A 56,036-nucleotide genomic window follows, 5' to 3' on the forward strand; every position below is an offset into this window, starting at 1 on the left:
CGACCGCATCGATGGGCGCGGACGAGAAGATCCACGAAGAAGTGGTGCGGGCCTTGGCCACTCGGGGTCGGAACAGACTTTCGGGGACGTTTCGTGCCGCCGTCTTCGGAGCCAACGACGGCCTCGTCAGCAATCTCGCTCTCGTGCTCGGCATCAGCGGTAGCGGCGTCTCCAACCAGATCGTTCTGATCACCGGCATGGCCGGGCTTCTGGCCGGCGCCCTGTCGATGGGAGCCGGCGAGTACGTTTCCGTCCGCTCGCAGCGAGAGTTGTTGGAAGCGTCCAATCCTGGTCCCGCGGCCAGCGAAGCCGTCGGACTGCTCGACGTCGACGCCAACGAATTGGCGCTGGTCTACCGGGCCCGTGGCATGTCCGCCGAGGAAGCGGACCAGCGCGCCGCCGAGGTCCTCGCGAACAGCACCTTCGGCGCCGCGGACGTTGTCGACGACCATGAAGCCGTCGGAACCGGATTGGGCGCAGCGGCGGCAAGTTTCTGCTTCTTCGCCTCGGGCGCCATCATTCCGGTGTTGCCGTATCTGTTCGGCCTGGAAGGCATGACGGCTCTGATCGTCGCGTCCGTACTCGTGGGGATCGCGTTGCTGACGACGGGCGTTGTGGTCGGGTTGCTGTCGGGCGGGCCGCCGTTCAAGAGGGCCCTACGCCAACTTGCGATCGGCTATGGCGCTGCCGGCGCGACGTATCTGCTCGGCATGTTGTTCGGGACCTCGCTCTGAGCGTCTGCTCACGCGCGTAGGGCGGGATCGCGGTGAGCCGGATCGATCCGGACCGGAATTTGGCACACCACGGCCTCGGTGTGTTTGCGCAGTGCATGAGCGATCTCATCGGTCCGTTGGCTCGGGAGTATCCGATGCCATCTGGTCGCCGGGTCGATGGTGGCGACGACAACAAAGGTTTCCCGGTGGGGGAAGTGTGTGCGGATGTATCGAGCGAGGGTGTTCCCCACGGAGTTCTCGGTGTCCTCGATGACGATCAAACGCGAATTCGGGTGTCGGGCTTGCCATCGGCGGGTGAAGTCCGTCGTCGATTCGTGGGCCAGGCAGACTCGAATTGCGATGGGCTGCGAAGACATTGCCGTTGCCGCGGCCATCGCGCGGGTGGAGAGCGACGTAATTTCGGACACGGGTACTAGGACCGCTGGTTTGTATCCGATAGACAGAGAATCGTTCTCACCCTGAACGGTTAACCGAGTACCGATATGTGTGTACGCACCGCGGATGCGTTCCATGCCGAGGACGAGCGCAGGGAGCGCGAGAGCGATCAACCAGGCGCCCTCGGTGAACTTCATGGCGGTAGTCACCACTGCTGCGATCGAAGTCAACGCAGCCCCGAAACCGTTGAGCGCTAGGCGCCACTTCCAGCCCGGCGTCTGTTCGGCGAGCCAGTGGCGCACCATGCCGAACTGCGCGAGCGTGAATCCGATGAACACACCGATGGCGAACAGCGGCACCAAGGTGTTCATGTTTCCGCCGGATCCGATGAGCAGGAGTGCACCGATGCCTCCGAGCGACAAGACGCCGTACGTGAAGACGTCGCGCGTCGACTTCCGGCTGAAGCGGTGCGGGAGCACGTTGTCGTCGGCGAGGATCCGCATCAGGTTGGGAAGTCCGCCGTACGAGGTGTTCGCGGCCAACGCCAACAGAATCACGGTGGAGAATTGGACGACGTAGTAGCCCACACCATTTCCGAGGGCAGCGGAAGTGAGTTGCGACAGGACCGTTGTTCCAGGGACCGGTGCGAGTGAGAACTTCTCGATCAACACGGCAAGGCCGATCAGCATGGTGCCCAACAGGATTCCCAGAGCTACTTCGGCACTCTGAGCGCTACGCACGCGAGGCTTCTTGAAGCTGGGTACCGCGTTGGCGATGGCTTCGACTCCGGTCAATGCGGCGCAACCACTCGAAAAGGCTTTGAGCAGAAGGAGAATGCCGATCGTGTGTGCGTTGTCGGCGAGGAAGGGAGCCGTGGCGGCGGCAGGGTTTTCCCGAAGTAGTCCGGCACCGATCACCGTGAAGATGCTGACGACAAAAACCACGGTGGGCAACATGAATACCCGCGCGGAATCTGCGATGCCCCGCAGATTCAGTGCCGTGATGCCGCCGAGTATCGCCAGTGCGATCCAGACCGTGTAGGGAAGAAGCGCAGGGAAGGCGGAGGTCAGAGCCGCGACACCGGCTGCGATCGACACTGCGACGTTGAGGGTGTAGTCGACGATCAACGATGCGGCAGCGGTCAGGCTTGCGCGCGGGCTCAGATGCTTCTTCGCGACGGCGTATGCGCCACCGCCTTCGGGAAATGCGGCGATCACCTGGCGATACGACGCCACGAGGACCACAAGCAGCACGGCGATGGCGATCGTCACCGGCACGGTGAAGCCGATCCCCGCGCCGCCGGCGAGGGCCAACACCAACACGATGGCCTCTGGACCGTACGACACCGAGGCCATCGCGTCGAGCGACAGACCCGCCAGTCCGGTTGCGACGGAGAGCTTTTGCTTCTCAGGTTCGCCGCCGGCGCGGGTGGTCGACGATATGACTCCACGGTGTCCGAGTATCACTGCATGTCTCACCGAGTCAGTATCGTCATTTCCCGTAGCTCTGAGACTGATCTTGACGATGCCTTGACGCGATCACCAACAAATCTGTACGGGTTCACAACGGCGGTTCGAGTCGCGGGAAGCCTTGTGACAGCTGATCAATCCAGCGGGCGCGCATGGCGAGAATATCGCGGTTCCGAGACTCCGATTGGGCGGCGACGTGCGAAAGTAGGTCGCGAAGTCGGCCCAAAACGAGTGGTGAGTTCGATGCCGAGGCTATGACGTCGTCCAGTCCGGTTCTGACGAAGGTCGTGAAGTCGGGTAGCGGAATCACCACACGCAGATCACCACGCTCGTCGACGACCCGGATCGAATCTGCGCGCACGGAGGCCACCAGAGAGAGGAGGTCCTCGATCTCGTCCAGAGCCTGCACGGCCGTCGCAGGATCGTTGATAGCGGGTGAGAGCGCTCTGAGCGCGATGTCAGCCAACAACCGAATCGCGAGTAGGGGGTCCTGGGTGAAGGTTCGCTCACTCCCACTGACCAAGGCGTCAAGAATCGTGTTGGCGGGCATGGGTCCGCCGTAGACGTCGGCGAGCGGCAATCCGTCTCGCAGCGTGCTACCCGGCGAAACTCGGAGGACCACCATGGATCGGCAGGATCGAGCGCTCTGCAGCAGATCTTCGACGAGGATCTGCTGCAGAACGGCTGGCGGTCGATGCCACTCGATAGTCGTGATCACCGGAAGTGTTGGTAGAGGAGGCAACTCCAGATCGGTGGCGGGGTACACGGCGGCGAAGACTGCTCGGCCACGACTCGAGATCGAGGTCAGTACAGGAGCCAACTGGATGGCCGAGAATGCGCGCAGCTGGAGCAGCCTGATCAGCGTCAGCGTGGCCAAGAGTGCCAGCACTGCGAGACTTGGCACGACCACGGACACATCCGTTTCGTTGCTGATGGCGAGCGCTGCAGTGATGTCGAAAACCGACTGGCCTATGGCGAAGGCAAACGTTCGCCACACGATGGGGTCGTCGCGGAACAACAACAAGCGAGGAGTGAAGGTGGTCGCGGCCCACTGGACGACAAGGAACAGTAGCGAGAAGATCACTGCGACTACACCCAGTAACCCCAGCCCGAGTGCAACGAGCATCTCGCTGACCTGACGGGCGGGAATCATTGGGCCGCTGCGTAAATATGGCATCGCCAGTCCGGCAGCCAGTCCTACGACGACGCACAGGATCTGGGTCAGGCCGGCACGCACACGGCGCCGGGGGACGAGGAAGGCATGCCCGATCGGGGTGGGAGCGAAACGTCCGGGCTGATCCACCCTTCAAGCCTCCACGCTGCGGCAATGGTGCGCCTTCACCCGAAACGGATGATGTCGACGCCGTCGTGATCCTGAAACGCTTGAAAGGCCCATGTGAGAGACAGAAGGCGAGACGTCATGACGGATCCGACAGGCCAGAGCCGCGCTGTACTACCGATTCCGGATCGACAACATCTTGGTCTGGTGACGTACGACGCGAAGGATCCGGACACGGAGTTTCCGCCGATCACTCCGCTACTGCCGCCGGCCGGGGCACCCAATGTTCTGGTGGTCCTGTTGGACGACGTGGGATATGGCGCGAGCAGTGCCTTCGGCGGACCAGCGGACACGCCGACTGCTGAGCGATTGCAAAGTAATGGGCTCACGTACACGCGGTTTCACACGACTGCGCTGTGCGCACCGACCCGCGCCGCACTGCTGAGTGGACGCAACCACCATTCGGTCGGTATGGGCTCGGTCACCGAAACCGCGACCTCGGCTCCTGGACTTTCCGGTCTGCGCCCGAATACCAAAGCCGCACTGCCGATGACGTTGAAACTGAACGGATACTCGACGGCGCAGTTCGGCAAGTGCCACGAGGTGCCGCCGTGGCAGACATCCCCGGTGGGGCCGTTCACATCGTGGCCGACGGGAGAAGGCGGATTCGAGCACTTCTACGGATTCATCGGCGGGGAGAACAACCAGTACTACCCGGCGCTGTACGAGGGTGTCGCGCCCGTGGAGGCGGACAAGACACCGGAGGAGGGTTATCACCTCACCGAGGACCTGGCCGATCACGCCATCGACTGGGTTCGGATGCAGAAGTCATTGGCTCCGGACAAGCCGTTCTTCGTCTACTTTGCACCCGGCGCCACACATGCACCGCACCATGTTCCGAAGGAGTGGGCAGACAAGTACGAGGGCCGGTTCGCAGGAGGTTGGGATGCGCAACGCGAATCGATTCTCGAGCAGCAGAAGCAGCGGGGAGTCGTCCCCGCGGATGCGGTCCTCACCCCGCGCCCCGAGGCCATTCCGGCGTGGGAGGACATGAGTGAGGAGATGAAGCCTGTCCTCGAACGCCAAATGGAAGTTTATGCAGGGTTTCTCGAACACACCGATTTCCATGTCGGCCGGCTTGTCGATGCGATCGAGGAACTCGGAGCTCTCGACAACACCCTCGTGTACTACATCATCGGCGACAACGGAGCGTCTGCAGAGGGGACGATCAACGGGGCCTTCAACGAGATGGCCAACTTCAACGGACTCGCCGCCATCGAAACACCCGAGTTCATGGCGGAAGTGAAAGACAAGTTCGGTACCAAGGACGCGTACAACCACTACTCCGTGGGGTGGGCATGGGCAATGTGCACGCCGTACCAGTGGACGAAACAGGTTGCCTCGCATTGGGGTGGCACTCGCAACGGAACGATCGTGCACTGGCCGGCGGGGATTCGGACCAAGGGTGAGACGCGGTCGCAATTCACCCACGTCATCGACGTCGCACCAACGATCCTCGAGGTCGCGAAACTGCCGGAACCGACCTTCGTCAACGGCGTCCAACAATCACCGATCGAGGGGACCAGCATGGTCTACACCTTCGACGACGCCGAAGCCGCCGAACGTCACGATCTGCAGTACTTCGAGATGGCCGGCAATCGCGGTATCTATTACAAGGGTTGGAGTGCGGTCACCAGACACAGCACTCCGTGGCTGTTCGCGGAGGCACTCCCCGCTCTCGACGACGACGTGTGGGAGCTCTACGACGGGTCGCAGGATTGGACGCAGTCCAAAGATTTGGCGGCCGAGTTGCCGGAGAAACTCACTGCACTGCAACGCTTGTGGTTGATCGAAGCAGTCAAGTACAACGTTCTTCCGATCGACGACCGAAGATTCGAGAGGTTCAACCCTCACATCGCGGGGCGTCCGCAGTTGGTGTCCGGGAACCGACAGGTTCTGTTTCCCGGAATGAAACGGCTGAGCGAGCACAGCGTGCTGAGTATCAAGAACCGATCGTTCAGTGTCACAGCAGCAGTCGACATCGCGGATGGCATTACCGCCAACGGTGTGATGATCGCGCAGGGAGGCAGGTTCGGCGGCTGGGCACTTTACGCGCGGGAAGGTCGCGCCAAATTCGTCTACAACCTGCTCGGCATGACCGAGTTCGTCGTCGGGTCCGACGTTGACATTCCGGCAGGATCACATCAGATCAGAGTTGAGTTCGCCTACGACGGCGGTGGTCTCGCGAGGGGCGGCGCTGTCACGATCTATCATGACGGTCACGAAGTGGGCTCGGGTCGCGTCGAGCAGACCCAACCGATGGTCTTCTCCGCGGACGAGACCACCGACATCGGTGACGATTACGGCATGCCTGTCAGTGTCGACTACAGTGGCGCAACCACATTCAACGGCCGTATCGAGGTAGTGCAGATCGACGTCGGCGACGATGACCATACCCACCTGATCGACCCGGAGGAGGTGGCGCGAGTGGCGTTGTCCAGACAGTGATTCCACTGACAAGAGCAGCAGTCACAATCTCCTGAGGGAGGGTCGCAATGCCGACCGTCATCCGTACTGTTCACGATCTGGTCCGCCACGCGCGCGGGCCGACGCATCATCACCACCATCAATCCGTGCACGAGGCAAGGCGAATGCGCGCCCACCACATACTGGTCACGCATTCGCTCGCCTGATTTCGGGGCTACAGGTCGCGCGCCAGTGCTCGTCCGGCTGCGCGGCCGGAGAAGATGCAGCCACCGAGGAAGGTCCCTTCGAGCGCGCTGTAACCGTGGACTCCGCCGCCGCCGAAGCCCGCGACCTCACCGGCCGCGTACAGGCCGTCGAAGACACTGCCGTCGGCCTTGATGACCTGTGAATCCAGGTTGGTTTCCAAGCCGCCGAGGGTCTTGCGTGTGAGCAGGTGCAACCGGACCGCGATCAGTGGGCCGTTCTTGGGGTCCAGGATCTTGTGCGGTGCAACGACGCGCACGATCTTGTCTGCCAACAGATTACGAGCACCGTGGATGGCGGTGACCTGGAAGTCCTTGCTGTACTTGTTGTCGACTTCGCGGTCGCGGGCGATCATCTCGCGCTCGATGTCCTCGTAGTCGAGGAGCGGTTCGTCGGTGAGGGCGTTCATGCCGTCGACCAGATCACGAAGGTTGTTGCGCACCACGAAGTCTGCGCCCTTCTGCTTGAACGCCTCGACCGGTCCCGGCGCGCCCTTCTTGATTCGTTCGAGGAGGAGCTTGAAGTCGCGGTTGGTGAAGTCCGGGTTCTGTTCCGATCCCGAGAGTGCGAACTCCTTCTCGATGATCTTCTGGTCGAGGATGAACCACGTGTACTCGTGGCCGCTGTCGAGGATGTACTTGAAGGTTCCCATCGTGTCGAAGCCGGGGAAGTTGGGGACCGGCAGACGCTTGCCGGTGGCGTCGAACCACATCGAGGAGGGTCCGGGGATGATTCGGATTCCGTGGTTGGGCCAGATGGGATTCCAGTTCTGGATGCCTTCGGTGTAGTGCCACATGCGGTCGCGGTTGACGATGTTTCCGCCTGCGGATTCGGTGATTTCGAGCATCCGTCCGTCGACGTGTGCAGGTACTCCCGTCAGCATGTGCTTCGGTGCCTTGCCGAGTCGCTCGGGCCAGTTCTTCTTCACCAGTTCGTAGTTGCCGCCGATTCCACCGGAGGTGACCACGACGGCCTGTGCGGCGAACTCGAATTCGCCGATGGGGGTGCGCGAGCTCTTCACGCCGCGTAGATCACTGGAAGGTTCGAGGACGGTTCCGCGTACACCAGTGACCGCACCATCGGTGACGACGAGTTGATCGACTTGGTGGCGGTGCTTGAACGTGACCAGTCCGCGCTTCTGGGCGGCGATCACCTTGGTCAGGAAGACATCGACCACGCCGGGGCCGGTTCCCCAGGTGAGGTGGAATCGCGGTACCGAATTGCCGTGTCCAAGAGCCATTCCGCGGCCGCGTTCGGCCCAACCGACATTCGGCATCAGGCGAAGCCCCAGGTCGTGCAGGTACTGACGCTTGTCGCCGGCCGCGAACTCGACGTACGCCTTGGCCCACTGGCGAGGCCAGTGATCTTCGCGCTCACGGTCGAATCCGGCAGTGCCCATCCAGTCCTGCATTGCCAACTCGAGAGAGTCCTTGATACCGAGTCGGCGTTGCTCGGGGCTGTTCACGAGGAAGAGTCCGCCGAGCGACCAGAATGCCTGCGCGCCGAGGTTGGCTGCGTTCTCCTGTTCCACGACAAGGACTTTGCGGCCGGCGCGTGTCAGTTCGTAGGTGGCGACCAGTCCCGCCAGCCCTGCCCCGACAACGATGACGTCAGCTTGTTCGCTCACGACAGCTCCTCTTTCGATTGGTTGTTCTGGATTATTTCGCTGTAGGACAGCAGGATTCGAGTGAAGATATCGCGGCGCAGTGCGAAGGCGGCGTTGGTGTCGGTGTCGACGAGACACTGCACGCTGGTGCCGTCGTGCACTGCGACCAATGCCCGTCCCAACGCAGTCGGGTCGCCGACGATTGTTCGCCCGACGTCGCTGAGTGCGGACTCCACAATGGGCAACAGGGTGCGAAGGATCGCGTCTTCACGGTCGGCAAGGGCTTTGCGAAGTGCCGGGTTGCGGAGCGCGTGAGCGGTGAATTCCGCGTTGATCCGGTACCACTGCGGGTCGACCGGAACCACCGCCACGATCCGGGCGACAGCGGCATGGATGTCGACGGTGTTGCCGGCGGTGATCGACTCCGTCGCCAACCGCAGATCGGCGAGCATAGCTGCAGATCGTTGCTCCCACATCGCGAAGAACAGTTCGTCGAGTGAATCGAAGTTGGAGTAGAACGCGCCTCGGGAGTAACCGCCGCGTTCGCAGATCTGCTCGACCGTGGCGTGCCCGAACCCCGATTCAGAGAAGGCGTCCGCAGCCGCGTCGAGCAGGCGCTGCCTGGTTTGACCACGGCGTTTGGTGACACGCTTGGCCGGCGAGTTGTCCGTTCCAGTCGTCATCGGCGCCTCCGTCGGGGTGGAACCCAAACGATACACCGATGTATCCGATGCGAAGACGTATCTCGATTAGATCTTCTTGGCAGGTGTTTCTATCTATATCTAGCAAATATGCAAGATAGGAAGATATTTGTATGACGACAGCTACAAGTGCAGATCACGCTTCCTGATCGCCGCAGTGGCGACGACGCTGATCGCCGAGGTGGCCACGAGATATCCACATGCCAGCCACGGTGAACCGCCACTGGCGCCGATCAGTGCCGTCAGAATCAGAGGTGTGACGCCGGAGGCGTAGATACCAGAGAACTGGTAGACGACCGACAACCCGGTGTACCGGATTTCTGTGGGGTAGAGGCTCGCATACAGCGTTCCCTGGGCGCCGTAGAACAAGGCATGAATCACTCCGAAGACCACGACCATCGCGACTCCGAAGAGCAGGAGATTCTCGGTACCGAACAGTGCGAAGGCGGGGAAGATCGCGAGGCCGTACGCGGCGATGCCCACGATGTAGACCCGTTGCGGGCCGAACCGATCAGTGAGTAATCCGGAAAACGGCAGCAAGATCGCCATCACTACTGCGGCCACGGTGACCACAAGAAGTACGGGAACCTTTTCGAAATGCAGAGTCTTGGTTGCATACGTGATTGCGAAGACGCCCCAGGTGTTGAACGCGGCGCCCTCGCCCCAGCGAGACAACATGCCCAGTACGGTGTTTCGCGCGGCTTTTCCTTGAAAGACTTCCCTGAGCGGGGCGGACGAGCGCTGTTCGAGGTCGCGAACGGCCTGAAAGGCGGGCGTCTCGTCCACCTTCAAGCGGACCACCAACCCCACGATCACGAGCACCAGGCTCAGGACGAAGGCGATGCGCCAGCCGAAACGGAGAAACTGGTCGTCGTCGAAGACTGTTTGAAGCAGCGCGAACATTCCTGTGCCCAATGCCAACCCGAGAGCCAATCCGATCTGCGGGATGCTGCCGAACAGTCCACGCTTCTTCTCCGGACTGTGTTCGACTGCCAAGAGAACAGCTCCGGCCCACTCGCCACCGAGAGCGAATCCCTGCAGGATACGAAGCAGCAGAAGCAGAATCGGTGCAACGACTCCGATCTGAGCGGCGGTCGGAAGAACGCCCATCAGCGCCGTCGCGATACCCATGATGAACATCGTGAGAGCAAGCGTCTTCTTGCGCCCGATGCGATCGCCGATGTGACCGAACACCACTCCACCGATGGGGCGAACGAGAAAGCCGACTGCGAAGGTCGCAAAAGAGAGCATGGTCCCGACGAACGAACTCTGGTTCGGGAAGAACAGTTGGTTGAAGACCAGACTCGCGGCCGTCGCGTAGAGGAAGAAGTCGTACCACTCGACCGTCGTGCCGAGCAGGCTCGCGGCGACGACGGTTCTCAATCTGGATCGCCGCTCGTCGTCGGTCTCGTTCGAGAACGGTGAATTGTGCTCGACTTCGGCAAACGTGGTCATCGGAGCCCCCGGGTCGTGGTGCAAATTCACGAAGGTATCGCCGGCGCCGAAAGTGGGCACCCCTAGCGATCAGGGTGATTTCAACCATGTTCTTCGAGGTGGACTGTGGTTGTAATGACAGAAGAGTTCTGCCTGTTCGTCGACGAAAGGAATCACCGTGTCACTGCGCTTCCACTGGTTCTTGCCTACTTACGGTGATTCCCGGAATCTGATGGCGGGTGGGCACGGCAGTTCGATGTCCGGTGATCGTCCGGCGACGCTGAAATACCTCAATCAGATCGGCGCGGCCGCCGAGACGAACGGCTTCGAAGCCGTCCTCACGCCCACCGGCGCGTGGTGCGAAGACGCCTGGCTGACGACGGCGATGATGCTCGAGACCACCGAGACACTCAAGTTTCTGGTTGCTCTGCGACCGGGATTGCTCAGCCCCACGCTGGCCGCCCAGATGGCCGCAACCTTCCAATGGCAGTCGGGCGGTCGTCTGCTGCTCAACGTCGTGACCGGCGGGGAGGACCACGAGCAGCGCACGTTCGGTGACTTCCTCGACAAGAACCAACGGTACGCACGATGCGGCGAGTTCCTCGACGTGATCCGCCAGTTGTGGTCCGGTAACGGTCCGGTTGATTTCTCCGGCGAGTACGTCAACGTGGAAAAAGCTACGCTGCAGCGTATTCCGGATCCGGTACCGCCCATCTTCTTCGGCGGATCTTCGCCGGCGGCCGGCACCGTCGCATCGCGCTACGCGGATACCTACCTCACCTGGGGTGAGACGCCGTCCGCTGTTGCCGCCAAGATCGCCTGGATCCGCGACCTCGCGGAAGTCCAAGGTCGTCACCTCGACTACGGAATCCGTTTGCACGTCATCAGTCGGGACACCTCGGAACAGGCATGGGCAGAAGCGGATCGGCTGCTCAGTGCGCTCGACCCGGCGACCGTCGAGCAGGCTCAGGCGAGTCTTGCGCGATCCGGCTCCGAAGGTCAGCGTCGGATGCTCGAATTGCACGGCGGTGGTTCGGCTTACAAGGAGGGCGTCGGAGCGCGGTCGCTGGAGATTGCGCCGAACCTGTGGACCGGCGTCGGATTGGTGCGAGGGGGAGCAGGTACCGCATTGGTCGGTTCGCACCAAGAAGTGGCTGATCGGATTGCCGAGTACGCGGCGATCGGACTGGATCACTTCGTATTGTCGGGCTATCCGCATCTCGAAGAGGCGTATCAGTTCGGTGAGGGTGTGCGTCCGATCCTCGAAAAGCGTGGATTGGTAGCACCGCACGGTTCGGTCGGCGGACCGGTGCGAACGCCCTTCGTCTCCAGTGGGAACTGAGTCGAAAAGCTAGCTCTTCGAGAAGGGGACGTTTGTCCCGATCTTTCGGGCATGCCCTCCCGGCGGGGCAATTGGGCCATTTCGGGCGCTAGATCCGATCTAGGCTGCGCACTGTTGCCGAACTCAAGGCGCAGTACGAAAGGATCCTCGATGAAGCTGGGCACGAGTGGAGTACGTCGCGTAGTGGGAACCGTGGCAGTCGCCGCTGCAACCGCGGCAGGCGTCGCGATGGTCAATCCTGCGACTGCGTCGGCCGAGGTGGTCCCCCCGGTCGTCTCGTACAAGGTGACCGGAAACGATCTGGCGCTGACGATCACGAACAACAACACGGGAATTGCCCCGTTGTGCCAGGCGTTTGTCGTCAACGCCGCGGATTCTGCTGCTGTGCTTGATGATCCGCTGAAACTGCTTGATCCGAACCTTGTGGTGTACCCCAAGATCACCGATCCGGCCTCGCTGTTCGACGTGGGCAAGGGGCAGACGGTCACCGATACCGTGACCGATGTTCCGGACGGAACCTACGCCGTGCTCGGTGCCTGCTCCGATCTTCTCGATCTCGAGACGTTGGGTAAGCCCGTTCCTGGCGTGCCGAGCCTCGTTGTCATCGGTGGACCGTTCAGCGGCATCAATACCGGAAGCCTGAGCGACCTGTTCGGTAGCGGCAGCCTCGAAGGGCTTTTCGGGTAGCTCGCTGCCTGTCTCCCCAATTTTCCGACTGAGCGGTCTATTCTTCATGCATCTGGTGATCTGACCGACTTGCCTGGAGGTTCGGAAATGCGAAGTCGTGGATTCAAACGCGCTCTCGGAAGCATTGTCGCGGCGTCCGCCGCCGTCGTGGGACTGGTTGTCATGACTCCGGCGACGGCGTCGGCAGCACCAGCGATTCTTCCGCCTCCGGTATCGGTGAGCGCAGCGGACAATGCGATCACCTTCACCATCACCAACCCGAACCCGCGGTTCAGCTTCATCAACTGCACGGTGGCGATCCTCAATGCCAGGGATGTCCCCGACGTGATTCGCGATCCGGCAAAGCTGCTCCAGCCTGGTGTGTTGGTGTACCCGACCGTCAGTAACATCCTCGATCTGTTTGCCGTTTCGCCTGGGCAGACGATCACGCGGACCGTCGGTAATCTGCCGGCCGGGGTTTACGCCGTTGCGGGAGCATGCGTTCGACTGCTCGATCCGACCAACCCCACTATCGCGATTCCGCAGGCAGTTGTGGTCGGCGGCTGGTTCGAGGGCGCGGGAACCGGAAGTCTCTCAGGATCTTTGGAGGATCTGGGATACAACACGGTTCAGGACTTGATCGACGCGTGGAATCGGATCAGCTCGGGAAGCAGCGGCGGTAGCTTTCAGTTCGAGTACCAAGGTGGCTCGGATTTCGAGGTAGTGGGTCCCACGTCGTAGTAGGTGCAACTCACTTGCGTGCACGATGACGCCGCACCGCGTCGCGGTTCGCGCACGTGGGGGAGCAGTACCGCTGATTGCCGTTGCGGGAGGTGTCCGCGTAGATGTTGGTGCACTCGTCCAGGGTGCATCGACCTAATCGGTGCATGCCGCGGCCGACGAGGTGTAGCGCCGTGCCTACCGAGAAGAGTGCCTTGAGGACCTCGGCGAGCGACTGTTGGGGATCGCGGTAGTGCAGATGCCAGCCGTCGTTCGCGTGGTTGGTCATGCGCGGATACGCCGACGCTTGCTCGAGCATGACGTTCACCAGTTCGGCGCGGGCTGCCTCCTCCGTGACGTCGACGATTTTCGACCACTCGATCAGAAGGTCGAGGGTCTCGTCGAGGTCCTTCTCGGCGATGGGGAAATCGAGAATGATGCCTGCATCGACGCAGCGTTCGACGAGTTCGGCCAGGGTCTCGGGGTTTCGATTGGCCAGGTCGGCGGCCAGCGTCACCGCATATTCGCCGTAAGGGTTGAGATGCACAATGCCATTACATCATGCTCGTTGCATGAAGAAAACAGAGATCACGCCGATCGGTTGCATCCATCGCTGGGAGGTCGAATCCCGGCACCGAACCAGCGAGGGGACGGTCACCTACCTGCGCTGCCATTGCGGGTCGTGGCAGACCTTGCTCGCCGAGTGGATGTCGGGTGGGGCAGCCTCGGCCGTCGCCGCACCGATAAAGGTCAGGTCCAGGTAATGATCAGCTAATCGTTCCGTTTTACCTCCGGCGACATGGAACGTGTTCTAGATTCAGGGTTATCTGCCTCGATGTCGCGGCGCGGACTCTGAAAGGAAAGACAATGCAGTTCAATCTTGCTGACATATTCGAGACCGTTGCCGGCTCAGTCCCTGATCGCGTTGCATTGACTTACGAGGGAGAGAACTTCTCCTACTCTCAGTTGGATGCGGAGGCTAACCGAACGGCCAACCTGTTCGCGCAAGCTGGCATCTCGAGCGGCGATCATGTAGCCCTGTTCCTGAAGAACAGCGTCGAACATGTCACGTCGATCCTCGGGTTGATCAAGATCCGTGCGGTCCCGATCAACGTGAACTACCGGTACACACCCGCCGAGCTCGAGTACATCTTCACCAACTCCGACTCGGTCGCAGTGGTCGTGGAACTCCCCGATCATCAGCGTGTCCTTGCTTCCCTCTTCGGTGCATGCCCGAAGGTGAAGACGGTGATCGTGATCGGCGAGATCGACGCCGAACTGGTCGTAGCAGCAAAAGCGCATGAAGTTTCCGTGGTTTCGTTCGACGACGCCCGTGAACAGTCGCCAGTGGGGGAGTTCGACGCTCGTTCTGGCGACGACGTGTACCTCCTCTACACCGGCGGGACCACCGGATACCCGAAGGGCGTCATGTGGCGTCATGACGACTTCTTCCGTAAGCCGCTCTCCGGCGGCAATCCGTACGGTGAGGGAGCGCGGCAGGACCTCGCCGAGATTGCCAGTGCTGCAAAGGAATTTCCGGAACTCTCGTTCCTCATTGCTGCCCCGCTGATGCATGGCGCCGCGTTGTACTCGCTGTTCACCTTCCTCACCCTCGGTGCGCGAGTTGTTCTACGACGCGAGTTCGACGCGGAGAAGGTCGTCGAAGCGATCGAGAAGGATTCGGTACAGGTGATCTTGATCGTCGGCGACGGCATGGGACTGCCGTTGGTCGACGAGATGGAACGACGCAAGGACGAGGTCAATTTCAGCACCCTGTTCTCGATCACCTCGGGTGGCGCGATCTGGTCCACCAGTGTGCGGGATCGCATGCTGGCGGTGAAGCCGGACCTGCTGCTGCGGGACAACTTCGGAGCCTCCGAGTCCGGTAACGACGGCGCCTTCTCCATCGACGAGGCGGGCAATCTGCGAATGCCGACCTCGCCGAACATGATTCTGGTCGACGAGCGCCTCGAAGAGATTCCAGCGGGCTCCGACGACGTGGGCTACATCGCGCGCATCGGAAACGTCCCGCTCGGGTACTACAAGGACGAAGAGAAGACCGCCCGCACGTTCCCGACCCGCGCCGACGGCACCCGCCTTTCGGTGCTCGGCGACATGGGCAAGGTGGAAGCAGACGGCACCATTGTCTTCCTCGGCCGTGGCTCGCAGTGCATCAACACCGGTGGCGAGAAGGTCTTCGCCGAAGAGGTCGAGGCTGCCCTTCACGCACATCCGGCGATCTCCGACGCGCTCGTTGTTCCCGCACCCGATGCGCGCATGGGGCAGCAGGTCGCAGCGGTGATAGCGACCTACCCCGGATCCGACGAGCTGACTCTCGAAGCGGTACAGGAACATTGCCGCAAGACGTTGGCCGGATACAAGGTGCCGCGCACGATCGTTCTTGTCGATGAAGTCAAGCGAACCCCGGCCGGTAAGGCGGACTACCGCTGGGCGACGACACTGGCATCGACCTAGCAACGTGGAATGGGCGACGACGATCTTTCACACGGATTTCACCACGACATAAGAGACATACCGGAAAGATGGTGCAGAGTAAGTCGTTCGCGCCTTGCGTCGTCACTCCACGAAAGGGCCTTGTCTCATGCTCATCATCGGAATACTCCTGTTCGGGATCGTCATCGGAGCGGGAGCCCAGCTGATTCTGGGGAAAACGACCGCACGAGTGGACTGGACCTTCGCGTTCATCGCGGGAATCGGTGGTTCGCTGGTCGGCGGATTGCTCGTGAGTTTGATTGCAGGCGACGGATTATCATTGCGCCCGAGCGGCATCCTCGGGTCCCTTGCCGGCGCTGTCATCATCACCGCGGGGTGGCAGTGGTACCGCGGGAGGAACGCAACTACAACTACGCGTCCGTCTGATCGCTGATTTCCACAGTTCCGTCAGGGGACGGAGAGCGTCGACATATGAACGAACTACTCGATGAAGTCCTCACCGCACATGGCGGAGTCGAACATTGGCAGTCCGTTTCAGCGATCACGGCACGGGGACGTTTGGGCGGTCTGCTGCCCCAGCGCTTCCCAGGCAACAAGCTGGCGAAGTTCACGGTCGAGGTTGAAGTCGCCGAGCAACGCACTGTCCTCCAAGACTTTCCGCGTGTCGGCGAGTGCGCTGTGTTCGACAAGGGCGTCGTGCGGATCGAAACTCGTGACGGCGAAGAACTCGGGAGTCGAACCGACCCACGTTCAACGTTTTTCGGGTTGAGTGGAGTCCGGCGCAACCTCCACTGGGACGCACTCGACACCGCTTACTTCGCCGGCTACGCCTTTTGGAACTATCTGACGGCACCGCTGCTGCTCGCCCGCGACGACATCACTGTCACCGAAGCCGAACCTTGGCAGGAATCCGGGCAGCAATGGCGACGACTTCAGGCAACGTTCGCGCCGGCGATCGATACCCATTGCCGGCAGCAGACCTTCTATGTCGACAACGGTGGCCTCATCCGCCGTCACGACTTCGTCGCCGAACCCGTAGGCAAGTGGGCTAAAGCCGCACTCTACTGTGACCATCACCGTCAGTTCGACGGCCTCACGTTTCCCACTCGACGACGTGTGCTCCCGAGAGGGCCAGGCGGCCGCGTTCTCTCGCGGCCGACGCTCCTGGCGCTCGACTTCGACGATATCGAGATCAAGCGATGAACATCAGTTACTGGTTACCGGTTGTCGAGTGTGAACAAACGGAACACGGTCCGCATGCACAGAACGACGCCGACGAAGCCCAGTACCGCACTCACGAGTGCATAGCCCGACAGCTGAGGTGTGAGTTGTGGTCCGCCAGGTACGAACAGCAGGATCGCCGCGACAATCAGCGCGGTCACTCCCGCCGCCATACCCAGGGCGTTGTTCGCCGACCGTCGTAGCCATCGCCTGTCGTCGGGGTGTGCGACCGAGCGAGTGCGAAGTGTGAAGCTTCCCGACGCGATCGAGGTCGCGATCTGATCGAGCTGACCAGGCAGGCGCCGGACCACCGCGGTTGTGACCGCCGTCGTCGACAGGATTGCCTGCGCGGCTGCAGTCGGGCTGGCGACATGGGTCAACAGTCGGGGTACTTCGGCCCGAACAGCAGCGACGAGGTCGATCTGCGGATCCAGGAGCCGCAGGGCGCGCTCCAAGGACGCGAGCGAACGGAAAGCGGCGGCGACGTCTCCCGGCACTCCGATTCGGTGTTCGCGAAGCACAGTGAACATTCGCGCGAACGATGCCATGGAAACATTGGGTTGGACACTGAGCAGGGTGATCTCTCGGCCCACCTGGTGACGTAGTGCTCCGCGATCAACTTCGGGCGGTACGTCGAATGCCATCAGCATCGCGTCGACTGTCGCCACCGGATCACCTGCGAGGGCAGCGTTGAGGAGCACGGCGAACAAGATCCGTGTCTCGCCGTCCAGAACCCCTACTGCGCCGAAGTCGAGGAGCCCGACCCGGCCGTCATCGAGGATCATGATGTTGCCGGGGTGCAGGTCCGCGTGAAACACCCCGTGGACAAAGATCCCGTCGAGCAACGACGCAAGAAGTTCGTTGGCGACGCTGCTGCGGGTGTGGCGGTCGAGGCCGGTGAGCGCGCCCTCACCGTCGGAGAGCGGGGTGCCGTGAAGACGTTCCATCACGAGCACCCGTCCGCTACTGAGGTTGGGGTAGATATGCGGAACGACGATATCCGGGCGGTTCGACATGGTGGAAGCAATCGCGCCGGTATTCGCTGCTTCGGTGCGGTAGTCGAGTTCCTCGAGCAGTGACGTGACGAGGCCCCCGGCGAGTCGGTGAACGCCGATATCGCGTGCCCAGGGAAAACGGGTCTCCGCGCGGGATGACACGCGAAGGAAGATATCGCAATCCACGCTCACTTGTGCGCTCGCCTCGGGGCGTTGAACCTTCACCACAACGTCGACGCCTTCAACGGTGCGCGCGGAATGTACCTGTGCGACAGAGGCGGCGGCGAACGGCTCCACATCGAACCACGCGAACACCGACTCTGGTGCGTCGCCGAGTTCCGATGCCAGTAGCTCCGCGATACGGTCGGGATCAGCCGGGCGTGCCGAACTTTGCAGAGAAGAGAGGGTGCGAGCCAACTCGGGTGGTATGAGGTCGTCTCGCGTGCCGAGGATCTGTCCCAACTTGACGAAAGTGACACCGCACCGGTTGATTACTTCCACCAGTGCGTCCCCGAACTGAGGCGCTGATGGCCCAGCACGGAGAGCGGGCCCGCCTCCCGCTCGCACGACGATGCCCGTGATCTGGACGTACCGCTTCGTTCGGCGCCAGGATTTGCGGCTGCGCTGCAATGCTTCTGGCGGGCCGGGTATGGACCCCGTTGGAAGGACAACTTCGAGGAAGACCAGTACTGCCAGGCACGCCGCGAATACCCAGAGTGCGACAACTCCGAAGAATATGAGTGCTGTTCCCACGCTCACCAGAAGTTGATCGTCCTGGCTGGCAATTCCTGCGAATGTCGCGGCGTAGCCAGACAGGGGGACACCCACCGAGAGCGCTATCACCGCGACCAGAAGTGTTCGTGGCCATCCGACTCTCGTCCCCAGCGTTCGTCGCATCACGCCCGCCAGTGCTGCTGCAAGAAATGGCGTCGTGACGATCCAGACCATCAAGTCCATTGCGATAGCGTACGGGTTCGCAAGCGGCGATTCATCCAGGAAAACCCTGAGCCCACCCCGACTGACGGGTAACAAGCCCGACAGTGCCCAAGCGTCGAACATGCTTGGGCACTTCGGTGTTCATTCGCTCCGATGGCGACTCGTCCTGATCGACCGTCCAAAACTGCGTTCACTGACCATCCGCGAGGCCGAACTACGCATCATGCTCGTCAGCGATGTCCCGGCCCCCTTCGCGCGGAGCTGTACAGCCGAAGAACAGGCTGCGATGGACGCCGAGCAGAAGTGGGACCGAGTGGACTCCTTTAAAGAATGGGGCCGCCGGTGAACAGGTTGACGAGACTCACCGCGAAGAACTGGACGATCGCTATGGCGGTGGCAAACGGGTCGCCCGCATACGTAGCTTGGTTGACCCATTCGTTGAATGCGTTGATCGAACCCATTATGATTCCTCCTGAGTAGTGATGGCGTGATTGATTGAAACTGGTGGTATGACACTCGACACGAGGGACGTCAGTACGGACCCGGCGCAGTTGGGCATATGAGGCCACGAAAGGTCAGTGACGAGCGCCGACGGTACGCTGCGGTTGGTTGCCCTCTGCGTTTCGAATGTAGTTCCTCGACTTAGGAATACCGTGAAGGACGGGCGGATTCGGTTACGAGTATCCCGCGACAGACGACATCGTCAATATTACGATGTCGGCAACAAACGCGACGACGGCACCAATCGGATTCTGGACAATCCACGAAATTACTTCAGTCATGTTCTCGGTCCTTCCTTAGCGTAAGACGCGTGATCGAATACTCGGCCAGCTATTGCAGTACCCGGCCCCGTTCGGCGAATTAAACCGTTACCGAGGATGATTGGCGCAAATAGATAGATCGCACACCGGGGGCGTTGAATCAACTCGCCCAATCGTTGCACCTCTATGCTCGGGGTTCGATTCGTTACCAACATCTTTCAGAGAAGGGGTGATCAGTCCCATCAGCGATCGGTACCCCGCGTGCGAAATCCTTCTTCGTAAACACCTGCCCAGCAACGTCGTAACGTCAGAGGTGGCAGTTGGCAAGGCCGACCGTCTTCTCGAGATCGTGGCGAGTTTTGCTGGGCAGATGTGACACTACCTCGCGGTCTCGCCGGATCAGTCTTCCTTTCGGAGATCGATGGCTGTTCTTCGTGTGGTTGTTACACAATCGACGGAATCGCTGTTGGGGGTGGCGATGCGCAGCTATTTCCCCTACGAACCTTCAGGAATTGCCTGCGACACCCGTGGATACGGATCCTCGATCTCCACCGAGCACAATTCCGTGTGCCGACAACATCGCAGTGCTTCCGACCGGATCGATGCACCCAGAACCAATCGCCGTCACGCACAAAGGGCCAGACGGTTCTGGGAAAGACCCAAGCGCTCCTTCAGTTCCCGGCGATCTGTTGCGCCAGTTCGAGTTCACGCCTGATCTAACTGGTCGACGCATAGTGGTGTACCGGTAGCCGAAAGAGTCCCGCCGGTCGGTTAGTGTTGACGGCGAAATACGACGCGGAGGTGACTGTGAGAATCTGGAACTGGTTGATGCTCAAAATTTCAGCAATCGGTGGGTCGCCGAAGTTTCGGAAGATAGTCGACAGTCCGATTTGGGCGGGCGCCAATGACCGCAAGCTCTGACTGAGCGGGCGGCAGATTCTCCAATTTGCAATTGCCGACCTGAAACTGCGAGCACGCTCACGGCCTGCTGCGACGGGAACGCGACTGTCGACCTGAATTTATCCGCAATCGATATGGGAGGGCTTGTGGGAGTCTGGGGTCCGGGAAACTTTGACAGTGACACCGTCGCGGATGGGTTGGGGGCCCTGACCGGTCGAATCGTGGACGACATCACTGCCGAGTTCGAAGACGATTCGAGTCTGGAGCCGGATGAATGGGGCGGGGAGATGGTGCCGGCGTGGCTCGAGATCCTCACCGATATTGCCCAGACGAAACGAGTCGGTGTGACCTTTCCATCGACGCAAGTGCTGATCGACTGGCGCGATCGATATCTGCGCGTGTGGGATGGCTACATTGACGAACTCGAACCGGACGAGGATCACAAGGTCGCTCGACGTGCAGTGCTCGTCCATACCTTTGAACAGGCGGTCGCCCTCGCCGCCGAGCGGGAACAGGCATAAACCTCGCGCGGCCGCAGCGTTCCTTGTCGGCATGCTCCCACTCGATCGGCAACGTCGGGAGGAAGCGATTGTTCTCGGTGCCTTCCACGCTGCCGCACTGACCGGACAAGGAATCGCCGCCGAGGAAACCCTCACTGCCCCAAGAGAGTTGACAGCGCTCATTTCCGGCCAGCTTCAACGAGTGACCAATCGGGACGCGGTTGCGCCGTCAATGGATCCCGACCTCGACGCCGAGCTCATTCTGGCGGCTGTCGCCGGGCTCGCCCAGGGGATGCTTCCCGGCTACGCCACAGCAGAATTGGCGGCCCAGTTGGTTGAGCGTCTCCTCGATCGCATTCTCGGGCCGACGAGACCTCAGGCCACGAATGAACCCGAAGTCGGCCGCCGTTAGTATTCCGGGATGTCTCCTGTGAACCCAGCGCTCGCCGGCCGGGTGTTTCCCTCGTCTTCGTACCTTGTCGGGCGCGAAAAGATTCGCGAGTTCGCTCTGGCGGTGCGTTCGAGCAATCCCTTGCACCATGATGTCGGTGTCGCCAGGGAGGCCGGGTTCGTCGATGTCATCGCGCCGACAACATTCACAACCGTTGTCCAGCAGCGAGCGATCATGGCACTGCTGCGCACGCCGGATACTGGGCTCGATCCGACTCGTGTGGTCCATACTTCCGAGAAGATCGAGCATCAGCGTCCGATAGTCGCCGGCGATGACCTGTCTACGACACTGACGATTACAGGGGTGACAGTGCGAGCAGGCAGTGCGATCCTGTCGACAGTTTCCGAGATCCACGACGTGACCGACGCTTTGGTCGCAACGGTCACCTCGACCCTGCTGGCGCGAGGAGAAGGCGCATGACCGTACCCGTCGTGCCGGTTTTCGAAAACCTCGTCCTTGGTGACATCGTCGCGAAGGTTGATCTGGTCCTCACTCGTGATGACCTAGTTCGCTACGCCGGTGCCTCCGGCGACATGAACCCGATCCATTTCAACGACGCAATCGCTACTGCGGCTGGGCTACCGGGAGTTCTGGCGCACGGAATGCTCACTGCCGGAATTGCTTTGCAGGCCATCGTCGACTGGGTTGGTGACCCGAGCGGTGTGATCTCGTATGAAACTCGCTTTACTCGGCCCGTCGTAGTCGATGCCGTCGATGGTGCTGATCTCTCCATCGCTGCGAAGATCGCGCGGATCGACTCCACAACGCGGACTGTGCGTATCGATGTCACCGTCATGCACAAGGGCCAGACGGTTCTGGGAAAGACCCAGGCGCACCTTCAGTTCCCGGGCGCCTGACAGGATTGCGGGCTGTCACTGGTCACATCGGGACCTACGCATCCGGGCGGGAGATCAACTGCATTGTGGCGCAGCACTACCGGAAAGACACCAACAGCTCGTCCGACGCTTGCATCGGTGCGTATCCGTCGGCGATGACGCGCCGACAGCCGTCGAGTTCGACGGTGAGTAATCGTTCCTCGTTCGTAGGACGGTCCACGTAGATCGTCGACGCCACCTCGGTGGCCACCGCGTCACAGTCGGGAGCGGGTGGAAGTCCGTCGAAGGTTTCCGTCGTAGACGATGTGCCTACGAATTCGGTGGCGGAGAATCGGCAGAAAACGCTGCCCGCCGACAGCGACGTCAGCGCCGTGGTACCTGTTGTGGCTGGTCGGTAGGCCGGCCGACAATGCGACAGTTCGTAGATCTGGTCGTCGGACAACGCTATTCGGTGTTCGGTACTGCCGACCGGTGTCAGTTCCTTGATGGCGGCCAGGCCACCGGGTTTCGGCAGTCCACACGAATCGGAGGGATACCCCGGCCGAGTTGCTCGGCCTCGATCGTCGACCAACCAGAATTGGTCCAGGACAGCCAGGCTGTAGTTGTCACCGCAGCCTTCGGGGAACCAAGTCTTGTGCGCGGACGAGCGGTTCAGCATTTCCACCGCCCGACTGAAATCGCCCTCCCAACGATGAGCAGAGAAGCTGACGGTTCGGTCGGCTGCCACGTTGTCGCTGACAAACGGGTCGCACGTGACTGCGGCGACGGGTACGAAATCGTCTGGAACCGTCGCCGTTGATGTCGTCTGGAGCGGGCCGATCGGATACGGGGTCGCGCACCCCAGCGTCTCGGCGTCGACTATTACGGCAACTGGTCGATCGGGGATGGTCACGTGCCAAATGCCGGCAACAGCGAGGATGACGATCACGACTGCGAACCAACGCCAGAGCATGAGCACACCGTATCGTTCCCGATGTACGCCGAGCGGGAACAGGCCTAGTCCTCCGTTAACCGCCGAAGTCCTCGCATCCAAATTGAGTGGATCCAGGTTGCGGCTCGCAGATATGGTCCACTGGTGACGCATCCGAATGGCCGAAACGACAGTCCGATCCTGGTGATTGGTGCCGGTGTCGTCGGCGCGTCGATCGCGTATCACCTGGCGCGCATTGGTCTCCGAGTCACGGTGCTGGACCACGGCTCGGTGGCAGGAGGGGTGACCGGCAACTCCTTTGCCTGGGTCGGCCTCTCGAAGAGTGCCGCAGAAACTTACTCAGATCCGTTCCGGCAAGGCGCTGCAGTCGAATTCGACCGCCTGGAGCGCGAACTCGTCGAGCCAATCGGTTTGCGCCGCAGAGGCGCGATCACCTGGGAAGAGACGGAAGCGGAGACTCGAGCGTTCGTAGATGCTCATCGAGCACTCGGCCATCCCGTCGACCTCATCGGTAAAGAGGAAATCCTTGCTCGTGAGCCGGGATTGCGGACGGCCCCCTCGGTCGCAGCGTACGCGCCTGATGACGGTGGCGTTGACCCGGTTGCGTTCGCTCGATCGCTCCTGCGAGGTGCCGAAGAGTGCGGTGCCACAGTGTATTCCGATGTCGGTGCGCGCGGGGTGCTCACGGAGGGCATGAGAGTGTACGGAGTAATGACTGCCGACGGTCCCGTCTACGGATCGGCCACCGTGCTCGCTGCGGGTACCGCGATCCCTGGACTCGCGGCGTCGGCGGGAGTCGACGTCGAGGTCGACGCCTCCCCGTGTTGCCTCATCAGATTCTCGACGCCCCACCCATTGGTGAACGGAATACTGTCCTCTCCGGATTTCGAGATCCGGCAATTGGACGAAACGACACTGATTGCGGCTGAAGATGTTCCGGCCGGGTTCTCCGGAGATGCTCGTGAGCTTGCGGGGCCGACGCTGCACGCGATCCGCAGTCAGCTCGTGGACGGTGACCAAGTGGAACTGATCGAGGCGGTAGTCGCTGACCGTCCCATCCCGCGTGGTGGCCGCCCGCTGCTGGGCTTCGCCGAAGGCGTGTCGGGGCTCTATCTGGCCGCGACGCATCCGGCGATCATTCTGGCCGGAGCAATTGGAGCCCACGTGGCCGGGGACTTCGCCCGAGCGTCGAGCCTGGACGGTTAGACGACGATGCCGGAGCCCGGTTCGACAAGGTCGAGCCGATATTGCGGTTCCTAGTTCTCTCTAGGACACGCGCTAGAGAGCGGGATATTCGTCTACTCGGCTTGTACCGTCGATGGGCATGGACCCCGTGCGCAATCCGTATGCCCCCGGTGCCGGTCAACGCCCGCCGGAACTCGCCGGGCGCGACAAGCAGATCGACGCCTTCGACGTCGTTCTCGAGCGAATTGCGCGTGGCCGCCCGGAACGAAGTGTTGTCCTCACCGGCTTGCGTGGCGTCGGCAAGACCGTCCTGCTCAATCAGTTGCGTTCGGCCGCGATCTCCCGAAGTTGGGGGACCGGCAAGATCGAGGCGCGCCCCGATCAGGATTTACGACGCCCACTCTCGTCGGCGCTGCACATGGCAGTCCGAGAGATCGCGGTCTCCCATCGCGATCCCGAGCGGGTCGAGCAGTTCCTCGGAGTCCTCAAATCGTTTGCCCTACGCGCCACTGCGGACAAGGGAATGCGCGAGCGCTGGCAGCCAGGCATCGATGCACCCGCGATCAAGGGTCGGGCAGACAGCGGCGACATCGAGATCGACCTCGTCGAGTTGCTGCTCGACGCGTCGTCGCTGGCCAGGGATGTCGGCGTCGGGATCGCCATCTTCATCGACGAGATGCAGGACCTCGGTGCCGCGGATGTCTCGGCGATCTGCGGGGCCTGCCACGAGTTGAGTCAGGACGCGGCACCGTTGATCGTCGTCGGGGCGGGGCTTCCGCATCTGCCTGCTGTGCTGTCGGCGTCGAAAAGCTACTCGGAGCGCCTGTTCAGCTACCACCGGATCGATCGGCTCGAGCGGGAAGCTGCAGATCAGGCACTGATTGCGCCTGCTGAGCGTGAGGACGTCGAGTTCACCGAATCTGCGCTCGACGCTCTGTACGAAGCGGCTGACGGGTACCCGTACTTCGTTCAGGCCTACGGAAAGGCCACGTGGGATGTGGCGGCGTCGAGTCCGATCACGTCGGAAGACGTGCGCGTCGGCGCGCCGACGGCTGAGGAAGAACTCGCTGTCGGCTTCTTCGGATCACGGTACGAGCGAGCAACGCCCGCGGAGCGTGAGTACATGCGCGCCATGGCCGATCTCGCCGGTGACGACGGACCCGTCGCAACCGCGAAGATCGCCGTCGAGTTGGGGCGCAAGCCGGCTTCCCTTTCGCCGGCACGCGATGGACTGATCAAGAAGGGACTGATCTATTCGGCAGAACGTGGGTCCATCGGATTCACGGTCCCTCACTTCGGCCGATACCTGCGCGGACAAGCGGAGTGAACGCGCTCGAAACCGCGTGGGATCGGGTGGCGGCGCTCAGTCCCAACCCACCGGCGTGGGTAGTTCAACTGGCCGCGTTGATCGCCGTGATCATTGTTCTCGAACCACACCTGTGGCGGATCGCCCGTAACGTCGTCACCATCGCACACGAGGGCGCTCATCTGATTGTCGCCGTCCTGGTCGGTCGACGGTTGAAAGGTCTTCGCCTGCATTCGGATACGTCGGGTGTCGCGATTTCGTCGGGCAAACCGACCGGCTTCGGCGTCATTCTGATGACGTTCGCGGGGTACGTCGGACCGTCGATTCTCGGACTCGGCGCGGCCGGGTTGTTGGGCGCGCAGCGTGCGGTCTCGGTGTTGTGGATCGGCGTATTCGTGATCGCGGTGATGATGGTTCTGATCCGAAACCTCTACGGAGTCTTCTCACTTGCCGTGGTGGGAGCCGTGTTGTTCGGACTCGTCTGGTGGGGGACCCAGGAGCAGCAGGTGGCTGCTGCCTACTTCTTGACGCTCTTCCTGCTTTTCGCCGGACCACGCCCAGTCGTGGAGCTTCAACGGCAGCGAATGCGACGAGGCGGGGCACCGGACTCGGACGCCGACCAATTGGCCAGGCTCTCACCGATACCCGCGATCGTCTGGGTCGGTTTGTTTCTGCTCGTGAACGTCGCGGTGCTCGTGCTCGGCGGATGGTGGATCCTGCGCCCGGTGGGTGGCTGACCGCATTGATCAGTTGTCCTGACGGGACAACTGATCAACGATTATTGATGCTCCGCGGCCGTAGTCATCGCGTGAAGGCGCTCATATCGTGGAAGTCGACGAGTGGTCGTGCCGGGACTTCCCGCGGCCACAACCGCAGCGACGAAGACCGTCGACGATGACAAGGATTCGTTTTGGACGACAAGAACTTCCGCGGACGAACCGCGATCATGTCCGGGGGAAGCCGTGGCATCGGACTTGCCATCGCCCGTGCGATAGCGCGCCGCGGCGGAAACGTCGTGTTGCTCGCCAAGACCGATACGCCTGACCCCCGGTTGCCCGGAACAATCCACACGGCTGTGGACGAGTTGAACGAGCTTGGGGGTCATGCCGTTCCCGTCGTCGGTGACGTGAGGAACGACGACGACATCGCGCACGCCGTCGATGCAGCGGTAGAGCACTTCGGTGGTATCGACATCGTGGTCAACAACGCGAGCGTCCTCGACATTTCGAAAACCGAAGACCTCGCGATGAAGCGATTCGATCTGATGCAGCAGGTCAACGTCCGTGGCACTTTCGCGCTCACCCGAGCGTGCCTTCCGTACCTTCGGGTTTCGGCCAACGCGCACGTATTGACGCTGTCGCCACCGCTCAACTTTTCGCCGCACTGGTTGGGTGCTCATCCGGGCTACATGCTGGCCAAATACGGAATGACATTGGCGGCCTTGGGTATCGCCGCGGAGTATTCAGGTGCATCGATTTCGAGTAATTGTCTGTGGCCGGAGACCATGATCGCCACGGCGGCCGTCGGAAACCTGCTCGGGGGAGACGACAGTATCGATCACTCGCGTTCACCCGAGATCATGGCCGATGCGGCTGTCGAGATTCTCGGACGTCCCGCCGGCACGGAAAGCGGTCGGACGGTACTCGACGTCGATGTCCTGCGCGAGGCGGGGATTTCGGACTTCTCGCAGTACGGCGGTCAGTCACCGTTGGCGATCGACATCTTCGTCGACGCTCCAATTCCGTGATCTCGGGCGATCTACAGGTATCTAGCCAAATCGCTAGATACCTGTAGATCTTCCTCACGCCACCTCGTGCTCGCCGCCCGGGGCAACTTTCTGAAGTCCGCGATATGCGTCGCTGGCACTTTGGCGACCACCGATGACGGCCTCGACCTCCGCGGCAATCGGCATGTCGACTCCGTACTCGCGAGCCAGATCCATGACGGTAGGGGCAGTTTTTACTCCCTCGGCGACCTGGCCGAGCTTGGCGACCGCCTCCTCGACGGTCAATCCCTGCGCCAGAGCTTCGCCGACGCGACGGTTGCGAGAAGTCGGAGCCATGCAGGTGGCGATCAAATCGCCGACGCCCGTCAAGCCGGCAAAGGTGCGCGGGTTGGCGCCCATCGCTTCACCGAGTCGGGTCATCTCGGCGAGACCGCGCGCGAGCACCATCGCACGAGTGTTGTCCCCGACTCCCAGGCCGTCGGCCATGCCCGAGGCGATGGCAACGATGTTCTTGAGGATGCCGCCGAGTTCACAGCCGAGCACGTCGGTGTTGCGGTAGACGCGGAAGACGGACGACGCGAACAGGGGTTGCAGCGCGGCGGCGACGCGATCGTCCTGGGTGGCCACGACCGATGCCGCGGCCATGCCGTCGACGATCTCCTTGGCGATGTTGGGGCCCGCGAGCAGTCCGACGGGATGGCCGGGCAGGCACTCGGCGATCACTTCGGTGGGACGCTGCCGGGTGCCGGGCTCGAGGCCCTTGGACAGTGACAACACCGGGACCCACGCCCGAACCTCGTTGGCGATCTCGGCGAGGGTGGCGCGAACGGCGTGCGAAGGCACCCCGCATACGAGTACGTCCGCTTCACGAGCGGCTTCGACCAGATCCGAGGTTGCCTTGAGGCCCTTGGGAAGTTTGCGCTCACCAAGGTATTTGGAGTTGGTCCGTTGCGAATTGATCTCGTCGGCCGCTTCGGAATTTCGTGCCCACAGCAGGGTGGGAGTGTTGCGGGCAGCGAGGCCGGCCACCGTGGTTCCCCACGATCCGGCACCGAGGACGACGACGCGTACCGGGCGGGCCATCAGAGTGCGCTGTTCTGGGTAGCGAGTGCTGTCATGGCGCCAAGCGTTCCACTTGCGGAGCAGTTGCGGGCCAATTCCGGCGAGTCTGTGGCTCGACTTACAGATGAGGCGGCGGTTCGGGGCTTTCGCGCATTGTTTCGACCGCTTCTGCGGATTCCGCGACGATCGAGCGCATCGCGGTTTCTGCAGCGTCGGCGTCGCCGGACTGAATGGCTGATGCGACCACTCCGTGCAGGTGAATCGCTTCGGGGTCGGCCTCGTGGGGCATCAAGGAGTGGCGTGTGCGGCCTTCGAGTATCTCGACGACGATCTGCGACATCGCCCGCAGCATCGGGTTACCGGAGGCGGCGAGCAGGGTGCGGTGGAAGTCGGAGTCATGGCCGAGATAGGCACCGGTATCGGCAGCGCGAGAGGTAGCTGACATGCCGATGACGGCTGCGGTCAGCGCGCCGCACTGCTCGGGTGTTGCGCGAGTTGCGGCCAGTCGCGCCGCCAGGGGCTCGATACCGGAACGGAGTTCACTCAGGATCGAAAGCTGCTCGAACCGATCAGGACCGGCCAGTTGCCAGCGGATGACATTGGGGTCGAGCGAGTTCCAGTGTTCGGAGCCCAGGATGGTGATTCCGACGCGTCGACGAACCGAAGCCAATCCGAGAGATTCGAGAACGCGGACAACTTCGCGGATGACGGTTCGCGACACGTCGTAGCGCGTTGCCACCTCGTCGGCGGAGATCGTGGTTCCCGGGGGGAGCACACCACCGACTATGTCTTGGCCGAGCTGTTCCAGCATCGAGTCGTGTAACTGCTGAAACGGGACAGAAGGCATACGTAGATCGTCCCATGCGTATGGAGTAAGCCCGGTGCAAGGCGAATAAATACTACAAATTAGTGTCTGCTCTTGAAATTGTAGGTTAATTAAGGAACAGTGACCTCAATCACTCATCGGACTGGGAGTCCCTATGAACACCACAGCATTGCTGGCGGCCGAGGTCGTCCCCGCTGGTAGCGACGCACGATTGATCATCGCTGCAGTCGCCGGCGTCGCGGTCATCATCGCGCTGATCACCTGGCTCGACCTGCATCCCTTCCTCGCGCTGTCCATCGGCGCGGTAGGTGTCGGTCTGGCGGCCGGCCTCGGTTCGGCAGAGTCGGTTGCAGCATTCGCCACCGGTTTCGGATCGACCATGGGAAGCGTCGGAATCCTGATCGGTTTCGGCGCGATGTTCGGCAAACTCCTCGCCGATTCCGGTGGTGCCGACCGAATCGTCGACACACTGGTCGGCCGCTCCAGCACCAAGGCACTCCCGTGGACCATGGCTCTGGTCGGCGCTGTCATCGGTCTGCCGATGTTCTTCGAGATCGGTCTCGTTCTGTTGATGCCGGTCATCATCCTCGTCGCGCGGCGATCCGGATTGTCCCTGATGCGCATCGCGATCCCCACCCTCGCCGGCCTCTCGGCCATGCACGGGTTGGTTCCCCCGCACCCAGGGCCGCTGGTTGCAGTCTCGGCATTGAACGCAAACCTCGGCCTCACGCTCGCGCTCGGTGTCCTCGTCGCGATCCCCACTGTTGTTCTCGCCGGTCCGGTCTTCAGCAAGTACGCAGCGCGGTGGGTCGACGTGAAGGTTCCGGATCTCTTTGTCACAGGCGAAGATCGAGGTGAAGAAGAGAAGCAGCAGCGCCCTTCGTTCGCGGCCACTCTCGCAGCGATCCTCCTCCCGGTTGTTCTCATGCTGGGCAAGGCATTCGCCGACGTGATCGCACCCGATTCCGAGGCACTCCCCAAATCCGTCCTCGACTTCCTCGGAACACCCGTTGTGGCTTTGGGTCTCGCGGTTCTGGTCGGAATGGTGCTGCTGGGTCGCGGCGGCGGAATGGACCGCAAGGCCATCTCGAAGTCGCTCGAGAGTTCCCTACCTCCCATCGCAGGCATCTTGTTGATCGTCGGCGCCGGTGGCGGTTTCAAGCAGGTCCTGATCGACACCGGTATCGCCGGAGTGATCGCCGACGCGATCAAGGGCAGCAGCCTTCCCGTGCTGTTCCTGGCCTGGCTGGTAGCGGTATTGATCCGCGTCGCAACGGGTTCGGCAACGGTGGCAACGGTGACGGCGTCGGGCATCCTCGCTCCGGTTGCGGCCGACCTCTCGTCCGCACATGTCTCGCTGATGGTCTTGGCGATCGGTGCAGGCTCGCTCTTCCTCTCGCACGTCAACGACGCCGGATTCTGGTTGGTGAAAGAGTATCTGGGCGTCAGCGTGGTACAGAACCTCAAGACCTGGACCGTGATGGAATGCATCATCTCGGTATCGGGCCTGGCCGGAGTGCTCGTGTTGAGCGCATTCATCTAGGTAGGCGAGCACATGAACAGCGAAGCGGCACAGCAGAAGCAGTATCCCGTGCTCGTCCTGATGGGTGTCTCGGGCTCGGGAAAGTCGACGGTCGGCGGCATGCTCGCCGGAGCGATGGGTTGGGACCTTCAAGAAGGCGACGATCTGCACCCGCAGGCGAACATCGACAAGATGGCGACCGGGCATCCGCTGAACGACGACGATCGCTGGCCCTGGCTCGACAAGATCGCCGTCTGGATCAAGAGCCATACCGACGCCGGTCAGCCGGGCATCGTCACGTGTTCGGCACTCAAGCGCAGCTACCGCGACGTGCTTCGCGGTGAGCACGTCGTGTTCGTGCACCTCGCCGGTTCGCGGGATCAGATCGGCCAGCGATTGACCGCCCGCCTCGATCACTACATGCCCGCCTCGCTCCTCGACTCCCAGATCTCGACGCTCGAGGCCGTCGACCCGGACGAGCAGGCCATCGTCGTCGACGTGGGCGGTAGTCCCGCCAAGATCGCGGAGGAGATCCTGCGACGGGTGGAGACGTTCGAATACTGAGCATGCCAGGCGTGTAAGCACCCGAGGTTCGGGTTACGGTGCATGGGTGACTGCTGCTGCTCAGACGGCCTGATCTTGACCGACTTCGACTTCCACAGCGTCTGGACGCTCCCGGCCTCTGCCGACCGCGTCTACGACGTTCTCGCGGATGCCGAGCGGTATTCGCAGTGGTGGCCTCAGATACGCCGAGTCCGGGCGACCGACGAGCACTCGGGCTCCATGGCCATCCGCAGCGCTGTCCCTCTGACGCTGCTGGTCTTCGGGCGACGCGAGGTCGAAGACCCCGTTGCCCGCCATCTGCAAGTGCGTCTCTCCGGGGCAATGACCGGGTGGAGTAGCTGGGTGGTAAGCCCCGCTGAATCTGGCTGCGTCGCCGACTTTCGGCAACAAGTAGCGGTGTTCGGAGCGCTCGGTCTGGCCTCGAAGATCGCGAAGCCGGTATTCGAGTGGAATCATGAAGCGATGATGCGTGGCGGGCACCGCGGACTCTCCGCTTATCTCTCCCAGCCGTGATTGCGAGCCGAACTTACACACGCTCGAGTAATTCATGCCTACCCGTCGTGTCGTTTTGACGCAGCGTCAGTTATCGTTCACAACAGCAGTCGACAAGTATGTGTAACTCACATGCACAAAACGTCTTGACCTGGGAGGACGCTATGCGGACGCGAGATTCGACGGTATGGCATTGGAACGTGAGTCCCCGAGCGCGGGTTATCTTCTGCCTGACCAGGACGTTCGTGAAGCCGATGTTCACCCTCTGGCCGACCACCGAACGCGGCATCCGCCAACTCGAGCGACTCGACGCGATGGCGGACAAACTGCCGAAGCCGAAGAACCTCGACATCGAGCCTTTCACGCTTGGTGGTGTGCCAAGCGAGAAGGTGCAGCATCCACGCAAAGCGCAGGGCGAGTTGGCCGGAGCCACGATCCTCTACTTCCACGGTGGTGGGTTCGTCTTCTGCGGTCTGGCAACGCACCGCGCGCTGTGCGGTTTGCTCTCGGCGAAGGCCGGAGTGCCGGTGATCTCCGTGCGCTACCGTCAGCTGCCGGAAGGTTCCATCGGCACCTCCGTCAAGGATGCGATGGCCGCGTACACCGCGTTGCTCGAGACAGCGGAAGACCCGAACAAGATTGTGCTTGCCGGTGATTCGGCGGGCGGTTACCTGGCCATGAAGGTCGCCGAAATTGCCGCACTGCGCGGAATCACGCGGCCCGCTGCCGTGGTGGGATATTCCCCTCTTCTCAACGTGAACCTCGAGGACCACGATCCCGATTTCATGAAACGCGATGCCTACCTACCGATGTCACAGGTCGAAAAGCTCAAGGACCGGTGGCTGGAGGGTCCGGACGAGATTCCTGGTGCGCAGTCTCCGATCAACGCCGACGCCAGTCTGATTCCGCCGTCGTTCCTGGTGTCCGCCGAATACGAACTGATGCGTCCGGACGTCGAGATCATGACCGAAAACCTGATCAAGGCAGGACAAGCCGTCGAAACGCACATCTGGAGTGGGCAGATCCATGCTTTCCCGGTGATCGGCAAAGCTCTTCGGGAGGGTAAGGCGATCGTTGATCTCACGGTCAAGTTCCTCGAGCGAACGATGGCCTCGCAGAACCAGATCAGCGCCTGAGGTGTTTGTCAGCCGATCGACGTGAGTGTTGCGTAGTCGTCGTTGTCGAGAACGCCCTCGACGACTGCGCGAACTTCCGAGGCATGCAATGTGATCGAACCGCCGTGGTTGTCGAGGAAGGCGGTATCCGCGGCGTCTCGCCCGGTCGAGATCCGCACAAGATTGCTGCGCGGCGCCAATTGCGTTGCGTCGACCACGCGCCACACGTTGTCGATACTGGCTTCGACGACGGCGTGAAAATCCATCGGATCGCAGCCCGGCGCGTAGACGGCCACCAAGCGCGCGGGAATCCCCACGGCGCGTAATAGTGAGATGGTCAGGTGCGAGTAGTCGCGGCACACTCCGGCGCCTGCCAGTAAGGTGTCTACCGCACTGTCGGTGCCGCGACTGGTGCCGGGAACATAACTCAAATGTGTACTCACCCAGCGCGTGACTTCGAGGAGGAGTTCGGCCGGGGGAGTGGCGAGATCGAATTGCCCGGCGACAAAACCGAAGAACTTGTCGGCCTCGGCATACCGACTGGGGCGCAGATATTTCGACACGTCGTAGTCGCCGACCGACGACGGTTCTGCGCGGCCGATGACGGTTGCGTCGTAGCTGACGATCAGTTTGCCTGGGGCACAGTCGAGTAGGTGAATCCGGGTGCCGTGTTCGGCGATGACCTCACGGGGTTCGATCGGCTTGCCGTCATGGACGAACGACATCGTTTCCAGCAGTTCGACACCCGGCGCGCGCGTCACCGCGATCTTGAACTCCAGGTTGGTCGCCTCGTCGATCTCGATGTCGAGCAGGGCGGCGACGGTACGTTTCATCGGATCATCTTTACACCGAATTCGGACACCCACCACCTGGGAGGATTGTGACAGTGCGATCAGGCTTCGGGATAGTCGACGTCGACGCCGCTGCTGAGGTCGCTGCACTCCACCAACTCCACGCCGTGTTCGCGTAGATAGGTGTTGGCACCGCCGTCCCCGGTGAGTGACTCTGCAAGCGTCGGCCAATGGTCGCGTCCGATCAGGACAGGATGGCCGGGCCTTCCGTGAAAGACAGCTCTTCGCAGTATGTTTCGTGATGGGATGTCTTGACCCGCGATTCGCGTCACGGTGTCGGTGTTCAGGTCCGGGACGTCGACCAGGGAGATCGCTGCCGCCTCGGCACCCTCGATCTGCATCGCCGCCTCGAGTCCGCAGCGTAGTGATGCGCTCATTCCGCGTTCCCAATCCGATTTCACCACAATGACATCGGTGGTGGGCAGCAGTTCGACGGCGTCCTCGGCCTGTGCGCCGAGAACCACGATGACCGGTGAGAGTCCGGCGGACTGCAGCGTCGCCACCCCGTGGCGAAGCCAAGGCTGGCCGTCCGTGCCCGTAACGAGAGCTTTCGGTTTGCCCATGCGGGATCCGGCCCCGGCAGCCAGCAGGATCCCGCACGTCGACATGATTATGCTCCGGTGACCCGCGGGCGCAGCCACTCGATCAGATCGTTCAGAACCTCTTCCTGCTCAGGCTCATTGAAGATCTCGTGATACAAGCCGTCGTACACCTTCAAGGTGACGTCCGAAGAACCGGCCAACTCTGCTACGAGCTTGCTGCCGGCGGGGTCCGTCAATCGGTCGTCCGAGCCGTGTTGAAGCAGTACGGGAATGGTGAGCGATGGCAGGCGCGCCGGGAAGCCTTCCGCGGCGGTGATCATGCCGCGCGCAATTCCGGCAGGAACCTTGCCGTGGTGAACCAGCGGGTCGGCGTTGTACTTGTCGACGACCTTCTGATCACGCGATACGGCAGCCGCTTCCAGGTTCTCGACAGGCACGTCGGGGAGGTACTTGCCGACGATCTTGCCCAACTGCATCACGATCTTCGGAGTGCCGGTTGCGATGATCACAGCAGGTCCGGACAGGGCGAGTGCTTTGAGATCGGCCTGATGGTCGAGGGCATAAGAAAGTGCGATTGCGCCTCCCATACTGTGGCCGAGCAGGAACTTGTCCTTGCCGGGATGTGCCGCCGTCACGATCGAGAACAACGTGTGGACGTCGTCGGTGAAGTCGGAGAATTCCTTCAGGTGAACGCGCTTGCCGCCGGAGCGTCCGTGTCCGCGATGGTCGGGTGCGTACACGATGAGCCCGAGTTCCCCGAGCCGCGCAGCAACATGGTCGTAGCGCCTCGCGTGTTCGCCGAGTCCGTGGCACAGGACAAGAACCCCGGTGGGTTCGCGGTCCGGTGTCCACACGTCGTAGACGATCTTGGTGCCGGCTACTCCGGTGAACGACGACTCTTCGTGCTGCATTGTTGTGCCCTCTCTGCGACCGGTTCCGGTACGCGGATTCTCACATGCTATTCGCCCCGTGGGCAGGGCGCGGGTGTTCAGGGTGTGAGGTCGTCGAGGAAACTTCGACACTTGTTTGTTACGGCTGGTTACATTAACTTAGGGGCGTGACCGGACAAACCGTTGATCGTTCCGACCCTGTTCCAGCCACCCGCTCGCGCCGATTGTGGCGACCCGCGGTTCGGGCCTTGCTGGACGGCGCGCTACCGCTGATCGACAAGCGAATGGCGGAATCGGTACGCCCGTTCGATCGGCCCGAGATGATGCGTCCGCACCTGGCTTCGCGGAAGTTCGCGTGGACGCACTACGGGATCTTCGTTCCCCGGCTGCCAGGGCCTTTCCGTTACCTCAACATCATGACGTTGATCGGTGCAACGGGGACGGTGGTGTTCGACAACGACTATCTCGCTGCACCCGACGCGCGAAACACCGCAACCGTGCTGAGTTCTACCGCAGCGCCGGGGCATCACTTCTATCGGGCGTACGACGCGGCCGATGAGTGTGCGTTCGAAGAAGATGGTTCGCGAATCGCCTTCGGTGACAACCTGATCATCGACAACAGCTATCCGAAGTTCCATGTCACCGGACGATACGACTCTTTCGACGTCGATCTCGAGATCGTGGCATCAGATCAAGCGTCGTGGTTCGTGCGTAATCCCGTCTACGACCACGTCAGTCTGCTGGCGCAGTGTTCCGGGACGATCTCGAGTCCGGATGGCCCGGTGAGTATTTCGGCTCCGTGCACCGTCGAATACGCGCGGTGCATGACACCGCAATCGTTGACCCGCCGCGCCCTTCCCGAGTCCTGGAAGCTCCCGGCCGATTTCTTCACCTACCAGATCGTTCAGCTCGACGACCGGCATCAATTGTTGCTCACCGATGTTCGAGCTTCAGGGGTTACGGCGTGCAAGCTCGCCTACATTCGGACTGTTGACGGCAGTGCGAAGGTCTTCGACGACGTGGTGTTCGACGTACTCGAGTATGCCGACGCATTGCATGTCGACCCGGAGGGACGTGAGATGCGTGTGCCGCGCGTACTACGTTGGCAGGTACGCGATTACGGCAGGACGATCGTGGAGTTCGAGGCCGAGATCGACTCGGAGTGGCGCTACGGCCACGGTAAGGGGTACGTCGGCGCGTACACCTACCGGGGGAGTTTCGACGGTGCGTCGATCAACGGCACCGGTTACATCGAATGGGTGGACTGCGAAGTGTAAGGCACCTAGTGTGTATCGGTGCCTTTCGTAGACCCCGCCTCGCTGACAACTCGTCCGCAGAAGATCCTTGTCGCGGGGACCTCGGGCGCCGGAAAGACGACTCTCGCCGGTCGAATCGGGCAGCTTCTCGGGATCGAACACACCGAGTTGGACTCGCTGTTCCACGGGCCCGACTGGGTTCCGCTCGAGAGATTCGAAACCGAAGTACGACGTTTTTCCAGCGAGCCGGCCTGGGTGACCGAGTGGCAGTACGGCGCGGTCCGTGAGCTTCTGGCCGAGCGTGCGGACCTGATGCTGTGGTTGGATCTGCCTCGGCGGACGGTGATGCGCCAGGTGATCACACGAACCGTGCGTCGGCGATTGCAGCGAGAGGTGTTGTGGAATCGCAACATGGAGCCGCCACTGCACACCATTCTGTTCGATCCGGATCATGTGGTGCGCTGGGCCTGGCGAAGCGACGGACGCAACGTCGGGCGTATGGCCACGGTCCTTGTCGATGTGCCGTCGTTGCCGATAGTTCGGCTGCGCAGTCGAGAAGAGATCGAGGCTGTGCTCGAAGTCCTCGGCCGTCTGCCCTCAGATCGTCTGAGCTAGGCGAAATCCCAAGTCATCGATAGCAAACGTCGGGTGGCTTCGCCTCCGTACGGTAGCGCCGCAACCGCGCTCACTTTCGGCCCAACTGCCGCCGCGGAAGATCCGGTACGTGCCGTAAACCTCGGGGTCGTAGAGATCCCAGCACCATTCCCAGACATTGCCGATCATGTCGTACAGGCCCCAGTTGTTGGGTGCCTTCATCCCGACGTCATGTGCTCGTCCCCCTGAATTGTCGCTGTACCAGGCAATCTCGTCGATTTCGCCGTAGCGGTAGCCGGAGGTGCCGGCTTTGCACGCGTACTGCCACTCGGCCTCGGTGGCGAGTCGGTAGCCGGTTGCCGCCCGGTCCCACCAGGGAGACTCGGTGTCGATGTCGTGATACGCGGGCGACAGACCGTCCGCGACTGACAGTGTGTTGCAGGTTGCAATGACGTCTTTCCACGAGAGGTCGACCGCGGGTTTGCTCGAATCGTCCGCCGAATCTCCGTGAAGCAGTGCCCTGGTGGTGAGATGGCGAGCGAGGCGGAATGATTCGACTTTCGAGGTCCACGCAGTGCCTTTGCGATCGTCTCTGAGATGCACCTCGCCGGCAGGGATCTCGATCATCAATTCCGCTGCTCCGGTCATTCGTTCATCATCGCAGAGGTTGTCGCTCACCCGGGGAGACGCTCGAACGCAGCTTGTGGGTCAAGGCCGGTACGCATGCGCCATGCGGTCAGTGCAAGCCCGAGGCAGACCACCTGTGCCGGATCGTCGAGGGAAACACCCATCAGCTTCTCGATACGAGTGAGCCGTGCATAAAGCGACTGGCGCCGAATGCCGAGGAAATCCGCGGTTCTCACCTTGCCGCCCCGATGTGCGAGGTACGCGTCGAGTGTCCGGACGAGGTCGGCGGAATGTGCTGTGTCGTACGCGATCAGCGAACCGAGTTGCTCCGTGACGAACGAGGACAAGGAAGCGGGTGTCGTGCCGGCGGCGAGCAGTCGTTGGACGCCGACGTCCCTCGCGAGGATCACTCCGGTCCGGGTGCCGAAACGCCGTGCGATCTGGACGACTTCGCGAGCTTGCGCGACCGCCGCCCCGACGCCCGACAGATCCTCGACCGGCGTCGCCACTCCGAGCGTGCGTACCGCGGAACCGCCCGGCCCGCGGCGTAGCAGCTCGTCGGCTTCGGTGAACGCAGTCCGCACTCGAGCGGGGGATGCGGACGCCCACCCATGCGCGAGCACGATGACGTGATTGGCCGCAGTCCCGACGACACAGGAGCCGAGCACGGCCCGCACGGCGTCGCGTACTTGGTCAGCGAGCTCTCGAACCGGCGTTTGCCGATCGATGTCGACAGCGGCGACGAGGACGTGGTGCCCCTCCGACAACGGCGTCCACCCGGCCGCTGTCAGTCGTTCGGACAAGTCGCCGTGCGATGTGAGCACACCGCCCACCACGTCGGTGATCACCGATTGGGCGAGTGACTGTCTTGGGCCGAGATCGCCGTGACGGCCGAGTTCCAGAGCCACCGCGACGGCGGCGCAGTTTGCGACGGCGGTTCGGCGTGTAGTTGCGGTCCCGCACAGGACAAGTCGACCGAGTGAGTTCGTCGGACCGCGTACGTCGTGGATCGTGCGTTCGGTCTCGGATCGCTCTGCGCCGGTTGTGCTGCGCTCGACGGTTCTGCCATCCGCGTCGAGGAGATCGACGCCGCACCCCGCGAGTCGTGACACCTTGTCGAGCAGCGCGGTCATACCCTGGCCTGCCACCACGAGACTCAGAAGTTCTTGCCAGACAGGCTCGCCCGACTGTGCCGAACCGAGAGTGCGGCGGAGCATGAGGTCGTGAAAGTCTTCGACCATCCGCTCGAAGGGCACTACTGCGTGCAGGGCCAAGAACGCGAGCCCGCGTCGGCGCGATGCTTCGACGAGTTCGGGAGGGGCCGTGAGGAACGAGCGGCCGACCTCCATCGCGAGCGCGACGCATCCCGCGTCCGCCAACTGGTCGATGTAGGCGGTGAGCTGCTCGGGAGATCGCCCGTGCAGACCGAGGCCCGTGGTCAGGAGGACCTCACCTCCGGACAGCAGCCCACCCATCTCGTACACCTCGGACGAATGGACCCAGCGGACCACCGCGGTATCGACGTCGCCCGCGAGCACCTCGATTGCGGCGGCCTTGAACGAGGGCATCGCAAGAACTTGTCGCAGAGTCGGGAGCATTTCTATATCGTCCGCCGAGGGGGCACTTCGTCATAGAGCTAGTTCTGCCGAACTGACAGGTTGTCCCTTGTCGGGCTGTTACCACCGTGGTCGGATTGTGACACGAGCCACAATCGACGATTTTGGTCAGACTCCAGGAGCGCACATGAACCACCCGGCACACACCGATGAGTATTTTCTCGGACTTGCGATCGAACAGGCGAAGATCGGTTGGGAGGAGGGCGGCGTGCCGATCGGCGCGGCGCTGATTCACCGCGGCGAGGTTCTCGCAGTCGGACGCAACCGCCGGGTCCAGATGAACAGCGCCATCCGTCATGGAGAGACCGACTGCATCGAGCGCGCCGGACGACTGCCGGCCTCGGTGTATCGCGAGTGTGTCCTCTACACGACTTTGTCACCGTGCTTCATGTGCGCCGGAACGGCGCGCCTGTACGAGATCCCTCGAATCGTAGTCGGCGAAAATCGTTCCTTCGAGGCGTCGGAAGAATGGTTGCGCAGCAGCGGAATTCAGGTCGACGTCGTCGACGACGCGGAGTGTGTGGCACTGATGGACCGCATGCTGGCCGAGCGCCCGAGCCTGTGGCTCGAAGACATCGGCGAAGTTGTATGAGCAGCGCCGTCGAACCTGCCACGGTCGCAGGCGATTCGGAGAGCACAGGCCACCCGATCGATCCGGACTATCCCGTTAGTCCGGTTCCGCTTCATGCACGAAAGCCGTTCTTCTCGCTCGCGGTGGTGTTGTTGGGGTTCACCATCTTCACACCGACGATGTTGGCCGGAGCAGCGCTCGGTACCGCGTTCTCGTTCTGGAAACTGATGGTGGTGATCGCCGCCGGATCCGCCATCTTGGGGGTGTACGTCGCCATGATGGGGTTCGTCGGAGCTCGAACCGGGCTGACGACAGTTGTGATGGCGCGCTACAGTTTCGGCACTCGCGGGTCCAAGCTTGCTTCGATCCTGCTGGGCGGTACCCAGATCGGCTGGTACGGAGTCATCATCGGCACGATCGGCGATCTCACCGCGCAGGCATTGGGCTGGGATTCCTATCTCGCGCGGGCGTCGGTGATGATCGCGGCGAGCATCTTGATGTGCATCACCGCCTGCTACGGCTACCGCGGAATGTATTGGGTCTCGCTCGTCTCGACGCCCTTGATCCTGGCGTTGGCCTGCTGGGTCGTGTTCCGGTCCCTCGAGGAAGTCGGTGGGTTCTCCGGCCTGGTCTCGGTTCAACCGCAGACGACCATGACGATCGCGCTCGCAATCACCACTGTGGTCGGCACGTTTGTATCGGCGGGAACGCAAGCGCCCAACTGGACCAGGTTTGCCCGTTCCGGATCACAAGCGGTGTGGGCCTGCGTTATCGGGTTCCTCCTCGGAAACGGATTGATGATCCTGTTCGGTGCCATCGGAGCCATCACGTTCCACGAAGGTGACTTCGTGCTGATTCTCTACAACCTCGGGCTTGTCGGCTGGGGCCTGGTCTTGCTGTTCGGGAACCTCTGGAAGAGCAACGCCGACACCGCATACGCCTTCGGGGTGGCCGGCGCCGAATTGTTCAGAAAGCCCCGCAAGACCCCGTTCGTCATCGGTGGGTGTGTGATCGGCACGGCGCTCGCTCTGACCGGTGTGCACAACCATCTTGTCGACTATCTGAGCCTGCTCGGAACGTTCATCCCGCCATTGGGCGGTGTGATCATCGCGGACTTCCTGTGCCGCTGGCGGCGCGGCATTCCCGAGGGTTACACCCCGCAGCCGGTCCACTGGCGAAACCTCGCCGTCTATGCCGTCGCAGCGTTCCTCGCTTGGCTTTCCGGTGAGTTCGAGGTGGGAATCCCGCCGCTGATCGGAATCGTGGCAGCAATTGCTCTGACGATGTTCCTGCACAGGGTGTTTGGCAACAGCTCGGCAAATCGGGAGGTCTCGACCTCCACCGTCTGAATCGTGCGTCAGGCACCAGCGAGCCCCCGGCGGTATCGACCGCGCCGGGGGCTCGCGTAATTGATGGAAAGGGCAGACGATTCCGTCTCAACCGTCAGCGCAGAACAGGCAGGTAAGGTGCCTCGATTCCCTGCTCTTCGAACGCAGTCAGCGCCGAGCGCGCAAACGCGCGCTGGACTGCCCACTGGCGCCCAGGCTTGACCTGCGCCGTCACTCGAATGGTAATTGCCTCGGCAGTAACCGAATTGACTCCCAGCATCTCCGGCTTGTCGATCATGTCCGCCCTGATCGGTTCGGACTCCGCCGCCTCGAGGACAGCTCGCGTCGCCACCTCGCACGCTTTGTGCACGTTCGCGTTGTGGGCGATCGGAAGATCGAGAACTGCAGTGGCGTAACCCTGACTCATGTTGCCCACTCGCAGGATTTCGCCATTGCGGCAGTACCACAAGGTGCCGTTGGCATCTCGAATCGTGGTGACACGCAGGCCCACTGTTTCGACGGTGCCGACCGCGTCACCGAGATCGACGACGTCGCCGACACCGTACTGATCTTCCAGCAACATGAAGATGCCGGAGAGGAAGTCACGCACCAGGTTTTGTGCACCGAAACCGATGGCAAGACCGATGACGCCGGCGGATGCGATGAACGGCGCGACGTTGATCCCGAGGATGCCGAGGATCTGCAGCACACACCAGACGAGGATGACGATGGACACCGTCGATTTGAGTACCGAACCGATGGTCCGGGCTCGCTGCGATCGGCGCTCGTTCACCTTGGCGTTCGGAGACTTGCGAGGCTTCGACATTCGATCGATCCCGCGGTGCAGTGCGAAGCGCAGAACGACTGCGAGCGCCACGTAGATCGCGATCTCGACGGGTCGGTGAATCAGCCAGTCTCGGTTGGTGTCGGTCAGTTCCCATGCTTGTATTTCGGAAATCATCCCCATGCATTCTACGGATTCCGGCCGATCCGGGCATCGTCGCAGGGCAGGCGGTCCAAAGCCGTACAGGCAGCTAGGCTTACGCCATGGCTGCGTTCACTGGCATACCCGTTGCTGCACTCGACTTCTACGAAGACCTGGAGGCTGACAACAGCAAGACCTGGTGGGCAGCGCACAAGGAGACGTACGACGAAGTGGTTCGTCGTCCGATGGCGTCGTTGACCGCGGCGTTGGAGGACGAATTCGGCACGGCCAAGCTCTTTCGGCCATATCGTGACGTTCGATTCTCGAAGGACAAGATCCCGTACAAGACGCACCAGGGAGCGTTCGTCGGTCTCGCCGAGAGCTGTGGCTACTACGTGCAGATCGACGCGGCAGGGTTGATGGTGGCCGGTGGTTTCTACGCCAGCAGTTCGGAGACCATCGCGCGTTATCGTGCGGCTGTCGACGACGACGTTCGAGGGCCGGAGTTCGAGAAGATCCTGGCCTCCGTCGAGAAGGCCGGATTCACGATCGGCGGCGACAAGCTCAAGACGGCACCTCGCGGATACACGGTCGATCACCCGCGGATCGAATTGCTGCGTCACAAGTCGCTGACTGCCGGTCGTAGTTACCCAAGCCCGTCATGGCTGGACAGTGCCAGGACGTTGAAGGAAGTTCGCACAGCGTGGCGCGCACTGACGCCCTTGGTCGAATGGTCCGGACAGGTGCTCGGACCGAACTGACCGTCCGACAGGAAAGTGTGACGTAGCCGTAGGAGAGTTCACCTCGAGTTCATCGAAACTCGAGACGCCTGGGGCTAGCGTGGTGTGTGTAACCGCAAGTTTCGGCCCCGCTTCGAGTCGCAGCGCCGCAGTTCGAAGCCATTTTCTCTCGATCGACATCGTGAACAACCCGTGTCAGTGGAGACCATCATGGCTATGTTTCTCGCTCTCGTCCTGATCATCTCGGTCCTCGGAATCGTCGGCACCTACCTCGCGTTCAGTGCGGTCTACTTCGTCGAGATGCGCAAACTCGACAAGTAAGGGGTGCGAATTGGCCTGATTCGACTATTTCTGGGCCGATCGCGACGACCCTCCCTGCGTACGCTGTTAGGGCATCCTTATCCGCTCGCAACAGTGGATGATTCATTTCTTCTGGAGGTTCGACACGCATGCCCGCTCAATCCACGCTCTTGCTTCCCGAGGGCTACTCCGACAACCGCCTCGTTTCGGACCTCACCCGTCGGCGGTTCGGCTTCGGTGCCGGGATCGCCGGACTGGGCGCGTTCCTGGCGGCCTGCGGTGACAGCGGGAGCAGTTCGGGTGAAACCGAAATGCGTTCTGTGACGACACCTCTCGGTACCTACGACATTCCCGTCAATCCGAAGAGGGTTGTCGCGATCGACTCGCGGCTCGATCTGGAACCTGCTGTAGCTCTGGAACTTCCGCTCGTCGGCTACACGTACGCCCAGGCGACACCGTGGGTGCCTATCGATTCGTCGGTGCCGTTCCTGTCGGAGATCCCCAACCGCGAACAGATCTTGGCGCTCGAGCCCGACCTGATCGTGTGTCTCAACTACGAGAGCGAGTGGTGGCCGGTAGCCGAGATGTCCACCATCGCACCGGTTCTGACGACCGAGTTCACCGACGACTGGCGTACAAACCTCTCGCGGTTGTCGGGCTGGCTCGGTCGAACGGCCACACTCGATCGATTGACGCTCGACTACGACAATCTGATTTCCGACATCCGCAGTCGTCATGCCGAGAAGATTGCGTCCAAAACCGTTGCCAGTGTCTCGTTCATGCCAGACACGAACACGCTGTACGTCACGAGCATCCGTACGTCCGAGAAGGGCGACAAGCCCAGCGACATGACGCTCGGCGACATCGGTGGCAAAACTGCCACCTCGGAGGGCCTCGATCCCGAGGGTGGCGTCAGCCTCGAAGGCCTCGATGTGCTGGCCGGCGTCGACGGCTTCATGATCACCGAAAACGAGGACAGTGCCGCGTACCAGGCATTGGTGGCGAGCAAGCTGTGGCAGCGACTCCCGGCAGTGCAGGCTGGCAACGTCACCAGTCTGGGTGGCTCCACGTTCTACGGTTCGATCTACACGATTTCATACGTGGCACAGGGTTGGGATGCCCTGTACAACAAGATCAGCTGAAGCCTCTGCCGACCGGACCGATGAGTTTCGGTAACGCGGGCGGTCTAATCAGGTAGGCATTGACCAAACCTGAGGAGATCGACGTGCAAACAGAGCAATCCCCAGCGGTAGTGCAATCCCGCGACGGCACGACCATCGCATACGAACGCTCCGGTGCCGGACCAGCAGTGGTTCTGGTTGCCGGAGCGTTCTGCGATCGAGGATGGTTCGATTCTCTCGCTGCTGCGTTGGCGGCGGACTTCACGGTGTACTCGTACGACAGGCGCGGACGCGGGGACAGCGGTGACAGTCGCGCGTTCTCGATCGACGCCGAGGTGGAGGACTTGCGAGCGGTCGTCGCTGCCACTGGTGAAACGCCGCTGGTCTACGGATTGTCGTCGGGTGCTGCGCTGGCTTTGGAAGCCGCTGCGCAGGCCGTTCCGATGCGTAAGCTCGCCGTCTACGAGGCGCCGTACATGGACGACGACCAGCGTGACGAGACTGCCCAAAGTGACCTGGAGCGGTTGATCGCGGCCGGCGACAGGGAAGGTGCTGTGACGCGTTTTCTGGATCTGACGGGTGCATCCCCGGAGATGGTCGACGAGATCAAGCGGAGTGCCGATTGGCCCGACATGTGCGCCATCGCGCACACCTTGCCTTACGACGTCGCCGTGTGTGATCACGGCTGTCAGTCGCTCGACTGGCTTGCCTCCATTACCGTCCCCACCTTGGTCATGTACGGCGGTGACAGTGGTCAATGGGCACCTGCCTCGGCGACGAGAATCGCTGAAAAAGTCTTGGGGACAAAGACTTTGGAGATCCCCGGTCAGGGTCACGGCGTTGCCGACGACGCTATTGTCCCGGCTCTGCGTGAGTTCTTTTCCGGCTAATCGCTGTGCGGCGAAAACGATCGTCAACCTAGGGTTGACGTTTTCGATTGCGTCAACCTATGGTTGACGCATGAGTAAACCAGTGGAAATGACCAACAAGGTTCGACTCGACGACCTCATCGACGCGATCAAGAAGGTGCACACCGACGCGCTCGACCAACTTTCCGACGCCGTGATCGCCGCTGATCATCTCGGTGAAGTTGCAGATCACCTGATCGGCCACTTCGTCGACCAGGCGCGCAGGTCGGGGGCGTCGTGGACGGAGATCGGTGCGAGCATGGGTGTGTCGAAGCAGGCTGCGCAGAAGCGTTTTGTTCCCAAGGCGCCGAGTGATCAGAAGCCGATGGATCCGAACGAAGGGTTCAACCGGTTCACTCCTCGGGCGAAGAACGTCGTCATGGCCTCGCAGAACGAAGCCCGCGCTGCCGGTAACGCAGAGATCCAGCCCGAGCACCTGCTCCTGGGGCTTGTCGAGGAGCCTGCCGGGTTGGCTGCGAAGGCGATAGTGGCGCAGGGGGTGGAGCTCGGGTCCGTCCGAGCTGCAGTGGCCGGTGGACTCCCGGCTCCGACTTCCGAACTGCCAGAACTTATTCCGTACGACGCTCGCGCGCGCAAGGTCCTGGAACTGACGTTCCGTGAGGCTCTTCGTCTGGGCCACAACTACATCGGAACCGAGCACATCCTGCTCGCGCTGCTCGAACTCGAAGACGGATCAGGTGTTCTGGCTGATCTCGGAATCTCGAAGTCGGTTGCGGAGTCGAATATCGTGGGAGCGTTGGCCGTCATTCAGGATCAGTGATTCAGGGGTGAATCTGATGCAGAAGAGGGCCGCACCCTTGCGGGTGCGGCCCTCTTCTTGTGTCACTGATTAGACAGCGCGCACATTGGTGGCCTGAGGACCCTTCTGGCCCTGGCCAACCTCGAACTCCACACGCTGGTTCTCGTCGAGCGACTTGTAGCCGTTGCCCGAGATTTCAGAGTAATGAACGAACACGTCCGGTGTTCCGTCGTCGGGAGCGATGAAACCAAAGCCCTTTTCGCCGTTGAACCACTTCACGATGCCCTGTGCCATACCGATACTCCCTACAAACTCGATCCGGGCCCTCACATCGAAGTCCCGATCTCGATGTGTCTATCCTCCCACGCCGCGCAAGTCGAACGGTGGGCGACGTGCAAAAGACGGTAATTCGCAAGCTTTCGAGGAGGGAATGGCAACTGATCTTCGACTGATTTTCGACGCTGGAGCGACCCGATCGCCGAAGGCAGGGACTGGTGGCTCGCCCAACTGCCTGCGGTGATAGATCAGCGGGAATGTACTTGTCCGCTCGAGAACGGTCCATATTTATCGCTCCGATCTCTCGGAATCGCAAACGTAGGAACCCTATGGAAGATGAGGGTGGGCTAACCTCTCATTCGCTGTGCCCTCGGCGCGCGCAGCAGCCGAGAAGGAGAGTGCATACATGTACGGAACGATTTGTGAATCTACGACGTCTGAACTGGTGGACCAGCTCAGTCGCCGTGGGTTCTTCGGCGTCGGTGCGGTGGCAGCGGCCGCCATCCTTGCGGGTTGTTCGACTACGTCAGATGCCGCTGATGCCGGCGAACAACGCGAGGTGATCAATGCGCTCGGCACCACCACGATCTCGGGGAAGCCGGAAAGGATCGTTGTTGCCAGCGACTTCACGGATCTCGAATTTCTGCTCTCTCTCGGCGTTCACCCAGTCGCCTACGGCAATACGGGTGCGTGGGACCGCGGTGCACTGCCTTGGCAGAGCACCGCTGGAATAGCCGATCTCGAAAGCTTCGACACCACAGGCGAAATCAGCCCGGAAATCATCGCGCGCTACTCACCGGATCTCATCATCGGAATGAAGACCTATCTCGAACCGGCAGCCGAGAGGCTCAGCCAGATCGCGCCGGTCATCGCGCTGGACTGGACCACCTCGTGGCGTGACGGCGTCGCCACGGTCGGGCAGGCCGCTTTTGTCGACGAGGCCGCTGCTGCAGCGATCGCCCGGACCGACGCCCTGATCTCCGACACCGCCGCCTCGCTGAATGGCTTGGGTGGCAAGTCGATCATGATCGGCTCGATGTACGGCGATCAGTTGTATGTGCAAGGGGATGCCAGTGCGCCCGGGGTTCTGCTGCGCGAACTCGGACTCAACTATCGCGGATACAACGCCGAGCAGATGACTGCGCTGTCGATGGAGCAGGCGGAGGTACTAGCACCCGCAGACATTTTGCTCAGCCTCGCTTCTGATCAGGAAGCGACGACGAGGTTGGAGAACTTCGCAGTTTTCCAGAACCTCCCCGCGGTGAAGGCGCGAGCCTATGCGCCGGTCGAACTTCTGCTCTCGAATGCCTTTGTCGACAATTTCGGTCCACTGAGCGCGCCGTACGCCTTGCCGCAGCTCGCCGAGGTCTTGACCGGGCTTGCGGCGGGCCAGGGAAAACAACTCCCCTGACCTCGCTTCCGAGCGTACGGACCCTGCGTCGGCCTAGCATCGAAACATGGTGGACATAGATCTGACTGGCCGCGCCGCAGTTGTCGGCGGATCACAACCGCTGCGAGCGATACTCGAAACCCCCACTACCCCCGGCCCGTGGCCGGGGGTAGTGATGATTCACGAGGCCTTCGGGCTCGAGGAGGTGATGCAGCGGCAAGCCAAGCGGCTGGCCTCTGCGGGATTCCTGACGCTCGATGTCGACCTCTACAGCGCGGGCGGGGCGAAGCGGTGCCTCGTGCCCACCATGACGTCGATGCTTCGAGGACACGGCAAGGCGTTCACCGACATCGAAGTCGCTCGCAGTTGGCTGTTGGAATCCCCGGACTGCACCGGAAAGATCGGTGTCATCGGATTCTGCATGGGCGGCGGCTTCGCGATGGTCAGCGCCGGAGATTTCGACGCTGCCTCGGTCAACTACGGTCAGCTTCCACGCAAACTCGATGAGGCCGTGGTGGATGCGTGCCCGATCGTCGGGAGTTTCGGAGGCAAGGACTTCTCGCTCCGCGGTGCGGCAGCGAAACTGGAGACGGCGCTCAGCAATGCCGGTATCGAGAACGACGTCAAGGAGTACCCCACCGCCGGCCACGCGTTCCTCAACGACGCGGAGGCCGGACCCAAGGTGCTTCGTCCGTTGGAGCGCATCCTCGGAATCGGTCCCGATCCTGTTGCAGCGCAGGATGCCTGGAAGCGAATCGACTCGTTCTTCGGGCGCCACCTGGCATGATCAGCGACTGGTTCTCTCACCGCCGTTGACTGCCAATACCTGACCGGTGATCTGCCGGGCGCCCGGTGAGGCCAAGAAGTGGACGGCTGATGCGATGTCGTCCGGTGTTCCGGCGCGCTTGGTGCTGGTGGACTCGATCAGCATCGCGCGACGCTCGTCCGTCAGAAAGTCTCGGAAGAACTCGGTGTCAGCGATGTAGCCGGGGGAGACGATGTTCGCGGTGATGCCTTCGGGCCCCAGCTCGGCGGCCAGATCGATATTCCACGTCGCAACTGCGGCTTTGGCAGCGCCGTACGCGCCCGCGCCCTTGTCGGCGGCAATCGATCCGATGGTGATGACGGCACCGCCGCTGGGGATTCGATCGCGAACTGCGGCTGTGGTCAGCACTGCCGAGATGAGATTGGAGTCCAGATTCGCACGCCACCCGGCGGCCAGGGATTCCAGATCTGACGGTGCTTCGCGATCGAAGTCCGTGTTGCCACCGGCGCAGTGCACCACGACGTCGATGGTTCCCGGAAGCGAATCCTGCAGCCGCTTCAGGTCTTTCGGGTCGGAGTTATCACACGTCAAGGCGTGAACATCGGAACCCAACTCCTCCGCGGTCTTTTCGAGTGGTTCCGTGCGTCGGCCGGTGACAAAAACTGTGTCTCCGTCTCGGGCGAACGCCGCTGCAACTGCGCGCCCGATCCCTGTTCCGCCGCCGGTTACCAGAACTGTGCGTGTCATGCCTACCTCCGTGAGCTACGTTTAGACCTATACGAAGAACGTATCATTTAGAGCTAAATGAGGTGTGCAGTGGTGGGCGATTACAACCCGGACGACGCGGTGGACGCGGTTGCGTTGGCCTGGCTTCGCGAAAGGCCGGGCACGCCCGTAGAGGGTATCGGCATTGTGACCAGGCTGTGGATGTGCGCCAAGCTGCTCGGTGAGGATCGCCGACGGGTACTCGCCTCGGCCGGTGCGGACACAGCCACGCTGGACCTACTCAGTGTCCTGCGGCGATCCGGCGAGCCGTATCAGTTGACGACTCGCCAGATCACCGAGCAGACCGGAGTCACGGCCGGTGCGATCTCGCAGCGACTCGCGCGCGCGGAGAACGCGGGTCTGGTGGAGAGGTCCTCCGCCGCGCAAGGGTCACGACTAGTGCTCGTGACCCTCACTGCCGCCGGTCACGAACTGGTGGAGCAATTGGTGGACCGAGTCCTCGGCCGTGAAGCCGAACTGACGTCGATTCTCACCGAGCAGCAGCAGGCCGAACTCACCGAACTGCTGCGTGTCTTTCTCGACGGTCTACGCGGCGAACTCGGTGACCCTGGCGTCGCGCACGTCGGGGCTTGATCAGGACAGACGCTCGAACACTGCAGCCAGGCCCTGCCCGCCGCCGATGCACATCGTCTCGAGGCCGTAACGCGCTTCGCGACGGTCCATCTCGCGCAACAGGGTGGCCAGGATTCGTCCACCCGTGGCACCGACCGGATGGCCGAGGGAGATGCCGGAGCCGTTGGGGTTGACGCGTGGGTCGTCGGCTTCGAGCTTCCAACTCTGCAGGACTGCAAGTGCTTGTGCCGCAAAGGCTTCGTTGAGTTCGATGACATCCATGTCCGCCAGGGTCAATCCGAGGCGGCCGAGTGCCTTCTCCGACGCCGGGACGGGACCGATGCCCATGGTGCGCGGGGGAACTCCGGCAACGCTCCAACTTGCCAGGCGTACGAGGGGTCGCAGTCCGAGTGCGCGGGCTTTGTCTGCGGTGGTGACGATCGCCAGCGCTGCGCCGTCGTTCTGGCCGCTGGCATTACCTGCCGTCACGGTGGAGTCCGGGTCGATCTTTGCGCGCATGGGACGAAGGCGTGCAAGCGATTCCATCGAAGTGTCGGCCCGCGGATGCTCGTCGGTGTCGACGAGCAGGGCCTCACCCTTGCGCTGCGGAACGGATACCGGAACGATTTCCTCGGCGAAGACGCCGTTCTTCTGTGCGGCAACGGCACGCTGATGCGACTGCACAGCGAGTGCGTCCTGATCTTCGCGACTGATGGAGAACTCGGCGCGCAGGTTCTCTGCCGTTTCGATCATTCCGCCGGGAACCGGGAAGTCGCGTCCGCCGGCTGTCACGCGGGCGCGCGCGAGACGATCGCTGAGCGCAACACCTTCACCCTTGACGCCCCAACGCATTCCGGTTGCGTAGAACTCTGCCTGGCTCATCGACTCGGCACCACCCGCGAGGACCAGATCACTGCCACCGGACTGAACCTGCATGACGGCCTGGATGATTGCCTGCAATCCCGACCCGCACCGGCGATCCACCTGCATGCCGGGAACATCGACGCCCAGACCGGCGTTGAGCGCCGCGATGCGTCCGATCGCCGGAGCTTCACCGTTCGGCGAAGCCTGGCCGAGAATGACGTCGTCGATCTCCGCGCCGGAAATGCCGGTACGTGTGACGAGTTCGGCGATCAACGTCGAGGCGAGATCTTCCGGGGCTACGTCACGGAAGACACCGCCGAAGCGGCCGACAGGGGTGCGGAGCGGTTCACAGATGACAACGTCAGGCATTGGTTCTTCCTTGGGTATGCCCGGTCAGCGAGTGGCTGCCGAGTGATTGTTGGACGACTGAGTACGTCCGAGATCGACGGAGATGGCGTCCGCGGTGGCGACTGCGGCCGGAACCAGTTCACCGCGAACAGCTTCGGCGCTGTAGCGGGCGGCTTGGGTGGAGATGTTGACAGCCGCGACCACATCACCGGTTGCGTCCCGGATGGGTGCGGCGAGCGAGCGCAGACCCTCTTCGAGTTCCTGATCGACAATCGCGAATCCGTCGGCGCGAATCTTCTCGAGTTCGGCACGCAGACCGTCGGCGGTGGAGATGGTCTTGCCGGTCAGTCGGGTGAAGGACACTCGGGCGAGGTAGGCGTCCAGTGCGTCGTCCGGCAAGCCGGCGAGCAGAACTCGACCCATGGATGTGGCGTACGCGGGAAAGCGCGTGCCGATGGTGATGGAAACCGTCATGATGCGGCTGACCGGAACACGGGCCACGTACACGACGTCGTCACCGTCGAGGATCGACACGGACGTGGATTCACGGACCTTGGCGGACAAGGCTTCCAGATGCGGCCCGGCGATCTCGGGAAGGGACAGACTGGAGAGGTAGCTGTAGCCGAGTTCGAGGACTCGCGGCGTCAACCAGAACACTGAACCGTCAGTACGTACGTATTCGAGTTCGACGAGTGTGAGCAGGAAGCGGCGAGCAGTCGCACGCGTGAGATCGGTGTGCCTGGCAACTTCGCTGAGGGTCCGACGCGGGTGCTCACCGTCGAAAGCCTTGATGACGGACAGCCCACGGGCCAGCGACTGCACGTAGTCCGGTGACGGTCCCGGCGCTTGCTCGCTGCTGTTCTCACTCATGTTGTCTCGTTCTCCTCAGGTTCGGCCGAGAGGTCCGCGAGTGCTTGCTTTCCCAGCGCAAAAGCCAAGTTGCTGTTCGGCACACCCGCATAGACCGCGGTATGGAGAAATACTTCCACGAGTTCGTCGGGATCGATCCCGGCACGCAGCGCAGCGCGAATGTGCATGTCGAGTTCGTGTTCGTTGCCGACGGCGGTGAGGATCGCGAGAGTGAGGAGCCTGCGGGTGTGGTGATCGAGGCCGGGGCGTGACCAGATGTCACCCCACGCCGTGCGAGTGATGAAGTCCTGGAACGGGGCCGTGAATTCGGTGGCACCGGCGATGGAACGATCGACGTGGGCGTCGCCGAGCACCTGACGTCGTACGATCATACCTGCCGATACCGCGGCGCTACGTTGGGCGAGCGCAGATGTGTGCGAGGCAATATGCGTTGCAAGCAGTTTGGTGACGCGCCCGGCCTGTTCGACGTTGGCGAGGTGTGCGCCGGGATCGACCACGTGCAGTACCGCATCGGCGATACCGTCGGCGATCGCGCTCAACGTCGCCGGAGGTGTCGACGGATCCTGCTCGCCCGCGACGAGGAGCGTCGGAGCGACGATGCGGGCCAGGTCGGCGCGGCCGTCCCACATCGAAAGCGCCTCGCAGCAGGCGGCATAACCCTCGTCGGGTGTGGCTTCGACCATCGCGACGTGGCGGGCGACAAGCTCCGGATCGTTTTCGGCCAGTCCCGGCGTGAACCAGCGTCCGACGACGGCGGCCGCGATGGACGCGATGCCGTCCGCACGGACAGCCTGCGCACGATCGATCCACGGCTGAGCCGGGGCGAACTGCGAGGACGTGCACATCAACGTCAACGTCTCGACGCGAGTGGGGTGGTGCGCGGCGATCCATTGGCTGACAGCGCCGCCGAGGGAGAGCCCAACGAGATGTACGGACTCGAGTTCGAGCGAATCGAGGAGAGCGATGACATCGCCGGCAAGATCGGCAATGGAGTAGGGGCCCGCAGGCACCGGTGACTTGCCGTGGCCGCGATGGTCGACGGCGATGACGCGGTAGCGATTCGACAGCGCGTGAATCTGCGGCTGCCACATGGACAGATCGGATCCGAGTGAACCCAGGAGAACCACTGCCGGGGCATCGGGATTGCCGGTCTGTTGAAAGTTGAGCGCGACGCTCATCGAGATCCTCCTGTGGGGCGTTCGGCGAGGGCGCGGTCGACCAGATCGGTGGCGTGGCCCAGATAGTGTGCGGGGTCGAGTAGTTCGGCGATCTCGGTTTCGCTCAGGTGCTCTGCGATGGCGGGATCACGATCCAACCTGGTTCCGGAAGTGGCTGCCGCGGTGACGATGTCGCGTGCTCGATCAGTGTGTGCGGACAGGGCCTTGGTGACACGCTCGGCGAGAATCAGGCCACCGGTGATGTCTAGATTACGAGCCATCGACTCGGTGTGTACTTGCAGGCCGGTGAGGCTCACGGAAAGCTGGTGCGCTGCTCCGCCTGCCAGACGCAAGAGATCGGTGACGGTTTCCCACTCGGCGTGCCAGGGGCCTGCGGCGCGAGCGAATTCGTGATCCATGTTCGACAGGGCTGTGGCCACCAGGGCGGGAGTGCGTCGCGCTGCTGCGCGGGCGGTGATCGAGGCAACCGGATTCTGCTTGTGGGGCATGGCCGATGAGCCGCCCGGAGCGCTCTCGGCGACCTCGGACAGCTCGGTGGACGCCATGACGGTGATGTCGGTGGCGGGCTTGGAAACGGCGCCGGCGACGATACCGAGTGTGGTCGCGAGTTCTGCGATGGTCACGCGGTCGGTGTGCCAGGGAGTGACCTGCCTGGCCAGACCGAGTTCGTCGGCCAGCGCGTCCGCGATCCTGAGCCCGTCGGGATACAACGCAGCGAGTGTTCCTGCGGCTCCGCCGAATTGAACCGGCAACGTGGACAGCACGATTTCGAGACGAATCGCTGCGGCGTCGAGTGCGGTGAACCAACTCGATGCCAGTAGCCCGAAGGTGGTCGGAAGTGCTTGTTGTCCCAGGGTTCTCGCGACCATCGGAGTAGAGCGATGGATGCGGGCGAGGTGGGCGGCGGAATCGGCGGCGCGGGTCAGGTCGGCGAGAACCACCGCGCCCGCGCGTCGCGTCAACAGCATCAGCGCACAGTCCATGATGTCCTGACTGGTGGCGCCCGGGTGCACCACGGAGGCAGGCACACCTTCCTGTCCCACCCTTTCGCGCAGCATCTTCACCAGCGGAATGACGGGATTTCCGCCGGCGGCCGACGCGCGGCCGAGCGCCACGATGTCCAGGCCGCCCGGTTGTGAGAGTTCAGCTGCGGCGGTCGCCACCGCGGCGCAATGTTCCCCGTCGGCCAACCCGACGGTGGCCATCGCACAACTCAGTGCGGCCTCCACGTCGAGCAACGCGGTGACCCACGCCTGGTCGGACAGGTGCTCCGATACTCGGGTGGCCCCGAACACCGGGTCGAACAGTGCGCCGCGAGTGGGCATGTGTACTCCTCTTACAACTCGAAGAAGGGCGTCTCGACGCCGTTCGCGTCCTCGTCCTGAACATAGACCGTCCAGGAGTACCCACCGTCGACCTTGGTTGCAACCAACTTCGCGCGTTCGGTTTCGCTCAGTGAGGACAGCACCGGATCTGTTGCGTGTGCGTCGGTGTCCTCGGGGAAGTACAAGCGGGTGACCAGGCGGTCGAGCATGCCGCGAGCGAAGACCGACACGTTGACGTGCGGCGCCTCGTCCGCATCCGTTTCAGTGGGCTGCGCTCCGGGCTTGACGGTGTGGACCAGTGCGGTGCCGGTGGAATCTGCTGCGCTGCGGGCGAATCCGCGAAAACCCGCCGGAGTGAGGTCCACTGCGCCGCGGGGATCGTCCGGATGGTTGAAGCGCCCGAGCGTATCGGCTTGCCATGTTTCGATCATCGCGTCGGCGACGGGTGTGCGGGCGCCGTCGATCACCGTGATGGCCAGCGTGATTCGTCCGGGGGTGTCGGTCGGGGCAGCGTCGGGGCCGTCCGTCCAGGGGAGGCCGATGTGCCAGTACGGTCCGACGGTCTGAGAGGGCGTGACCCCGAAGGGGGCGGTGGTGAAGTCGCCGGGGACGACCGGATAAGTGGGTGCGGGCTTCGCGGTGCGATCAGTCATCGTGGTCTTCCTCGTTTTCGAATACGGAGGCATTACGGCCGCGCAGGACGATGTCGAAGCGGAACCCGAGAGCCCAGTTGGGGACTGTGGCGTCGTAGTCGAAGACGCTGACCATGCGGTGACGGGCTTCTTCGGGCACTGAGTTGTAGATCGGGTCCTGGAAGAACATCGGATCTTCGGGGAAGTACATCTGCGTCACGAGGCGCTGCGTGAATGCCGTGCCGAACAGCGAGAAATGGATGTGGGCCGGTCGCCAGGCGTTGTCGTGGTTCATCCACGGGTAGGCGCCCGGCTTGATCGTGGTGAAGCTGTAGTGGCCGTTCGCGTCGGTCACGCAGCGACCGAGCCCGTTGAAGAACGGGTCCAGCGGCGCGGGCCAGTTGTCGCCGGTGTGGCGGTAGCGTCCACCGGCGTTGGCCTGCCACACCTCGAGCAGTGTGTGGGGGACCGGCTTTCCGTCGCCGTCGAGTACACGGCCGTGAACGACGATGCGCTGTCCCTGTGCTTCGCCGCCGTTGGCAATGGTCAGGTCGTTTTCGCCGGCGCCGACGCGATCTTCGCCGAATACCGGCCCGGTGAGCTCCGTGAGGCGCTGGGGGAGCAGCTTCAGCGGTTGCTTCGGGTGGCGAAGAGAAGTGGTCTTGTAGTCCGCGAAATCGGCCGGGGCGTTGACGCCAGTCGGCCGCTGGTACCTCGGCGGTAGATGCAGCATAGGGAACCTCGTCGTTCGGTTACGTGAAGTTGTTCGCAATGTGTACATGTGTTGCGCTCTGCGAACAGAATAGTTCGTAGATGTGACCCAGGCAATGCCGGGGGCGAAAAATGTTCGTGATGCGCACGGGGGTTCACAATACGTACGCACCGCGCTACTGTGATCGACATGATGGACAAAGTCATTCCCACTGCTGCCGAGGCCGTCGCCGACGTGCCGGACGGCGTCACGATCGCTGTCGGAGGTTTCGGGCTCGTCGGAGTGCCGGAAATCCTCATCGATGCGCTCCTAGAGCAGGGCGCGACATCACTCGAAACGGTGAGTAACAACTGCGGCACCGACGGGTTCGGGCTCGGAGTGCTTCTGGAGAAGGGGCGTATCCGTCGTACTGTCAGCTCGTACGTCGGCTCCAACAAGGAGTTCGCGCGTCAGTACCTTTCCGGTGAGC

Annotated in this window: 60 protein-coding genes (2 of these 60 only partly in view); 35 read left to right on the top strand and 25 right to left on the bottom strand. The window is 62.2% G+C overall.

Features of this window, described 5'->3' with window-relative positions; genetic code table 11:
- On the top strand, positions 1-734 hold the 3' portion of the coding sequence (locus CPI83_RS03540; protein WP_084325410.1) for a VIT1/CCC1 family protein. The gene continues 340 nt to the left of window position 1, outside the view; only the last 734 of its 1,074 coding nucleotides appear in the window; the start codon falls outside the window, past its left edge; its stop codon occupies positions 732-734.
- 8 nt (positions 735-742) lie between these two features.
- Here the strand turns inward: CPI83_RS03540 and CPI83_RS03545 are convergent, their stop codons facing one another.
- Together CPI83_RS03545 and CPI83_RS03550 are read right to left on the bottom strand one after the other, a co-directional pair.
- Positions 743-2,575 carry an APC family permease gene (locus tag CPI83_RS03545; RefSeq protein ID WP_084325409.1) on the bottom strand — a complete coding sequence of 611 codons (1,833 nt, stop codon included), beginning with the start codon at positions 2,573-2,575 and terminating at the stop codon, positions 743-745.
- 94 nt (positions 2,576-2,669) lie between these two features.
- Complete coding sequence (locus tag CPI83_RS03550; protein ID WP_041815323.1) at positions 2,670-3,881, bottom strand: DUF2254 family protein; 1,212 nt, start codon at positions 3,879-3,881, stop codon at positions 2,670-2,672.
- Between the two features lie 117 nt (positions 3,882-3,998).
- On the opposite strand from CPI83_RS03550, the gene CPI83_RS03555 reads away from it, so the two are divergent.
- Both CPI83_RS03555 and CPI83_RS30680 read left to right on the top strand, forming a co-directional pair.
- A complete protein-coding gene (locus tag CPI83_RS03555) occupies positions 3,999-6,365 on the top strand; it encodes an arylsulfatase (protein WP_097386789.1) in 2,367 nt (788 codons plus the stop codon).
- A 47-nt stretch (positions 6,366-6,412) separates the two neighbouring features.
- Positions 6,413-6,550 carry a hypothetical protein gene (locus tag CPI83_RS30680; RefSeq protein WP_153211511.1) on the top strand — a complete coding sequence of 46 codons (138 nt, stop codon included), beginning with the start codon at positions 6,413-6,415 and terminating at the stop codon, positions 6,548-6,550.
- Between the two features lie 8 nt (positions 6,551-6,558).
- Here the strand turns inward: CPI83_RS30680 and CPI83_RS03560 are convergent, their stop codons facing one another.
- From CPI83_RS03560 to CPI83_RS03570, 3 genes are all read right to left on the bottom strand, one after another.
- Positions 6,559-8,214, bottom strand: a complete 1,656-nt coding sequence (locus tag CPI83_RS03560) for an FAD-binding dehydrogenase (protein WP_019745556.1) — start codon at positions 8,212-8,214, stop codon at positions 6,559-6,561.
- Positions 8,211-8,876 carry a TetR/AcrR family transcriptional regulator gene (locus CPI83_RS03565; RefSeq protein WP_020909325.1) on the bottom strand — a complete coding sequence of 222 codons (666 nt, stop codon included), beginning with the start codon at positions 8,874-8,876 and terminating at the stop codon, positions 8,211-8,213. Before CPI83_RS03565 ends, CPI83_RS03560 begins: the two co-directional genes overlap by 4 nt.
- A gap of 141 nt (positions 8,877-9,017) precedes the next feature.
- Complete coding sequence (locus CPI83_RS03570) at positions 9,018-10,349, bottom strand: MFS transporter (RefSeq protein ID WP_020909324.1); 1,332 nt, start codon at positions 10,347-10,349, stop codon at positions 9,018-9,020.
- A gap of 157 nt (positions 10,350-10,506) precedes the next feature.
- On the opposite strand from CPI83_RS03570, the gene CPI83_RS03575 reads away from it, so the two are divergent.
- The 3 genes from CPI83_RS03575 to CPI83_RS03585 all read left to right on the top strand — a co-directional run bounded on the left by CPI83_RS03575 (position 10,507) and on the right by CPI83_RS03585 (position 13,077).
- The gene (locus CPI83_RS03575; RefSeq protein WP_003940457.1) at positions 10,507-11,670 is read left to right on the top strand and encodes an LLM class flavin-dependent oxidoreductase; all 1,164 of its coding nucleotides are present in this window, start codon (positions 10,507-10,509) and stop codon (positions 11,668-11,670) included.
- Positions 11,671-11,820: 150 nt separating this feature from the next.
- Positions 11,821-12,357 carry a hypothetical protein gene (locus tag CPI83_RS03580; protein WP_020970975.1) on the top strand — a complete coding sequence of 179 codons (537 nt, stop codon included), beginning with the start codon at positions 11,821-11,823 and terminating at the stop codon, positions 12,355-12,357.
- An 87-nt stretch (positions 12,358-12,444) separates the two neighbouring features.
- Positions 12,445-13,077, top strand: coding sequence for a hypothetical protein (locus CPI83_RS03585; protein WP_003940176.1), 633 nt, complete (start codon positions 12,445-12,447; stop codon positions 13,075-13,077).
- Positions 13,078-13,087: 10 nt separating this feature from the next.
- On the opposite strand, the gene CPI83_RS03590 is transcribed toward CPI83_RS03585, so the two are convergent.
- Positions 13,088-13,603, bottom strand: a complete 516-nt coding sequence (locus CPI83_RS03590) for a CGNR zinc finger domain-containing protein (RefSeq protein WP_003940315.1) — start codon at positions 13,601-13,603, stop codon at positions 13,088-13,090.
- Between the two features lie 25 nt (positions 13,604-13,628).
- On the opposite strand from CPI83_RS03590, the gene CPI83_RS03595 reads away from it, so the two are divergent.
- From CPI83_RS03595 to CPI83_RS03610, 4 genes are all read left to right on the top strand, one after another.
- Positions 13,629-13,820 carry a hypothetical protein gene (locus tag CPI83_RS03595; RefSeq protein ID WP_021331840.1) on the top strand — a complete coding sequence of 64 codons (192 nt, stop codon included), beginning with the start codon at positions 13,629-13,631 and terminating at the stop codon, positions 13,818-13,820.
- 103 nt (positions 13,821-13,923) lie between these two features.
- Complete coding sequence (locus tag CPI83_RS03600) at positions 13,924-15,531, top strand: AMP-binding protein (RefSeq protein WP_097386790.1); 1,608 nt, start codon at positions 13,924-13,926, stop codon at positions 15,529-15,531.
- A gap of 127 nt (positions 15,532-15,658) precedes the next feature.
- The gene (locus CPI83_RS03605) at positions 15,659-15,943 is read left to right on the top strand and encodes a hypothetical protein (protein WP_003939785.1); all 285 of its coding nucleotides are present in this window, start codon (positions 15,659-15,661) and stop codon (positions 15,941-15,943) included.
- A gap of 38 nt (positions 15,944-15,981) precedes the next feature.
- Positions 15,982-16,713: a hypothetical protein gene (locus CPI83_RS03610; RefSeq protein ID WP_097386791.1), complete on the top strand. Its 732-nt coding sequence runs from the start codon at positions 15,982-15,984 to the stop codon at positions 16,711-16,713.
- A 14-nt stretch (positions 16,714-16,727) separates the two neighbouring features.
- On the opposite strand, the gene CPI83_RS03615 is transcribed toward CPI83_RS03610, so the two are convergent.
- Entirely contained in the window at positions 16,728-18,683 is a 1,956-nt protein-coding gene (locus CPI83_RS03615) for an AarF/UbiB family protein (protein WP_232816857.1), read from the bottom strand.
- Between CPI83_RS03615 and CPI83_RS31150 the strand changes: the two genes are divergently transcribed.
- Complete coding sequence (locus tag CPI83_RS31150; protein WP_232816858.1) at positions 18,658-19,008, top strand: hypothetical protein; 351 nt, start codon at positions 18,658-18,660, stop codon at positions 19,006-19,008. The genes CPI83_RS03615 and CPI83_RS31150 overlap by 26 nt on opposite strands.
- Here the strand turns inward: CPI83_RS31150 and CPI83_RS30685 are convergent.
- Positions 18,986-19,123: a hypothetical protein gene (locus CPI83_RS30685; protein WP_021345701.1), complete on the bottom strand. Its 138-nt coding sequence runs from the start codon at positions 19,121-19,123 to the stop codon at positions 18,986-18,988. The genes CPI83_RS31150 and CPI83_RS30685 overlap by 23 nt on opposite strands.
- A 1,421-nt stretch (positions 19,124-20,544) precedes the next feature.
- Between CPI83_RS30685 and CPI83_RS03625 the strand changes: the two genes are divergently transcribed.
- From CPI83_RS03625 to CPI83_RS03640, 4 genes are read left to right on the top strand one after another with little or no spacing between them, the layout of a single operon-like run.
- A complete protein-coding gene (locus CPI83_RS03625; protein ID WP_223304584.1) occupies positions 20,545-20,844 on the top strand; it encodes a DUF4259 domain-containing protein in 300 nt (99 codons plus the stop codon).
- On the top strand, positions 20,729-21,235 hold the full coding sequence (locus CPI83_RS03630; protein ID WP_258537248.1) for a TetR family transcriptional regulator C-terminal domain-containing protein: 507 nt from the start codon (positions 20,729-20,731) through the stop codon (positions 21,233-21,235). Before CPI83_RS03625 ends, CPI83_RS03630 begins: the two co-directional genes overlap by 116 nt.
- A gap of 9 nt (positions 21,236-21,244) precedes the next feature.
- The gene (locus CPI83_RS03635; protein WP_019745537.1) at positions 21,245-21,694 is read left to right on the top strand and encodes a MaoC family dehydratase N-terminal domain-containing protein; all 450 of its coding nucleotides are present in this window, start codon (positions 21,245-21,247) and stop codon (positions 21,692-21,694) included.
- On the top strand, positions 21,691-22,131 hold the full coding sequence (locus tag CPI83_RS03640) for a MaoC/PaaZ C-terminal domain-containing protein (RefSeq protein ID WP_021331850.1): 441 nt from the start codon (positions 21,691-21,693) through the stop codon (positions 22,129-22,131). Before CPI83_RS03635 ends, CPI83_RS03640 begins: the two co-directional genes overlap by 4 nt.
- Before the next feature lie 76 nt (positions 22,132-22,207).
- Here the strand turns inward: CPI83_RS03640 and CPI83_RS03645 are convergent, their stop codons facing one another.
- A complete protein-coding gene (locus tag CPI83_RS03645; protein ID WP_069145520.1) occupies positions 22,208-23,062 on the bottom strand; it encodes a hypothetical protein in 855 nt (284 codons plus the stop codon).
- A gap of 123 nt (positions 23,063-23,185) precedes the next feature.
- Here CPI83_RS03645 and CPI83_RS03650 point away from each other — a divergent pair, with 123 nt between their 5' ends.
- The 4 genes from CPI83_RS03650 (at position 23,186) to CPI83_RS03665 (ending at position 27,279) form a co-directional block, all read left to right on the top strand.
- Positions 23,186-24,247 (top strand): FAD-binding oxidoreductase, encoded by a 1,062-nt coding sequence (locus CPI83_RS03650; protein ID WP_097386794.1) that lies wholly within the window; start codon positions 23,186-23,188, stop codon positions 24,245-24,247.
- Positions 24,248-24,365: 118 nt separating this feature from the next.
- Entirely contained in the window at positions 24,366-25,553 is a 1,188-nt protein-coding gene (locus CPI83_RS03655) for an ATP-binding protein (RefSeq protein ID WP_021331853.1), read from the top strand.
- Complete coding sequence (locus CPI83_RS03660) at positions 25,550-26,269, top strand: M50 family metallopeptidase (RefSeq protein WP_003940327.1); 720 nt, start codon at positions 25,550-25,552, stop codon at positions 26,267-26,269. Before CPI83_RS03655 ends, CPI83_RS03660 begins: the two co-directional genes overlap by 4 nt.
- Positions 26,270-26,442: 173 nt before the next feature.
- A complete protein-coding gene (locus CPI83_RS03665; RefSeq protein WP_097386795.1) occupies positions 26,443-27,279 on the top strand; it encodes an NAD(P)-dependent oxidoreductase in 837 nt (278 codons plus the stop codon).
- 54 nt (positions 27,280-27,333) lie between these two features.
- On the opposite strand, the gene CPI83_RS03670 is transcribed toward CPI83_RS03665, so the two are convergent.
- On the bottom strand, positions 27,334-28,341 hold the full coding sequence (locus CPI83_RS03670) for an NAD(P)H-dependent glycerol-3-phosphate dehydrogenase (protein ID WP_019745531.1): 1,008 nt from the start codon (positions 28,339-28,341) through the stop codon (positions 27,334-27,336).
- 97 nt (positions 28,342-28,438) lie between these two features.
- Positions 28,439-29,167, bottom strand: coding sequence for an FCD domain-containing protein (locus CPI83_RS03675; protein WP_019745530.1), 729 nt, complete (start codon positions 29,165-29,167; stop codon positions 28,439-28,441).
- 133 nt (positions 29,168-29,300) lie between these two features.
- Between CPI83_RS03675 and CPI83_RS03680 the strand changes: the two genes are divergently transcribed.
- The 4 genes from CPI83_RS03680 (at position 29,301) to CPI83_RS03695 (ending at position 32,860) form a co-directional block, all read left to right on the top strand.
- Positions 29,301-30,689 (top strand): gluconate:H+ symporter, encoded by a 1,389-nt coding sequence (locus tag CPI83_RS03680; protein ID WP_019745529.1) that lies wholly within the window; start codon positions 29,301-29,303, stop codon positions 30,687-30,689.
- A 12-nt stretch (positions 30,690-30,701) separates the two neighbouring features.
- The gene (locus tag CPI83_RS03685; RefSeq protein WP_020909302.1) at positions 30,702-31,232 is read left to right on the top strand and encodes a gluconokinase; all 531 of its coding nucleotides are present in this window, start codon (positions 30,702-30,704) and stop codon (positions 31,230-31,232) included.
- A 75-nt stretch (positions 31,233-31,307) separates the two neighbouring features.
- Positions 31,308-31,745 (top strand): SRPBCC family protein, encoded by a 438-nt coding sequence (locus CPI83_RS03690; protein ID WP_097388115.1) that lies wholly within the window; start codon positions 31,308-31,310, stop codon positions 31,743-31,745.
- Positions 31,746-31,888: 143 nt separating this feature from the next.
- Positions 31,889-32,860 carry an alpha/beta hydrolase gene (locus CPI83_RS03695; RefSeq protein ID WP_041815310.1) on the top strand — a complete coding sequence of 324 codons (972 nt, stop codon included), beginning with the start codon at positions 31,889-31,891 and terminating at the stop codon, positions 32,858-32,860.
- Between the two features lie 8 nt (positions 32,861-32,868).
- Here the strand turns inward: CPI83_RS03695 and CPI83_RS03700 are convergent, their stop codons facing one another.
- From CPI83_RS03700 to CPI83_RS03710, 3 genes are read right to left on the bottom strand one after another with little or no spacing between them, the layout of a single operon-like run.
- On the bottom strand, positions 32,869-33,672 hold the full coding sequence (locus CPI83_RS03700; protein WP_060937910.1) for a transglutaminase-like domain-containing protein: 804 nt from the start codon (positions 33,670-33,672) through the stop codon (positions 32,869-32,871).
- A gap of 59 nt (positions 33,673-33,731) precedes the next feature.
- Entirely contained in the window at positions 33,732-34,298 is a 567-nt protein-coding gene (locus CPI83_RS03705) for a nucleotidyltransferase family protein (RefSeq protein ID WP_046379382.1), read from the bottom strand.
- 2 nt (positions 34,299-34,300) lie between these two features.
- Positions 34,301-35,143: an alpha/beta hydrolase gene (locus tag CPI83_RS03710; RefSeq protein WP_020970959.1), complete on the bottom strand. Its 843-nt coding sequence runs from the start codon at positions 35,141-35,143 to the stop codon at positions 34,301-34,303.
- A gap of 146 nt (positions 35,144-35,289) precedes the next feature.
- On the opposite strand from CPI83_RS03710, the gene CPI83_RS03715 reads away from it, so the two are divergent.
- Positions 35,290-36,399 carry a DUF6670 family protein gene (locus tag CPI83_RS03715; RefSeq protein ID WP_097386796.1) on the top strand — a complete coding sequence of 370 codons (1,110 nt, stop codon included), beginning with the start codon at positions 35,290-35,292 and terminating at the stop codon, positions 36,397-36,399.
- A gap of 18 nt (positions 36,400-36,417) precedes the next feature.
- A complete protein-coding gene (locus tag CPI83_RS03720) occupies positions 36,418-36,993 on the top strand; it encodes an AAA family ATPase (RefSeq protein ID WP_097386797.1) in 576 nt (191 codons plus the stop codon).
- Here the strand turns inward: CPI83_RS03720 and CPI83_RS03725 are convergent.
- Positions 36,976-37,620: a formylglycine-generating enzyme family protein gene (locus tag CPI83_RS03725; protein WP_232816860.1), complete on the bottom strand. Its 645-nt coding sequence runs from the start codon at positions 37,618-37,620 to the stop codon at positions 36,976-36,978. The two genes, CPI83_RS03720 and CPI83_RS03725, sit on opposite strands and share 18 nt — an antisense overlap.
- A 26-nt stretch (positions 37,621-37,646) precedes the next feature.
- Complete coding sequence (locus CPI83_RS03730) at positions 37,647-39,167, bottom strand: PucR family transcriptional regulator (RefSeq protein ID WP_232816861.1); 1,521 nt, start codon at positions 39,165-39,167, stop codon at positions 37,647-37,649.
- 175 nt (positions 39,168-39,342) lie between these two features.
- Here CPI83_RS03730 and CPI83_RS03735 point away from each other — a divergent pair, with 175 nt between their 5' ends.
- Positions 39,343-39,807 carry a nucleoside deaminase gene (locus CPI83_RS03735; RefSeq protein WP_003940577.1) on the top strand — a complete coding sequence of 155 codons (465 nt, stop codon included), beginning with the start codon at positions 39,343-39,345 and terminating at the stop codon, positions 39,805-39,807.
- The gene (gene codB / locus CPI83_RS03740) at positions 39,804-41,135 is read left to right on the top strand and encodes a cytosine permease (RefSeq protein ID WP_097386800.1); all 1,332 of its coding nucleotides are present in this window, start codon (positions 39,804-39,806) and stop codon (positions 41,133-41,135) included. Before CPI83_RS03735 ends, codB begins: the two co-directional genes overlap by 4 nt.
- A gap of 94 nt (positions 41,136-41,229) precedes the next feature.
- Here codB and CPI83_RS03745 read toward each other — a convergent pair whose 3' ends face one another.
- On the bottom strand, positions 41,230-42,075 hold the full coding sequence (locus CPI83_RS03745) for a mechanosensitive ion channel family protein (protein WP_024487521.1): 846 nt from the start codon (positions 42,073-42,075) through the stop codon (positions 41,230-41,232).
- Between the two features lie 86 nt (positions 42,076-42,161).
- On the opposite strand from CPI83_RS03745, the gene CPI83_RS03750 reads away from it, so the two are divergent.
- The 4 genes from CPI83_RS03750 to CPI83_RS03765 all read left to right on the top strand — a co-directional run bounded on the left by CPI83_RS03750 (position 42,162) and on the right by CPI83_RS03765 (position 45,889).
- Positions 42,162-42,800, top strand: coding sequence for a DUF2461 domain-containing protein (locus CPI83_RS03750; RefSeq protein WP_097386801.1), 639 nt, complete (start codon positions 42,162-42,164; stop codon positions 42,798-42,800).
- Positions 42,801-43,228: 428 nt separating this feature from the next.
- Positions 43,229-44,221 carry an ABC transporter substrate-binding protein gene (locus CPI83_RS03755; RefSeq protein ID WP_097386802.1) on the top strand — a complete coding sequence of 331 codons (993 nt, stop codon included), beginning with the start codon at positions 43,229-43,231 and terminating at the stop codon, positions 44,219-44,221.
- Positions 44,222-44,304: 83 nt separating this feature from the next.
- Positions 44,305-45,090 (top strand): alpha/beta hydrolase, encoded by a 786-nt coding sequence (locus CPI83_RS03760; RefSeq protein WP_097388116.1) that lies wholly within the window; start codon positions 44,305-44,307, stop codon positions 45,088-45,090.
- A gap of 70 nt (positions 45,091-45,160) precedes the next feature.
- Positions 45,161-45,889 (top strand): Clp protease N-terminal domain-containing protein, encoded by a 729-nt coding sequence (locus CPI83_RS03765; RefSeq protein WP_097386803.1) that lies wholly within the window; start codon positions 45,161-45,163, stop codon positions 45,887-45,889.
- Between the two features lie 69 nt (positions 45,890-45,958).
- On the opposite strand, the gene CPI83_RS03770 is transcribed toward CPI83_RS03765, so the two are convergent.
- Positions 45,959-46,162, bottom strand: a complete 204-nt coding sequence (locus CPI83_RS03770; protein WP_003939930.1) for a cold-shock protein — start codon at positions 46,160-46,162, stop codon at positions 45,959-45,961.
- A 388-nt stretch (positions 46,163-46,550) separates the two neighbouring features.
- Between CPI83_RS03770 and CPI83_RS03775 the strand changes: the two genes are divergently transcribed.
- Positions 46,551-47,555, top strand: coding sequence for an ABC transporter substrate-binding protein (locus CPI83_RS03775; protein ID WP_097388117.1), 1,005 nt, complete (start codon positions 46,551-46,553; stop codon positions 47,553-47,555).
- A 46-nt stretch (positions 47,556-47,601) separates the two neighbouring features.
- On the top strand, positions 47,602-48,321 hold the full coding sequence (locus CPI83_RS03780) for a dienelactone hydrolase family protein (protein ID WP_097386804.1): 720 nt from the start codon (positions 47,602-47,604) through the stop codon (positions 48,319-48,321).
- On the opposite strand, the gene CPI83_RS03785 is transcribed toward CPI83_RS03780, so the two are convergent.
- Positions 48,322-49,047, bottom strand: a complete 726-nt coding sequence (locus CPI83_RS03785; protein WP_020909286.1) for an SDR family oxidoreductase — start codon at positions 49,045-49,047, stop codon at positions 48,322-48,324.
- Between the two features lie 72 nt (positions 49,048-49,119).
- Between CPI83_RS03785 and CPI83_RS03790 the strand changes: the two genes are divergently transcribed.
- A complete protein-coding gene (locus tag CPI83_RS03790; RefSeq protein WP_020970947.1) occupies positions 49,120-49,659 on the top strand; it encodes a MarR family transcriptional regulator in 540 nt (179 codons plus the stop codon).
- Here the strand turns inward: CPI83_RS03790 and CPI83_RS03795 are convergent, their stop codons facing one another.
- From CPI83_RS03795 to pcaH, 6 genes are read right to left on the bottom strand one after another with little or no spacing between them, the layout of a single operon-like run.
- Positions 49,660-50,871, bottom strand: coding sequence for an acetyl-CoA C-acetyltransferase (locus CPI83_RS03795; protein ID WP_047888311.1), 1,212 nt, complete (start codon positions 50,869-50,871; stop codon positions 49,660-49,662).
- Positions 50,872-50,895: 24 nt separating this feature from the next.
- Positions 50,896-51,720, bottom strand: a complete 825-nt coding sequence (locus CPI83_RS03800; RefSeq protein ID WP_020909283.1) for an IclR family transcriptional regulator C-terminal domain-containing protein — start codon at positions 51,718-51,720, stop codon at positions 50,896-50,898.
- On the bottom strand, positions 51,717-52,898 hold the full coding sequence (pcaD, locus tag CPI83_RS03805) for a 3-oxoadipate enol-lactonase (protein WP_047888310.1): 1,182 nt from the start codon (positions 52,896-52,898) through the stop codon (positions 51,717-51,719). The genes CPI83_RS03800 and pcaD overlap by 4 nt, the downstream gene beginning before the upstream one ends.
- Positions 52,895-54,223: a 3-carboxy-cis,cis-muconate cycloisomerase gene (gene pcaB, locus CPI83_RS03810; RefSeq protein ID WP_097386805.1), complete on the bottom strand. Its 1,329-nt coding sequence runs from the start codon at positions 54,221-54,223 to the stop codon at positions 52,895-52,897. The genes pcaD and pcaB overlap by 4 nt, the downstream gene beginning before the upstream one ends.
- A gap of 11 nt (positions 54,224-54,234) precedes the next feature.
- Positions 54,235-54,876: a protocatechuate 3,4-dioxygenase subunit alpha gene (pcaG, locus tag CPI83_RS03815; RefSeq protein WP_021331870.1), complete on the bottom strand. Its 642-nt coding sequence runs from the start codon at positions 54,874-54,876 to the stop codon at positions 54,235-54,237.
- Positions 54,869-55,588 (bottom strand): protocatechuate 3,4-dioxygenase subunit beta, encoded by a 720-nt coding sequence (gene pcaH / locus CPI83_RS03820; RefSeq protein ID WP_046379373.1) that lies wholly within the window; start codon positions 55,586-55,588, stop codon positions 54,869-54,871. Before pcaH ends, pcaG begins: the two co-directional genes overlap by 8 nt.
- A gap of 171 nt (positions 55,589-55,759) precedes the next feature.
- Between pcaH and CPI83_RS03825 the strand changes: the two genes are divergently transcribed.
- On the top strand, positions 55,760-56,036 hold the 5' portion of the coding sequence (locus CPI83_RS03825) for a CoA transferase subunit A (protein ID WP_007730016.1). It continues 470 nt past the right edge of the window; only the first 277 of its 747 coding nucleotides appear in the window; the start codon lies at positions 55,760-55,762; its stop codon lies off the right edge, out of view.

Origin of the sequence: Rhodococcus sp. H-CA8f (assembly GCF_002501585.1) — a bacterium.
Lineage (GTDB): Bacteria > Actinomycetota > Actinomycetes > Mycobacteriales > Mycobacteriaceae > Rhodococcus_F > Rhodococcus_F erythropolis.

Coding starts and splice junctions, on each gene's coding strand:
- CPI83_RS03750 (WP_097386801.1), top strand. CDS start 42,162: ATGGCTGCGTTCACTGGCATACCCGTTGCTGCACTCGACTTCTACGAA.
- codB (WP_097386800.1), top strand. CDS start 39,804: ATGAGCAGCGCCGTCGAACCTGCCACGGTCGCAGGCGATTCGGAGAGC.
- pcaH (WP_046379373.1), bottom strand. CDS start 55,588: ATGCTGCATCTACCGCCGAGGTACCAGCGGCCGACTGGCGTCAACGCC.
- pcaD (WP_047888310.1), bottom strand. CDS start 52,898: ATGAGCGTCGCGCTCAACTTTCAACAGACCGGCAATCCCGATGCCCCG.
- CPI83_RS03705 (WP_046379382.1), bottom strand. CDS start 34,298: ATGTCGACGTGCGGGATCCTGCTGGCTGCCGGGGCCGGATCCCGCATG.
- CPI83_RS03580 (WP_020970975.1), top strand. CDS start 11,821: ATGAAGCTGGGCACGAGTGGAGTACGTCGCGTAGTGGGAACCGTGGCA.
- CPI83_RS03755 (WP_097386802.1), top strand. CDS start 43,229: ATGCCCGCTCAATCCACGCTCTTGCTTCCCGAGGGCTACTCCGACAAC.
- CPI83_RS03565 (WP_020909325.1), bottom strand. CDS start 8,876: ATGACGACTGGAACGGACAACTCGCCGGCCAAGCGTGTCACCAAACGC.
- CPI83_RS03735 (WP_003940577.1), top strand. CDS start 39,343: ATGAACCACCCGGCACACACCGATGAGTATTTTCTCGGACTTGCGATC.
- CPI83_RS03710 (WP_020970959.1), bottom strand. CDS start 35,143: ATGCAGCACGAAGAGTCGTCGTTCACCGGAGTAGCCGGCACCAAGATC.
- CPI83_RS03780 (WP_097386804.1), top strand. CDS start 47,602: ATGGTGGACATAGATCTGACTGGCCGCGCCGCAGTTGTCGGCGGATCA.
- CPI83_RS03635 (WP_019745537.1), top strand. CDS start 21,245: ATGTCTCCTGTGAACCCAGCGCTCGCCGGCCGGGTGTTTCCCTCGTCT.
- CPI83_RS03600 (WP_097386790.1), top strand. CDS start 13,924: ATGCAGTTCAATCTTGCTGACATATTCGAGACCGTTGCCGGCTCAGTC.
- CPI83_RS03615 (WP_232816857.1), bottom strand. CDS start 18,683: ATGGACTTGATGGTCTGGATCGTCACGACGCCATTTCTTGCAGCAGCA.
- CPI83_RS03675 (WP_019745530.1), bottom strand. CDS start 29,167: ATGCCTTCTGTCCCGTTTCAGCAGTTACACGACTCGATGCTGGAACAG.
- CPI83_RS03605 (WP_003939785.1), top strand. CDS start 15,659: ATGCTCATCATCGGAATACTCCTGTTCGGGATCGTCATCGGAGCGGGA.
- CPI83_RS03775 (WP_097388117.1), top strand. CDS start 46,551: ATGTACGGAACGATTTGTGAATCTACGACGTCTGAACTGGTGGACCAG.
- CPI83_RS03695 (WP_041815310.1), top strand. CDS start 31,889: ATGCGGACGCGAGATTCGACGGTATGGCATTGGAACGTGAGTCCCCGA.
- CPI83_RS03585 (WP_003940176.1), top strand. CDS start 12,445: ATGCGAAGTCGTGGATTCAAACGCGCTCTCGGAAGCATTGTCGCGGCG.
- CPI83_RS03770 (WP_003939930.1), bottom strand. CDS start 46,162: ATGGCACAGGGCATCGTGAAGTGGTTCAACGGCGAAAAGGGCTTTGGT.
- CPI83_RS03795 (WP_047888311.1), bottom strand. CDS start 50,871: ATGCCTGACGTTGTCATCTGTGAACCGCTCCGCACCCCTGTCGGCCGC.
- CPI83_RS03730 (WP_232816861.1), bottom strand. CDS start 39,167: ATGCCCTCGTTCAAGGCCGCCGCAATCGAGGTGCTCGCGGGCGACGTC.
- CPI83_RS03680 (WP_019745529.1), top strand. CDS start 29,301: ATGAACACCACAGCATTGCTGGCGGCCGAGGTCGTCCCCGCTGGTAGC.
- pcaG (WP_021331870.1), bottom strand. CDS start 54,876: ATGACTGATCGCACCGCGAAGCCCGCACCCACTTATCCGGTCGTCCCC.
- CPI83_RS03700 (WP_060937910.1), bottom strand. CDS start 33,672: ATGAAACGTACCGTCGCCGCCCTGCTCGACATCGAGATCGACGAGGCG.
- CPI83_RS03610 (WP_097386791.1), top strand. CDS start 15,982: ATGAACGAACTACTCGATGAAGTCCTCACCGCACATGGCGGAGTCGAA.
- CPI83_RS03655 (WP_021331853.1), top strand. CDS start 24,366: ATGGACCCCGTGCGCAATCCGTATGCCCCCGGTGCCGGTCAACGCCCG.
- CPI83_RS03630 (WP_258537248.1), top strand. CDS start 20,729: ATGGCTACATTGACGAACTCGAACCGGACGAGGATCACAAGGTCGCTC.
- CPI83_RS03640 (WP_021331850.1), top strand. CDS start 21,691: ATGACCGTACCCGTCGTGCCGGTTTTCGAAAACCTCGTCCTTGGTGAC.
- pcaB (WP_097386805.1), bottom strand. CDS start 54,223: ATGCCCACTCGCGGCGCACTGTTCGACCCGGTGTTCGGGGCCACCCGA.
- CPI83_RS03785 (WP_020909286.1), bottom strand. CDS start 49,047: ATGACACGCACAGTTCTGGTAACCGGCGGCGGAACAGGGATCGGGCGC.
- CPI83_RS03555 (WP_097386789.1), top strand. CDS start 3,999: ATGACGGATCCGACAGGCCAGAGCCGCGCTGTACTACCGATTCCGGAT.
- CPI83_RS03765 (WP_097386803.1), top strand. CDS start 45,161: ATGAGTAAACCAGTGGAAATGACCAACAAGGTTCGACTCGACGACCTC.
- CPI83_RS03800 (WP_020909283.1), bottom strand. CDS start 51,720: ATGAGTGAGAACAGCAGCGAGCAAGCGCCGGGACCGTCACCGGACTAC.
- CPI83_RS03595 (WP_021331840.1), top strand. CDS start 13,629: ATGAAGAAAACAGAGATCACGCCGATCGGTTGCATCCATCGCTGGGAG.
- CPI83_RS03670 (WP_019745531.1), bottom strand. CDS start 28,341: ATGGCCCGCCCGGTACGCGTCGTCGTCCTCGGTGCCGGATCGTGGGGA.
- CPI83_RS03685 (WP_020909302.1), top strand. CDS start 30,702: ATGAACAGCGAAGCGGCACAGCAGAAGCAGTATCCCGTGCTCGTCCTG.
- CPI83_RS03745 (WP_024487521.1), bottom strand. CDS start 42,075: ATGATTTCCGAAATACAAGCATGGGAACTGACCGACACCAACCGAGAC.
- CPI83_RS03725 (WP_232816860.1), bottom strand. CDS start 37,620: ATGACCGGAGCAGCGGAATTGATGATCGAGATCCCTGCCGGCGAGGTG.
- CPI83_RS30685 (WP_021345701.1), bottom strand. CDS start 19,123: ATGGGTTCGATCAACGCATTCAACGAATGGGTCAACCAAGCTACGTAT.
- CPI83_RS03570 (WP_020909324.1), bottom strand. CDS start 10,349: ATGACCACGTTTGCCGAAGTCGAGCACAATTCACCGTTCTCGAACGAG.
- CPI83_RS03645 (WP_069145520.1), bottom strand. CDS start 23,062: ATGCTCTGGCGTTGGTTCGCAGTCGTGATCGTCATCCTCGCTGTTGCC.
- CPI83_RS30680 (WP_153211511.1), top strand. CDS start 6,413: ATGCCGACCGTCATCCGTACTGTTCACGATCTGGTCCGCCACGCGCGC.